Consider the following 43,422-nt stretch of genomic DNA (forward strand, 5'->3'; position numbering starts at 1 on the left):
CTCTGGGGTCGGGCGTGGCCACGTCCCAGTATTTCTAATCCGCCCCCCGCCCACGTCTAGCGTGGTGAGGCCCACCGTTCGCTGCCTCACTGACCCCGCAGGCGAGCACCACCCGTGAACGCTTACCAAGCGCAAACGCGTCATTGGTTGGCGTAACGAGGGCACCGACGACATCTTCACCTATCTCGATTCGTTCGATGCCATGACGCCAGCCGGGCTGGCGTCACACCTGGGACACGAAATCGTCGGACACCTGGCGGGTGGGTTTGGCCACCCAAAGAAGGCTGGGAACATTCGCGACAGGTCGGTGCCGTACGTCATTGATGGCTTCATCGAGGAGCTCGCGCCTCAGTTCGTGGATCCGGGACGAAGCGAGGCCGCATAGGTTGCCGGGCCCGCGGCGCCGAGGCAGACGGGCGCGGCCACTGTCAGCGCCTCGTTCATGCCCAGCACGAGCCTCGGGCCCGCGAAGGTCACCGAGCGCACGGGGGCCGGTGTCGGGTAGCGGCCCAGCTCCGAGAGGTCCTCCGCGCGCAGCGCCAGCACGCCCGACGGCACGGTGGAGATGGCCAGGTACGCCACCACGCCGTCGAAGGCGAGGATGCGTGAGACGTCCACCGGCGACGCCCGCTCCGCCAGGTTGACGTGGGCGCGGACGTTGATGCGCGTGCCCTCGCGCTCCAGCAGGTAGACCTCGCGGCCGTTCTCGATGACCAGGCCCCGGCCTCCCGCGAGCGCCATGGCCGTGAATTGATCCGTGCTCCCGGAGAGCTCACCGGTGGCCGTCCCGCCCTCGCCCGACCACGAGCGCCAGAGCAGCGGGATGCGCGCGGGCTTGTCCGGTGAGACGTAGCGCATCTCTCCCAGCAGCAGCTCGGAGCGCGTCCCGTCCACCGCGAGCGCGGAGCCCTTGCGTGTCTCCGGCGAGGAGGGATCCACCGTGACGGTCTCCTCGGAGGCCGGCGTGAGCTCCTGGCCCGTGCAGGCGGCGTCCAACGCGAAGCGCCGCAGCGTGAAGCCTCCTCCGGTGATGGGCGCCGCCTGGAAGAGCTGGCCCTTCGCGGAGGCCAGCACCGCCGGCCCGTTGGGGATGCGCACCTGCCCGTCCGGTTCCAGCAGCCCGTTCGCGCCCGTGCGCAGGCAGCTCAAGACGGCCTTGCCCGCCTCCTGGTGCACGTTGGCGCCCAACGCGGGCAGCGTCACCAGCTCACGCGTGGCCACCCCCGGACGCGCGGGGGCCAGGCGCAGCCGCTGCGTGTCCGCCGGCAGCGCCGTGCCACCTGACAGCACGGCGGGCGCCTGGGGATCCTCCACGCTCACGCGGTGCGAGCCGAAGGGCCCCACCGCCAGCAGCGAGCCGTCCGCCGCGGCCTGCACCCGTTCGAAGGAGCCGTGATGGACCCCGGTGCGGAAGCGCAGCGCGTCCGTGCCCTCCAGCGACACCACGCGGCGCCACGGCTGGAGCACGGCGTGCCGCCCCACGCCCGTGAGCTGGAAGGGGGAGAGCGTCAGCCCCACCTCTTCGCTCTCGCGCAGGGGCAGCGTGGCCACCACGGACGACACGCCGCTGGCGTTGAGCGCGTGCCGCTCCACCACGTAGGCCCGCATGGGGCCGGTCAGCCGGACCCACTCCACCAGCAGCGAGTCCTGGAGGAAGACGAAGCCCACCGGCCGCTCCCAGCGGGAGGTGTCCTCCACGGGGAGGAAGGCCTTCACCGGCGTGGGCGTCGCCGTCCCGGTCAGGTCGGACTGCCGGTACACCAGGATGCGGCCCATCTGCCCGTAACGGAGCAGCTCGTGCGCGACCACGTACGTGCCGTCCGAGCGCGCCTGGAACAGGGACAGGCTTGGCAGCAGCGTGGGCTGGACGACCGGCGCCTCCGGCCGCGACACGTCCACCTGCACCAGCCCGCGGGACGTGCCCGCCCAGAGCGTGAGGCCATCCGGCGACAGCGACAGCGAATTGCAGGTGCCAGGCAGTTGCAGGTTGTGTGTGTCGTCCGCCACCAGCACGTTGCCGGGGTCGATGCGGTAGGGCGTCACGAAGCTGCCGTTGCACAGCCAGAAGTGATCGCCCCGGCCCGTGCCCCCGAGGATGCTGTTGCTGCTGGGGTGCAGGGGCAGCCGGGCCAGCGATGTCAGGCGGTCGCCCTCCAGGCCCAGCAGCTCCAGCCGCTGCCGGCTGCCGGCCACGAGGACGCGGTCCGGGCCCAGCGGGATGAAGAAGGTGAGCATCCGGTCGGACCAGTCCGTGGCGCCGAAGAAGCGGTCCACCCGGATGTCCAGGGCCGCCTGCGCCACGCGTTGCAGTCCGTCCTCCGTCACGCGCACCAGCGACACGGACAGGCCGCTGCCGCCCAGCCGGTCTCCGAACACGAGGCGGTCGTCCGACACGAACTCCGCCAGGCCCTCCAGGGGCGCCGTGGAGCGCTCCGCGGGAGAGGCGCCATGGCTCCACGCCGTGCCGAACGTCTGGGGGGCGCTGGTCGTGGGCGAGCCCCCGCACACCCCGCTCACGCACTGGTCCTGCGTGGTGCACACGTCGCCGTCGTCACAGGCCGTGCCGTCCGGCGCCTTCGTCACGACACAGAGGCCGGCGTCGTCGCGGGACTCCACCGTGCACGGGTCGTCGTCCTCGCACGTCCCCGCGTCGCCGGGCGTCGAGCCCCCGTCCGGTGGCGGCAATCCGGCGTCACCGGAGCCCGCGTCCACGCTGCCCGCGTCCACGCTGCCCGCGTCCGGGCGTTCCTCCTGGGGGTCTCCCGAGCACGCCGCGAGGAGCACCGCCAGCACCACGCCCCGGACCGTCGACCACGCGGAAGACACCATGCACGCACCGTCCCGGGCGCAAGGCCCTGCTCCCTCCAGGTCATCCGCCGCCATCCGGTCGGGAGCACGAGCTCACGGAAACGGCATGTCTTGGGTTGCCTTGCTCGCGCGAACGGCCGGGCGCGCGTGCTGCTCGCGCCCGGCCGTGCACGGCGAGAAGGGGCTACTCGCGAACCGTCTGGGGGCAGCCGCGGCCGAAGTTGTTCAGCACGGTCTGGTAGTCACCGGTGTCCACGGTGCCGTTGCGGTTGAAGTCGGAGCCCGTGCCGGAGGGGACCTTGGTGCCGTACTCGGCCAGCACCTTCGTCCGGTCCGTCACGTTCACGCAGCCATCCAGGTTCGCGTCACCGGGGATCGGCGTGGCCTGGGCGGGCGGCGTGTTCTGCGTGATGGACGCGTAGCGGCCCTTGGTGGCCGTGGACAGGCCGCTGAAGAAGGACACCTCGCTCGCGGCGGTGGCGCCGGCCAGGTAGGGACCCATCACGGTCTTCGCCTCGTCGTCCGGCTCACGCACCTGGGCGTCGCCCTGGAGGGGGACGTAGTCCTGGAAGAGGAAGTCGATGTCCGCGATGAGCGTGAGGCCCGGCGGGTAGGGGGGCGGGAAGAAGCCGCAGGGGCCCGAGGACGCGGCGCTGCCCGTGCACGCCTTGTTGCGGACCTTCTCCTGCCAGCTGCCCGGGGTCAGGTTGGGCCACACGCCCACGCTGAAGCCGCCGTAGCACTGGTCCAGGCTGGGGGTGGAGTTCTCATCGCCGTCCGTCACCAGGTAGATGCGCTTGGTGTGGAGCTGGTTGGGCAGGTAGTTGATGAGCGAGTCCACCGCGGCGCAGATGGAGCCCGCCAGCGGCGTGTTGCCGCCCAGGGTCACCGCGTTGACCGCGGCGCTGATCTGCGCCGGGGTCTTGTTGTCCGCGAAGCTGAACACCTGGGTGGGCCCGGTGTTCTCGAAGGTCCAGAACGCGTACTTCGTCGTCACGCTGGGGACGATCTGCAGATAGCCGTCGATGCGCGCCTTGGCCACCTGCAGGCGCGTGAGGCCGGGGACGGACGTGCCGCCCATGCTGCCCGTGCGGTCCAGCAGGATGAGGACGTGCTCGTCCGCCAGGGCCGCGCTGGAGCACAGGCCTCCGGCGAGCGCGAACGCCACGGCGGCCTGGGACAGGGAACGACGCTTCAGTTCAAGACGCATGGAACGACCTCCTGGGAATCAGGGAAAGGGACGGCCTTGCAGCGGTGAGAGCAGGCAGCGGGCGGGGCGTTACGGGCAGCCCTTGCCGTAGTTCTGAAGCACCAGGTTGCGGTCGTAGACGTCGATGCGGCCGCTGCCATCCAGGTCGTACGCGGGGTTGCCGGGCGGCACCGTCTGGCCGAAGGAGGCGTTGATGAGGTTCAGGTCCTCGTCGTTGATGCAGCCGTTGCCGTTCACGTCCCCCACCAGGATGACGCCGCCGTTCACGACCAGGCCGTAGTCCGCGTCCACCGCGGGCGTCTCCAGGTGGTTGTCCTGCACCACCTCGTCACCCAGCACCTCCACCTTCCACAGGCCGGCGGCCGGGTTCTGGAGGAAGACGTTCTCCACCGTGTCCACCTTGTTGGACGCGCCGCCGGAGGTGGAGAAGTTGCCCGCGGTGAGGCCGTTGTTGCCCCAGTAGACGGTGCCGTTGGGCGCCGTCACGCGCAGGGACAGGTCGTTGATGCGCGCCTGGGCCGCGCCCACGGTGCCCATGGGGTCCGTGTAGGCCAGGGTGACGTTGAGCTCCGTCTGGCCGGTGGCGACCTTCACGCTGTACGTCTTCACGCCCAGGGGGCCCACCACGTCCGTCTCGTCGATGATGCTGGTGACGGGGGCGCGGTCCAGCAGGCGCTTCACGTCGGAGTTGCCCCAGCCCTGCTTGTAGCGGTCGATGTCCCCGTTGGCGCCGCCCGCGAGCCAGTTGTAGCGGTACGCGTGGTTGATCATCAGCGCCTTGGCGGTGGCCATCTGCGGGCGGCTGGTGAAGACGTCCGCCTTCTGTCCGTGGCCGGCCCACACGCCCTGGTGCCACATCTGGAACAGCAGGCCGAAGTGGCCCGCCGTCTGCGGCGTGGCGGAGCTGGTGCCGCCGAACTCCGTGTAGGCGGCATCGCCGGAGCCGTACGCGGAGCGGATGGAGTCGTAGAAGTACGACAGGTCCGGCTTGATGCGGCCGTCCGCCGCCGGCCCGATGCTGCCGGAGTTGCCCCAGCGGTCATCCGTGCGCGACAGGGTGTTGAGGTGCTGGAAGGCCCCCACGGAGACGATGTTCTTCGCCCACGCCTGCGGACGCGACTGCCGGCTGCCCGCGTTGCTCTGGGACTGGGTGCTGAGGATGGGGTGCTTGAAGAGGTAGTCGTCCACCTCGGCGGAGAGGGTGGTGTACGACGTCGTCAGGGTGCTGCCCACGCTGGAGGTCTGGAACACGGCGCGGTACGGGCCGGCCGGGTCGGTGAGCTCCTGGTTGATGGTGTAGCGGGACTTGGCCCCGCCGAACTGGGTGGACTCGCTGTAGAGGAAGAAGATGCCCTGGCCGCTGGGAATCATGCCGCGCGCGGCCGGGTCCACGCCCTGCGCGAAGTTGTTGCTGTAGCAGCTCGTGCCGTGGAGCGAGCCGGACGTGCCCGTGCTGTGGATGATGGGCGCGGTGGACCATTCCCGGTGCGTGGTGCGCAGCTCGGTGTCGAAGATTTCCCCGCGCACGCCCTGGCCCGTCCAGCCCTTGAGGGACTGCAAGGCATTGGCGCCGCCCAGCTCGCGGACGATGTCCATGTCCACCTCGCCGGGGCCACCCCAGCGGTCGATGAACTGCACCTCGTTGGCGCGGACCACCTGGGCCAGCTGCTGCTGGGTGAGCGTCGCTTCGATGCGCAGGCCGCCCGGCTCCACCAGGTCCACGGTGCCGCCCAGGGCGCGCACGCGCTGGACCAGGGCCTCCTGGCGCGCGGCGCCGCGCTCTCCGAGCATCAGCGAGTAGCGCTGCGCATCCGGCAGCCGGGCGGAGCGGCCCACCAGCGCGTCACGCAGCGCGGGTTCCAGGCGGTATTCGGGATGGTACGGGCCCACCCAGCGCACGTAGGGCAGGTCCGCCACGCGCTTGTGGGCGTCCTTGTCCATCTCCACGACGAAGGTGTGGTCGGTGAGGAAGCGCAGCACCTTGCCGCCTTCGCGTTCGATGGCGTCGCGGAAGGAGGGCAGGGGCGTGCCCAGGAACTGCACCAGGTGCAGCGTGTTGCCCGCGTCCGCGGCCAGCAGGTTGCCCGTCAGTCGGGGGCCACCCTGGAGCGGATCGAACGGGGCCTCCGCCAGACGCACCACGTATTCCGTGTCACGCACGCGGCCGAGCAGCTCCGAGCCGCGCGTATAGGCCATGAAGTCCCGGCGCGTGCCGTCCGGCTGCTGCTCCTTCCAGACGTGGAGCTGGAGGCCGGGCTCCGGAGCGGCGACGGTGCGCAGCGAGGACACGGGGCGCTCGGTGCGGTGGAAGACGAAGCCCGCGGCGGTGACGAGCGAGGAGACGCGGGCTCCGGCGTTGAGGCCCTTCTCCACGACGAGCTTCGCGGGGGCCGCGTCGGTGGCACGCGAGGAGGGTGGGGTTCCCCGGGAGGGAGGCGCCGCCAGGGCGCTCACGGGGAGCGCCAGGGCGCAGCCCAGGACAAAGGCAGACATCGGCCGCCAGGACGGGACGCGCCGGGAGAAAGACTTTCGCATGTGGGTGCTCCTTCAATGGCTCAGTGCTCGCACGCGTCCGCCCACGACGCGCTCCCCGCCCGCACCACGACTCCTGCTCTGCCCGGGAGCCCTCTCTCAGAGGGGACTCAGGGCACGGCCGCGACCATCTGAAGAAAGACGCTCGAGTCGATGAAGGTCTGAAATATTTCTAAATCTGACGCTTGATGGCTGTCAATGGGTTCTCCGGTTTTACATTGATGGCGTGAATTTGCGGGACAGGCGCCTGTCGTTGTTTGTCTTGCTACGGGGAAGCCACGAGCCCGTCACCGTTGTCATGGTTCAAGAAAGCCGCGTTACGCTCCCGTGATGTCCAGGAGCGCGTGGTGGATCGCGGTGGTGGTGACGTGGCTGGTGGTGCCGGTCCAGGCGTGGGCCTGCTCGTGCATCCAAAGCCCAAAGGGGCTCGTTGGCACGTTGAAGGAGGCTCGGGACCAGGCCGGTTCCATCTATCTGGCGCGGGTGCGTGACTCGAAGTCCCCGTCCGAACGCTTCGCCACCGTGGATGTCCTGCAGACCTTCAAGGGCTCCATCCAGGCGGGTGACGTGTTGAAGCTCCCCTACGGAAGGGGTGGTGACTGCGTCCTGAGCCTGCCTCCAGGTCAGACCTGGTTGATCTATGCCGACGTCGACGGCCCGACCGAGGTCACGTCCTGCTCACGAACCCGGCGGGTGGACCCAGATGACAGTGAGTTGAAGTGGCTCCGCACGGGCGTCCTGCCGCCAGTGCCTGTGTCACTCCAACGTGAGATCGCGACCTGTGAGCTCTGCGAAATCAATGTCATGGCAGGACGCCTGCTGGTGCCTCCGGGCGTGCCTCCCGCCGGGAGTCCTTCGGGCTGGAACGGGGTCGCCGAGAGCCGGTGGAAGGCGGGCCAGCCGTTCTTCACGTACGCGGGGATGAACTCGGGCTCCGTGCTCGGGATCTCCCAGGAGGGGCGTGCCTTCGAGCTGACGGATACGTCGGATGGGGATCCGGTGCAAAGAGCCTGTCAGCGGAGGATCCAGCTCCGCTGGTGCAAGCGATTGGCATTCGAGAAGGAGAGCCGGTTCACGTCGGGGTTTCGCTGTGTGGACCCGGGGGAGCCCCAGGAGCTTTGTGACGAACGGCGTACCCGGAAGGCCGAGTGGCTTCCGATGGAACGGCTGCCCCATGGAGGCTGTCGCTGGTACAGGCCCGATGCGCCCACCTGCTACCTGTCCGAAGCCCGCTTCCCATTTCCCGCGGGCAGCCCGGCCCTGCCGGTCCTGGCCTGCCATGCGCTGTCACCCGGGCGGGACGGTGCCGCCTACACGTGTGAGGTGAAGCTGGCGCCGGAGCCGTGAGCCTTCAGTGCTCCGCTTCGTCGTCCTCGTTCAGGAGGCCGTGCTTGCGGAGCTTGTCGTGCAGCGTGGCGCGGCCGATGCCCAGCGCCCTCGCGGCTTCCGTGCGCTGACCCTTGGAGGCCGCGAGCGCGGCGAGGATGAGCTCCCGCTCGTGCGCGTCCAGCTTCTCGCGCAGCGTGACGCCAGTGGGCGGGGACGCGGGTGTGCTGGTGCCTCCGGGCAGCAGCTCCAGGTCCAGCGTGCCGTCGGGAGACAGCACCACGGCGCTCTCCAGGGCGTTCTCCAGCTCGCGCACGTTGCCGGGCCAGCTGTGGGCCGTCAGGCGCTCCAGCAGGGCGGGCGTCAGCGGCACCGGCGGCATGCGGAAGCGCTCGGTGTGGCGCGCGAGGAAGTGCTTCGCGAGCGCGGCGATGTCCTCCGGGCGGCTTCGCAGCGGGGGCACCTGGAGCGTCACGACCTTGAGCCGGTAATACAGGTCCTCGCGGAAGCGGCCCTCCGCCACGCGCTGGGGCAGGTCGCGGTGTGTGGCGGCCAGGACGCGGACGTCCACCGGGAAGGAGCGGTCCTCGCCCACGGGCCGCACTTCGCCCTCCTGCAAGACGCGCAGGAGCTTCGCCTGGAGGGGCAGGGCCAGCTCTCCGACTTCGTCCAGGAGCAGCGTGCCTCCAGAGGCCTCACGGAAGAGGCCGGGCCGGGCGCGTACGGCGCCGGTGAATGCGCCCCTCGCATGGCCGAAGAGCTCCGCCTCCGCGAGCTCCGGAGTGAGCGCGGCGCAGTTGAAGCGCACGTAGGGCTTGTCCGCGCGCGGGGAGGCGCGCACCAGTGCCTCCGCGACACGCTCCTTGCCGGTGCCGCTCTCGCCGGTAATCAGCACCGTGACGTCGCGCGGGCCCACGCGCTGGATGAGCACGGCCAGCCGCGCCATCGCCGGTGACACGAAGACCAGCGAGCGCAGCAGGTTCACTTCGCCGGACAGCCGCTCGTTCTCCGCCTCCAGCCGCACCACGCCAAGCGCCCTGCGCACCACGGCCAGCACGTCGTCCACGTCGAAGGGTTTGCGGAAGTAGTCCAGCGCGCCCAGCTTCATGGCCTCCACGGCGTGGCGTTCGGAGCCGTGCGCGGTGATGAGGATGACGCGGGGCGCATGCGGACGCGCGGCCACGCGGCGCAGCAGCTCCATGCCATCCACGCGCGGCATGCGCAGGTCGCTGAGCACCAGGTCCACGGGAGGCTCCGCGTCCAGACGCGCGAGCGCGGCCTCTCCATCCACGGCTTCTTCGACCTCCAGCCCGTCGTCCTCCAGCAACCCACGCAGCGTGTAGCGCACGCCCGCGTCGTCATCCGCCACCAGCACGCGGGCCTTCATGACAGGGCCTCCTTGCGCGGCGCTTCCACCGCCTGCTGAGCGGGCGGGAGGCTCAGCTCCGCCACACAGCCTCCGCCCTCGCGTGCGCGCAGGTTCAGCTCTCCGCCGTGCTGGCGCATCAGGGCTCGCGACAGGGCCAGCCCCAGGCCGGAGCCGTGGGGCTTCGTGGTGATGCCCGGCTCGAAGACGCGCGCCCGCACCTCCTCCGCCAGCCCGGGGCCCCGGTCCTTCACCTCCACGCGACCTCCTCCGTCCGGCGCCGTCCAGGCGTGCAGCTCCACCGTGGTGCCCCGGGGCGCGGCATCCAGCGCGTTCTGCACCACGTCGATCAACACCTGCCTCACCTTGCGCGCGTCACACCACGCCTCCACCGGGGGCCCTTGCGTGACCTTCAGGCTCACGTTTCGCTCTCCCGCCATGCCCTCGTGCAGCTCAGCCACCTGCCGGCACAACGCCTCCAGCGGCACCTGGGCTTCGTTGAGCGGGAGCAGCGGCCGGGAGAAGTTGAGGAACCCTTCGAGAATCTCCTGCATCCGGTCCACCTCCCGGCGCAGCACGGCCAGCCGCTCCGCGGGCCGTCCCTCCACCTCGCGGGCAATCATCGCGGCCAGGCCCTTCACGCTGGCCAGCGGGTTCTTCAGCTCGTGGGCAATCTCCCCCGACAGCGTGGTCAGCGAGCGCACCCGTTCCTCATGCGCCTTCAAGGCTTCGTCCCGCGCATCCAGCGCCGTGCGCACCATCCCCCGGAACGTGCGCCGCATCGTCGTGCCGATGAAGTTGGCCCACACCATCAGGAACGCCGTCACCACGAGCATCGTCACGAGCAGCGCGTCGCTGTGCCCCGCGCGCTGGCCGCCCCCGAAGATGACGGGCACCAGGTCGTCCACTCCACCCGTGAAGGTCACCGCCGCCTGCACGCCCAACAACGCGAGCAGGTAGCCCACCCACCTGCGGGCCCGCGCGGGCGAGAAGAGGATGGCCGTGGCGAAGCTCGCGGGCAGGACGAGCGGGATGAGCGGGCTCTCCAGTCCTCCCAGCGACAGGTTCACCACCGTGAACAGGGGGAACGCCACCAGCGGCACCCACCTGCCGGGCTCCTGCGTCACCACCGGCTGCCGCCGCCACGCCGTGACGGCCCCGACTCCCACCGCCACGAGCGCCAACGCGACCGCCACGCACCACCGGCGCCACGCGGACGTGTCCCCGATGAGCCCCAGCGACACCAGCACCACCGGCAGCGGGCTCAGGAACGACAGCACCTTCGTCACCTGCCGGAACATCCGCGAGAACGCCTCGCGCTGGACCTGCTCGATTCCGGCGGCCGTGGGCTGGGGTTGGGAATGCAAGGCGCGTCCTCCTGGACCGTGAGCGCTACCCTATGCCCAAGCAAGGCGGATGCCCCAGCCCGTGTGCCCCGGGCGGTCCCTCCCGCGCCGCCCCTCCTGTTCGAGAACCCGGCGCCGGCGCCGGAAATCCGAACAGCGAGAGGCCCTGCCCCCGGGGGCGCCCCTGACGTTCAGTGCTGGCACGTCCGGTGCTCCAGGTGACGTCAGCACACGGGTCCAGGACGGACCCGTGCGCCAGACACGGCCTCCCCGGGCCCGGCAGGCGTAGCGTGAGCACGCCGCGTCCGGGGGGCTCCATTCGCGGCGAGGCCGCGCCAGGAGGAACGGGTGTCGGGACCGGGCAGGACGTCGAAACACTCCAAGCGGAGCATCGTCGCGGGGGCGGTGCTGATCGCCGTCATCGTCAGCGGCATCCTGTGGCTGCGCCGGCCCGCCCCGGAACCGCCGCCGCGCTTCACCGGCTACGTCGTCAGCGACAACGTCTACATGTCCTCTCCCGTGGCCGGCATGGTGGCGTCCGTGGCGGTGGTGCGCGGCCAGCGCGTGGAGCCCGGCACGCCGCTGTTCCGCATGGATCCCACGTCACTTGTCGCGCGCGCGGATCAGGCCCGGGCGCAGGTGGGGCAGATGGAGGCGCAGCTGCTCGCGCGCCAGTCGGACGTGGCCCGCGCCCGCGCCTCGCTCGTCGCCGCGCAGGCGGAGGCGGACCGCGCGGACGCGGAGCTGGCCCGGCTGGTCGCCGTCCAGAAGGCCATGGAGGGCGCCGTGACGCCCCAGCAGCTGGACCTGCTGCGCGCGACGGCGACACGCGCCCATGCCCAGCGCGACGCGGCCCGCACGGACGTGGCGGCGGCGGGTGCGCAGCTGGAGGTCGTCCGAGCCCAGCTCGTCAGCGGGCGCGCGGGCGTCACCGCGGCCGAGCAGCAGGTCGTGGAGATTTCGCCCGTGTCCCCCGTCGCGGGCCGCGTGGAGGACGTCCTCTTCCAGCAGGGCGAGTGGGCCATGCCCAACGCCCCCGTCGTCAGCATCATCCCGGACGCGAAGTTGAAGGTTCGCTTCTACGTGCCGCAGGGCAGGGTGGCGTCCTTCCCACCCGGCACCCCCGTGGCCATCGCGTGTGACGGCTGCGACACCGGCATGACGGCCCGCGTGGACTTCGTCGCGTCACGTCCGGAGTACACGCCGCCCATCATCTACAGCCTGGAGACGCGGCAGAAGCTGGTGTTCCTGGTGGAGGCGGTGCCCTCCGCGCCCACGCGCCTGCTGCCAGGCCAGCCCATCGACGTGACCCCCGTGAAGCAGGCACCGGTGGAGGCGGACCGATGAACGAGCGGGCCATCGACGTGCGTGGGCTCAACAAGTCCTTTGGCGACCGGCACGTGGTGCGGGACGTCTCCATCGCCGTGGACACCGGACGCATCACCGGCTTCCTGGGCCCCAACGGCTCCGGCAAGACAACGACGCTGCGGCTCTTGTGCGGGCTGCTCACGCCCGACAGCGGCGAGGGCACCGTGCTGGGCCTGGACTTCCGCGCCCGGGGCGACGCCATCAAGCGCCAGACGGGTTACATGACGCAGAAGTTCTCCCTCTACGAGGACATGACGCTGGAGGAGAACCTGGCCTTCGTCGCGCGCGTCCACGGCCTGGAGCAGCGCCGCGAGCGGGTGGAGGACACGCTCCACCGGCTGGGCCTCTTCGACCGGCGCCGTCAGCTGGCGGGCGCGCTCTCCGGCGGCTGGAAGCAGCGCCTGGCCCTGGCCGCCGCCACGCTGCACTCGCCCCGCCTGCTGCTGTTGGACGAGCCCACGGCGGGCGTGGACCCCAAGGCCCGCCGCGAGTTCTGGGACGAAATCCACACGCTCGCCGCGGACGGCCTCACGGTGCTGGTGTCCACGCACTACATGGACGAAGCCGAGCGCTGCCACGACATCGGCTACATCCTGTATGGCCGCCTCATCGCCCGGGGCACGGCGGACGCGCTCATCCGAGACTCCGGGCTGGTGACGTTCCTGGGGGAGGGGCCCGGCATCGACCGCGCGGCGCACCTGCTGGCCCAGGCGGACGGCGTGCTCAGCGCCTCCGCGTTCGGCGCCGCCGTGCACGTCAGCGGGCTGACGCGAGAGGCCCTGGAGGCCGCGCTCGTCCCCTGGCGCAAGGAGCCCTACCGGTGGAGCGAGGTGACGCCGTCGCTGGAGGACGTCTTCATCCAGCTCATGGGTCGCGAGCGCGACGAACGGTACACGTCATGACGGGCCCGCTTCCGCGCATCCTGGCCGTGCTGCTCAAGGAGTTCACCCAGCTGCGGCGCGACCGCATCACCTACGCGATGATCCTCCTCATGCCGGTGATGCAGCTGCTCATCTTCGGCTACGCCATCAACATGGACCCCCGGCACCTGCCCGCCGCGGTGCTGTCGCACGACACCAGCACCCTGGCGGACTCCGTCGTCGCCGCGCTGGAGCGCACCGGCTACGTGGACGTGCGCTACCTGCCGCGCTCCGACGAGGAATTGGACCAACTCATCCGCCGGGGACAGGTGATGCTGGGCATCACCATCCCTCCGGACTTCACCCGGCGGGTGCTCAAGGGGGAGCGCGCGCAAATCCTGGCGGAGGCGGACGCGTCCGACCCGCAGGCGGCGGCGGGGGCGCTCGCCGCGGTGAGCGTGCTGCCCACGGAGGCGCTGCGCAACGAACGGCTGGGGCTGGGGCCGCCCCGGTCCACCGCGCCCGCCTTCGAGGTGGTGGTGCACCGGCGCTACAACCCGGAGAGCCGCTCGCCCATCCACATCGTGCCGGGTCTGCTGGGCATCATCCTGTCCATGACGCTGGTGATGATGACCGCCATGGCCGTCACCCGCGAGCGCGAGCGCGGCACCATGGAGACGCTCCTGTCCACGCCCGCCACGCCCGCGGAGATCATGGTGGGAAAGCTCACGCCCTACGTCGTCGTGGGGCTGGTGCAGACGGTCGTCGTCCTGGGCATGGCGCGGTGGCTGTTCTCCGTGCCCATGGCGCGCACGCCCGCGGGCTGGCTGGCCCTGGCGTGCGGCATCGTGCTGTTCATCGTGGGCAACCTGTCCCTGGGCTACCTCATCTCCACCGTGGCGCGCAGCCAGCTGCAGGCGATGCAGATGTCCATGTTCTACATGCTGCCGTCCATCTTCCTCTCCGGCTTCGCGTTCCCCTTCCTGGGGCTGCCGCCGTGGGCGCGGGTGCTGGGGGAAATCATCCCCGTGACGCACTTCCTGCGCATCGTCCGGGGCGCGCTGCTCAAGGAGCAGGTGCTCGCGGACATGGGAGATGACCTGCTCGCGCTGGGACTTTTCGTGCTCGCCGTGGCCGGCGCGGCACTCGCGAGGTCTCGTACGACGTTGGATTGATTGACGCCACACGTCGGGCATGACGCATGCGCGAAAGTGGGAGGATTGCACAGCCGGACGATCCAAACGGACCGCCGATTGCAACTCTCCTCCGCACCGGAGCCACGCCCCACGTGGTTTCGCGGGTTTCACGCCCGCATCCGGTCTGGAGATGCCCATGTCCCGTGACAACTCCTTCGCGGCAGGTGCGGTGCGGACTTCGCGCCTGCTGGTGGTCCTCTTCGCGGCGTCCCTCGCCGCCGGCTGTGGCGACGATGACGACTGCGTGCCCCGGACGTGCGAGTCGCAGGGCTTCAACTGCGGCGCCGTGGAGGATGGCTGTGGCAAGCCGCTCGACTGCGGCACCTGCGCGGCGCCCTCCACCTGTGGCGGCGGCGGGCAGGACAACGTCTGTGGTTGCGCCGATATCAAGACCGCGTGCACCCCCGGAGCCGAGTGCGGCAGCGAGCCGGACAACTGCGGTGGCACCATTTCCTGCGGGATGTGCGCGGCGCCGGAGGTGTGTGGCGGACGCGGCGTGGAGAAGATGTGCGGCATCCCCGTCGCGGACCGCGAGTGCAGTGAGGGCTGGTGCTGGGAGTATCCGCTGCCCCATGGCTACAGCTTCCAGGGGGCGCACTTCAGCGCGCCCAATGACGGCTGGGCCGTGGGTGAAGACGGCTTCATCCAGCACTGGGATGGAGCGAAGTGGACGCGCGTGGCCAGCGGGACGCTGACGACGCTGAACGGCGTGCACGCCCTCTCCCCGACGGACGTGTGGATGGTGGGCGCGGGCGGCACCGTGCTCCACTCCACCGCGGGCGGAGCCTTCGCTCCCGTCAGCTCCGGGACGACGCGCGACCTCAAGGCCGTGTGGGACTCCGGCCCGAGCGACATCTGGGTCGTGGGCGCGGGCGGCACCGTGCGGCGCGCCCAGGGGAGCAGCGGCTTCCAGGGCGTGGACGTGTCCACGACGAAGGACCTCAACAGCGTGTGGGCCAGTGGGCCTTCGGATGTCTGGATGGTGGGGAACGCCGGGACGCTGCGCCGGTATGACGGCACCGCGGTCTCCAGCATCAACGTGGTGACGACGGACATCGACTTCCACCAGGTGACGGGCACCGGCCCCAACGACGTCTGGACCGTCGCGTCCGACGACCCCTGCCTCTTCTGCGACGACTTCGGGCAGGTGTTCCGCACCACGCCCGCGGGCATCGAGCAGTCGCTGCGCTCGTCGGATCAGCTGTTCTACGTGTACGCCGCGTCGCCCTTGCTGGTGCTGACCGGCGGCGAGGACTTCGGCTACGTCTACAACGGCACGAAGTGGACGGACACGGACGAGGACGCCGTGGGCCCCATCACCGGCAGCGGTCCGGACAACGTGTGGTCCTTCGGCCGGGGCGGGCGGGTGCAGAAGTGGAGCGGGCAGGCGTGGACCTCCCAGGCGCCGCTGCGCACGCTGGGGGCGGCGAAGGCCATCCATGGCACGGGGCCGTCGGACCTCTGGGTGGTGGCGGATACGGGCCGCGTGCTGCACTGGAATGGCGGCGGCTGGCACGAGCTGCCGCTGGACGGCTCCACCACCGATGACATGTCCGGCGTCTACGCGGCCTCCGCGACGGCGGTCTGGGCGACGTCCGCGTTCCACGACAGCATCTACCGCTTCGACGGGACCCGCTTCCTCCCGCAGTACAAGGCGGAGGGCTCGCAGGCCTTGTACGCCATCCACGGCGTGTCCGAGACGGAGCTCTGGGCGGTGGGCGCGATGGGCCAGGCCGTCCACTTCGACGGGACCACCTGGACGCGGCAGCCCACGGACGTCACCGTGAGCCTCAACGCCGTCTGGGTGCAGGGCCCCTCGCTGGCCATCGCGGTGGGCGACGAGGGCACCATCCTGCGCTGGGAGGGCGCCGCGTGGAGCAAGATGACCTCCGGCACCAGCGCGGCCCTCAAGGCCGTGTGGGGCAGCGGGCCCACGGACATCTGGGCCGCGGGGGCGAACGGCACGCTGCTGCGCTACAACGGCGCGCTCTGGCTGCCCGTGCTCAGCGGCACCTCGTCCCAGCTCAACGGCCTGATGGGGCGCTCCGCCACGGAGGTCTATGCGGTGGGCGACAACGGCACGCTGCTGCGCTTCGACGGCAAGTGGACCCAGGAGGCCACCGGCACCCGCCGCGTCCTGCGCGCCGTGTGGGCGCCGTCCGCGTCGGAGCTGTGGATGGTGGGCGACTCGGCGGTCCTGCACAAACCCTGACACCGGCCCTTCACGCGGTGCTCCGGCCCGCTCCCGCCCTGTAGATTGGGGCGGGACACGTCCGCCAGGGAGCGCGCATGGGCTGCTGTCACTACCCCGCCGTGAAGGAAGGCTGCGACAGCGCCTTCACGGTGGACACCTCCCGCATCACCTTCGGCCCGGGCTGCCTCGCCGAGGTGGGCGACCGGGCGAGGGCGCTCGGGATGAAGCGGGTGGCGCTGTTCTCCGACGCGCGCGTGGCGCGGCTGGAGCACTTCCAGAAGGTGCGTCAGTCGCTGCTCGCCGCGGGGCTGGACGTCGTCGTCTTCACGGACGTGCACGTCGAGCCCACGGACCAGTCCTTCCTGGAGGCGGCGCGCTTCGCCTCCGGGGCCCGGCCGGATGGCTACGTGTCGCTGGGTGGCGGCTCGGTCATCGACACCTGCAAGGCGGCGAACCTGTACGCCACGCACCCGGCGGACTTCCTCGCCTACGTGAACGCGCCGGTGGGGGAGGGGCGCGCGGTGCCCGGCCCGCTCAAGCCCCACATCGCGTGCCCCACCACGTCCGGGACGGGCAGCGAGGTGACGGGCATCACCATCTTCGACCTGCTGTCGCTGCACGCGAAGACAGGCATCGCGTCACCGGCGCTGCGGCCCACCGAGGCGCTCATCGACCCGGACTGCACCGCGACCCTGCCGGGCGAGGTCGTCGCGGCCAGCGGGCTGGACGTGCTGTCCCACGCGCTGGAGTCCTATACGGCGCGGCCGTTCGTCCACCGGCCCGCTCCCGCGCGCCCCAGCCTCCGGCCCATGAGCCAGGGCGCCAACCCGTGGAGCGACCTGGGCTGCCGTGAGGCCCTGCGGTTGATGGGCCTGTACCTGGAGCGCGGCGTGAAGGACGCGGGCGACACGGAGGCCCGTGAACAGCTCATGTGGGCCGCCACGCTCGCGGGCATCGCCTTCGGCAACGCGGGCGTGCACGCGCCGCACGGCATGGCCTACGCGGTGGCGGGGCGGGTGCGCGACTTCCGTCCCTCCGGCTATCCCCAGGAAGAGCCCCTGGTGCCGCATGGCCTGGCCGTCATCGTCAACGCGCCGGCGGTGTTCCGCTACACGGCCTCCGCGAACCCCGAGCGCCACCTGGAGGCCGCGGGCTTCCTGGGCGCGGACGTGCGCGGCGCGCAGGGCGGGGACGCGGGCGAGGTGCTGGCCGGCCGCGTCGTCCAGTTGATGCGCGCGGTGGGCGTGCCCAACGGCCTTTCGGGCGTGGGCTACACCGGCGCGGACGTGGACGCGCTCACCGAGGGTGCCTTCCCCCAGCAGCGCCTGCTCCAGAACGCGCCCCGGGAGATGACCCGGCCCGTCCTCACGGAGCTGTTCCGCCAGGCGCTGCGCTACTGGTAACCCCCCAAGCCCCCAGGCCCCCATCGTGCCCGACCGAGAGACCGCTGACCGCTACCGCTACTTCCTGCCCATCACCACGCGGTGGATGGACAACGACGTGTACGGCCACATCAACAACGTCACCTACTACAGCTACTTCGACACCGTCGCGAACCACTACCTCATCCACGAGGGCGGCCTGGACATCCACGCGGGGGAGGTCATCGGGCTGGTGGTGGAGTCGAAGTGCGCCTATCACGCGCCGCTCGCGTACCCGGACCGGCTGCGCGCGGGCCTGCGGGTGGACAGGCTGGGCAACCGCTCGGTGACCTACGGCATCGCCATCTTCAAGGAAGGGGAGGAGCAGGCGGCGGCGCACGGCCACTTCGTGCACGTCTTCGTGGACCGGCGGACCCGAAAGGCCGCGGCCATGCCTGACCGGCTGCGTGAAGCGCTGGAGAAGCTGGACGTGACACCCCGCGAACAGGCTTGAGCGCGCATCGCCGCAAGGGCTCCCGGGCGGCCGGGGAGGGGCTGCCGTCCCGCGTCCCGAGCACCGCCCGCCGCCATCACCATCGTCTTCCTGTATCCCTTTTCGGAAGGAGATGGGTGATGTGTTGCAACACACGAATCTGGCATTCCCACCACTGCATCCTGCCGCCGTACGTCAGCCGGCAGATTGCCCAGAACGGCTCACCGCAACAGCGCACGCGGGCCCTGCGGACGCTCGCCATCGACAACACCCTGCGCGCCATCCGCCTGTCGAGCAGCGGCGCGCCCCAGGCGGCCAGGCGCCTCATCCCGGGCCCCATGGTCGTGGAGAGCCAGAAGCTCCGCACCATCTATGACGTGAAGAACACCGAGGCCCTGCCGGGCAGCGTGGTTCGCACCGAGGGGCAGGATGACACGGGCGACGCGGCGGCCGACGAGGCCTATCTTGGCCTGGGCGGGACGTATGACCTCTACTGGGAGGTCTTCGGGCGCAACTCCATTGACGGCAACGGCATGCCGCTGAACGCGCACGTCCACTATGGCTCCGGCTACGACAACGCGTTCTGGGACGGCGAGCGCATGGTCTTCGGCGACGGAGACGGTGAGCTGTTCAACCGCTTCACCATCTCCGTGGACGTCATCGGGCATGAGCTGGCGCACGGCGTGACGGAGCATGAGGGGCCGCTGGCCTACTTCTCCCAGGCGGGCGCGCTCAACGAGCACATGTCGGACGTCTTCGGCTCGCTGGTGAAGCAGCGCCTGTTGAACCAGACGGTGGATCAGGCCGACTGGCTCATTGGCGCGGGGCTCCTCTCCGACAAGGTCCAGGGCAAGGCCCTGCGCTCCATGAAGGACCCGGGCACCGCGTTCGACGACCCGGTGCTGGGCAAGGACCCGCAGCCGGCCATCATGAAGGACTTCGTGAACACGTGGGAGGACAACGGCGGCGTGCACATCAACTCCGGCATCCCCAACAAGGCCTTCTGCATCGCGGCCACGAACCTCAAGGGCTACGCGTGGGAGAAGGCCGGCCTCATCTGGCTGGAGACGCTGCGCGACTCGCGGCTGAAGCCCAACGCCACGTTCCTCTCCTTCGCCCGGCTCACCGTGACGGCGGCCGTCCGCCTGTACGGCAGCGGTGACGAGGAGCAGATCGTGCGCGACGCCTGGAGCCAGGTGGGCATCAAGGTCTCCAAGGAGCGCGCGGGCCAGCCGGCCTGGACGCCGCAGGTGCAGAAGCAGGCCGCGCCGCGGGTACAGCCCAAGCACTAGGCCCTGGGGTCGATGGAATGCGAATCGAGCTCAAGCGGGAGGGAGGCGTCGCCTTCTTCCCGGGCCTCGCCAGGCCCCGCACCGTGGACCTGGCGGCCGTGCCTCCCGCCACGGCGGAGGCGCTCCAGCGGGAGGTGCGGGAGGCCCGCTTCTTCGAACAGCCGGCCACCGTGGGCGGCGGCCCCACGGCGGGCGCGGACCGGACCAGCTACACCCTCACCATCGAGGATGACGGCGGCCGGAGACATTCGGTCCGGCTGGTGGAGCCCGTGAACGAGCCGCACCTGCGCGCGCTGCTGGGGCTCATCCAGAAGGCCGAGCGGGAGCAGCGCGCCCCCTGAGGCTCGGGGCCTAGTAGCGCGGACGGGTGGGGAGGTTCAGGTCGTCGCGGAGGACGTTCTCTCCGGGGCGGCCGCCCTGCACCACGTCCGGCGTGGACGGGTCCTGGTCCAGGTCGATGGGCAGGCCCACCGCGGACGTCTCACGGTTGTTCACGCCGTTCTTCTCACCGCGCGCCAGCGTGCCGTTGGCGTAGTCCGACGCGTGCACCAGCTCGTGGAACAGGCCGACGACGGGCGGGCGGTTCTGCCAGTCCTCGGTGCCCAGCGAGATGCGCGTGGTGTTGTAGTTCACCGTGCCGTTGGTGCCCGCGCCCGGCGTGCCGTCCGTGTTGAACCAGGCGTCGTCCTTGTTCTGCGCGGCCGCGGAGTTGCCGCTGGACGTCTCCTTGATGGTCGTGGTGTGGCCGCTGTCATCCAGCGTGCGCAGCAGCTCCTGGCCCGAAGGCAGCGAGCGCATCGCGTCCAGGTCCGACTGCACGCGCGCCTGGAACTCCGCGCTGCCCGACGCCGTCACCGAGCGGCCGCGCTGGTCCGCGTTCGTCATGTCCACGATTTCGCGCTCGCCCGTGGCCGCGTCGGCGGTCTTCTCGTTCTCCTCGACGTAGAGCTTGTCCGTGCCCGTGCCGCCCGTGACCTTGTCCTGGCCCTCGCCGCCCGCCACCGCGTCGTTGCCCCGGCCGCCGCTCAGCGTGTCGTTGCCGCGCCCGCCAATGACCTGGTCGTCGCCTTCGCCGCCGTAGGCCCGGTCATTGCCCGCGCCACCGTCGATGTAGTCCCGGCCCTTGCCGCCGGACACGTAGTCGTTGCCGTCCAGGCCGTAGAGCACGTCGCGTCCGTCGCCGCCCAGGATGCGGTCATCGCCCGCGCCGCCCTCCAGGTAGTCGTCGCCGTCCTGGCCCTGGAGCGTGTCCTTGCCCTCGCCACCGATGACGGTGTCGTTGCCCGCGCCTCCGATGAGCGTGTCGTTGCCCTTGCCGCCGGTGAGCTTGTCGTCGCCCGCGCCGCCGTCCAGCGTGATGTCCTGGGTGACGCTGGCGTCCACGGTGATGGAGTCGTTGCCGTCACCGCCGTTGATGATGGCGCCCTTGGCCTGCGCCGCCGTCAGCGTCACGGTGTCGCTGCCGGACTTGATGGTCAGCCCACCGTCGGTGTTCTGCGACACCGTCGCGGTGTTGTTGCCCGCGCCCAGGTCCACCACCGTGCGGCCCTGCGCGTTCGTGCTCACCTGCGGCCCGGCGAGGGCGCTGCCCACGCGGCCCGCAATCTTGCCCAGCGCCTCACCGATGCCGGCCGCCGCCTTGCCCGCGGCCTGACCCGCGAGGGCCCCGATGCCCTCCGCGCCCTTGAGGGAGCGGATCTCCGCGGACAGCACCGGCCGGGACGCGGCGCCAGCGCGGGGGCCCGCGTCGAAGCCGTCCTTCATCCGCTGGGCGACGGCCGCCTTCACCGCGTTGGGCTTCGCCGCGACGGGCGCCTTCGCCGGCTGCGTGCTCACGGGGGACGAGGTGGGGCGCGAACCGGGCTTGCCAATGGAGGTCATGCCGGGATTGTCGCCAAAAGGTAACGCCGGTTGCCTCGGACCTGGGCTTCCGCGCCAACTCCGCGAAATTCCAGGCGTTCTCTGCGGAAACGGTGGCGCCTGGGGCTTTATGCCTGCACGAGGAGTCGCTCCATCTCCTCCGCAGTTGAGCGGGCCTGGGCATGGCCGATGTCGCGGCGGTAGTCCACCTGTCGCTGGAGGAGCTCTCGGGCGGCCTCGGGATTCCCTTGCCGGATCCGAAGCCGTCCTAGCTCCCAGGATGCGAGCGCGAAGCCCCGGTCGTCCCGGAAGGACTTCGCGACGTCCAGGGCCTCAATGAGACGCGCTTCGGCCTCGCCCAGGGCGTCCTGTTCCATCTCGAAGCCTGCGATGGCGAGCAGCACGTCAACCTCAAGGCGGACATCCGCTGCGTCCCTGGCAAGTGACCAGGCATTCCAGAGTTCGAATTCAATGCCGGCCACGTCGCTTGCTGTGTACGGGTCCTCCTTCCATTCGAGGATCGCGAAGACGTAGTGGGCTTGGGCTTGCTGGTAGCGGCTGAAATCCCTGTTTCGATCGTCAATGTGGGCGACGAGGTCCCGGGCTGCTCTCCATTGTTCTTGCTCAAGGCGCAGTCTGGCGAATTCAACGCGAACGTTGTTCTTCAACTCGTGGGCGTGAAATCCGGACCGGGTGTCGTTCAGCGCCAGCAAGAACTGCTCTTGGGCATCATCTTGGTGCCCGAGATCCATCAGTGCGAGGCCAAGGTCCAGCTGGTAGAGGCCAAGATCGAATTGGTTGAGACTGTGCCCGCGCTCTCGTCTTGAGTTCCGCCGAAGCTGCTCCTTCTGCCATCGCTCGCGCTCGCCCGGCGGCCTGCGCAACCGAATGAGAGGGCTCAAGCTCCACGCGTCGTGAACGACTCCGTCGGGATACCGGAGCATTCGTTGAATGGCAGCCGTCATGTCCGGCCAGGAGTTGTCGAATGCTTCGATGGCTCTTGCATGGGTGTTGCTGGAGTCTCGATACATCCTGTCGAGATTGGAGAGGACGGTCGTGAAGTGGTTTGCGTGCCGGAGTTCAGCGCCCGGCAGGTCGAAGCTGCCGGGTCTTGCCTTCGCTACTTGCTGGATGGGCGCCCAAAGCATGAACCGCCCTGCTTTTGACGTGGGCCGCACCAGGCCCATTCGCACCATCTCCTGCAATGCGAGCTCTAATGGCTCATCCACAAAGGTCTCAAGTGCCTGATATCCGTTGGGGCCTGCCGGTTGCCGCTCCGTCATGACCGCGCGCGCGGCTTCCAGGTCGAAATCTCCTGTGAGGACAGAGAGCAACCGGGCTTCTTCCAGGTACGTGGCGTAGTCATGAAGGCTGGACACATGGATGCTTGGCCGGCTGAGTGCCTCCGCGACGCTGCGAAGCGGTCCTGGCAAGTGACCGCAGGCCTCGGCGAGCCGAGAGAGTGCGTCCCCACGGGGATGCGGGACGAATTGGCGCAGGAGCCTCGTGGCGGTCGATGGGTCCAGCCCGTCGAGGTGGATCGCTTGCATGGGAATGGAGGGGGCAAGCCTTGTCCACCTGGCTTCGTGTGTGCACACGAGGACCAACCGTGCTTCAGGTCCCGGATGCAGTGCCTCCAGTTCCGCGGAAGGGAGGTCCTCTTCGACAGAAGGACTGGAGAGCCCGTCGAGCACCAGCACGAACCTGCGTTCCGAGGTCTGGTAATAATACTGCTCGAGAACGTCCCGGTGGTCGGCGCCTGGATCAACTCCAAGCGCGGCGAGGACCTCCCGTGCCACGGCCCTGGCGCTGAATGGCGGGTCTCCCTTGCGCCGCTCCAGATAGAAGATGCCGTCTGGGAACTCTCGGGCGACGACGTCCGCGGCGAGCCGGATGAGGGAGGTCTTCCCGGAGCCGGAAGGCCCGTAGAGATAGAAGAAGGAAATCGGCTGACGGAGGAGATCAATGGCTCGCGAGAGCTCGTGCTCGTAGCCCAGGAAGGTACGCGGTGGAGGGGGCATCCGGAGATGCGCGAAGGCCTCCTTGGGCTCGATGCGATGCTCGTCACCCAGCAGGGTTCGCAGGCGGACGTGTCCTTCGCGGAGCGCGATCCGCGTCGGTCTGGAAGCGGAAAGCTCTACCCGGCGCCATGTTTGCGTTGCCGGTTGCTTCAGCGCTTCGAGAATGTGCGGGATGGCCTCCCTCGGACTCGTGCGGTTGGCAAAGACTCCTTGAATGGAGAGAATCGCGGCAGCCGAAGGCCAGCGACGGGCCAACATTTCTGGATTGGCGGTTCCTAAATACACAGGAATCAGCGTGAAATGCTCACCCTGGTCTCGTTTCCTCTCAAGCAAGGCACGAGCCTCGAAGGAGTTCCACTCATTCGCAAGCGCTTCACCAGAGACAAGCAGAATAGCGACATCGCTCTGGTGAATCTTTTCCTGGACGGCGGACATCAGGGATTCACCAGTGCTGAACTTGTCTTCGCCTAGAACCTTGTGGCCTGCTGTCCGGAGTGCCTGGGTAATGTCTCTGACCCATTTGAAGTCATCTCTTCGCGAGTAACTGATGAAAACCCGGAGAGGACGCGGGGGCACCTCCGCTTCAGCTACATCCACCAGCAGGGGCTCTGTCCTCGGAATCTCCAGGGTGTGGGCGCTTGGACTGCCTTCGGGGCCTAGCTCCACATGGCTGGAAAACAACTTCACGGGCAGCCGGACGCGCTCCATCCCCTTTCGTGCGATGGAAGCCAGCCATCCTGCCCCCTCGCCTAAAGCGGGCGTGGATGACAGGAGCTCTCCGCCCAGGCTCCACTTCGCCGCGGATGCCAGGAGCCTCCCTTCCGTCAGGTGCATCAGCTCCTGGGGCAGCCGGTCACTGGCCCCCGCAGCCCAATGGCCCAGTCCTCCTTCCGGCTCCCGCACGAGCGTGGCAAGCGCGGAGCGCAGCAGGGTGAGCGTCTGGGCATGGGCATCCGGCGCGCGGCAGAACTGGAGGTAGTTGAGCTTCTCCTCAAGCTGAAGCGCCGGTGCGATCCAGCGATGGGTCTCTTCGGTGATGCGCCACACCTGCTCGTATCGGTCGGTACTCGTGGCCGCAAGGCGCTGCCTCAGGACGGCGCCCACGTTCTTCGCGAAGACGATGCCCTGGGGACCCCGGAAGCCGACAAGCTCACTGAGCCACAGGTCTGCCTCGAGCGCGGGTGAACTGCCCGGAAGCAGTTCCAGCCGCAGCCGGCGCAGAAGTGCTGGCTCGGCGCGCACGGCGAATGAAGCCAGGCACGCGAGCTCCAGCGCGTCTGGCTGTTCCTGCGAGAGCTCCTCCACGAGCTGTCGGGCGATGGCGAGCGTGTCCAAGGCTTCATCCCCTCCGGAATACGCCGCGAGCGGCCCGGGCCACCGTCAGGCTCCGGTCCCAGTGGTAGAGGTCCATCACCTTCGAGAGGGAGGACGGCCATCGGTTGGGCGGGTAGGGGACCAATGCTCCCACCGGGTATCCCGCCCGGCGCAGCGTTCCCGCGAACTCCACCCACTCCTCGACGGAGGCGGCGGAGTCTCCAGGTGGAGGCAGTCCGAGTCCCAGGTCCGTGACGCACAGGATGCGCGCTCCCAGGCGCGGCATTCGCTCCAGGCCGTAGGGCTTCCACCGGCGCCGCATGCCTCGCCCGCATCCACGAGATGGACATGCCACGAAATGCAGCACCTCCACCCCAGAGCCCGCGAGCGCGGTCAGCTCCCGCTCCAGGCCCTCCGCATCCAGGTGGAAGGGCAACATCGCATCGCCACGGTCGACCAGGAGCTGCACGCCCCTCGCAAGCGTGGGAATGGGGTGGTGGGGGAGTTGGGCCAAAGCCTGTCCCCGTGCGACGGATTGGAGCAGGGCTTCGACATCCAGGGGGCCCTCACCCGGTGCCGCCGCCAGGCTCCCCAGGATGGCGCGGGACTGGAGCGGCTTCATCAGGGACAGGGGCGCCTCCGCGACGGCTCCGGGAGGCGGCTCGGCAGGCAGGGTCGCCGCCGAGGAGAACCAGGCGGGCGCCCCAGGAGTCGTGCGGGCCAGCGACTTGATGATGAAGGGGATGGGCCACCGTTCCGCTTCCTCCTGAAGCTGGAGCGGTTCTTCCTGGGCGGGAGGTCGGTCGGGAAACCGCGTGAGGGGCTGCAAGGCTGGAGACGGTAGGGACCGGACCGGCTCCACGGGCCGTGCATCCGCGCTGATGCCCAACAGCAGCTCCGCGATGGCCAGGCGTGTCGCCTCGTCCTCGGGACGCAGCTGCGCCAGCGCGCGGGCCAGGTCTCCCAGGCCGGATGGGGGATCGCGGCTCACTTGTTCGGGCTCTTCCGGCCGTGCTTCCAGAGGGTGGACTCCAGAAGCTTGTCGAAGGCGGGCGTGCCGGCCTGGATGGCCAGGGCATGGCATCCCCGCAGGGCATCCACGTACTCAGCGGCGCTGACCGTGGGCTTGCTGCCACCAGCGCCCAACATGGCGTCCGCCACCGCGACGCGCAGGTCCTCGCTGAGCCCCGGCAGCTGCACCCGGCCGATGGCGAGCAGCCACTCGCGCTCCGGATGGTCGAGCCGCAGCTCCACGCACCTACGCAGGAAGGCCTGGGGAAGCTCTCGCTCGTCGTTGGTGGTGATGATGATGAGGGGAGCGCGCTCCGGCACGGTCTCGACGAGTTGCCCGGTCTCCTCGACCTGGAACTGGAGCGAACCCAGCGGCACAAGCAGGTTGTTGGGCGTGTCCGGGTCGGCCTTGTCGATTTCGTCGATGAGGACGACGGCCCGTTCATGCGGACGTCCCCGGTTGGGATCCATGCCGCGCGGCAGCCCCTGTCCGGCCAGGCTGCGCGAGCGCTGGGCCTTGGCACTGGCCTCGTCGAAGGCCCACCACAGGACGCCCGGGACCACGTAGGGCAGGTAGCCCTCCACAAGCCTGCGCTTCGCGGACTGTGCGTCATGGAGGCGCCGGAGCAGATCCACCTGCCACAGCAGGTCGCGGGCCTGGGTCCGAGAGGTGACGACGGACTCGTAGAAGCGCCACTTCATGAAGTCCGCCACGCTGCGCGCCAGGGAACTCTTGCCCGTTCCAGACGGACCGCGAACGAGGAGGGGGCGCTGCGTCGCCAGGGCCACGTTCACGGCGAGGACGATGCGCTCGTCACCGTAGACGTAAGCCACGTTCCGGCGCTGGTCCCCCGCCTCCGTCGAGCCGCTCGTGACGGCTTCGACCTGGCGGGGCGGGTCAAACACCTTGCGATACTGGAGGGAGTCGTTGCTCATGGATGGGAATGTTTTTTCAGGTACTGGAGCTTCCTCTGGAAGAGGTTCCAGAAGGACTGCTCGGTTCCGGGCTCGATGTCGGCATGGAGCAGCTCGATGTCCGCCTGCTTCGCCAGCTGCTGCTTGTCATCGTCGCTTCGGGTCAGGAAGAAGAAGGTGACCTCCGGGAACTCCTTTTGTAGCTCCTGGAGCATGGAAAGGTTCAGGCCCGTGGACCGCATGGCCACGAATACAGGCTCCCCCTCGCCTGTGATTAAATCCAGGACTTCGTGGATCTCTTCAGCGCTGGCGGTTTCTGTGCTGAGCACCTGCTTGAGCGCATCTCGGACGAGTTGTTTGAGTTCCTCGGCGGCCCTGTTTCCTACGACGCCATCCACGATGGCTACATGCCATGCATCATTGGGGCGGATGTCACAGGCGCTGACGACATAGAGGCGGGCGGTCTCGCACTTTTCTCCACGTAGGGCGAGCAGTCTTCCTCGGCTCTTCACGACAGCGCGTATTTCCTCGATAGAACGACAGTCCACCCAAGCAGTGGCCAGCAGCATCACTGCTTCATCAATGCCATGCGGTTTGGCAAGGTAGGTGCGGATGCGGCGGATTCCCGTTGGGGCGCGCTCCAGACCCCACTCCATGAAATTCAAAGCGACATGCAGTGGTAGGTCCAACCCCGGAGCCCATGGGTGCGGTACGTCTCCCGCGACTGCCTGACGTGCCACTTTCAGTTCTCCTTCAGGAACATCCATGAGGAGGTTGGCTAACCGCTTTGCGTGAAGCTCAGCGGGAGAACTCAAGCTGCGATTGTGCTGCTCCAACGCCTCCATGACGCGCTGGAGGGCCTGTTCCATTGAGGCATCCCTACGCAGTGCCTGTATTTCCGCGATGCCGGTCGGGCCAAGCGCGCTCTGTCCGACCTGCTCCCCAGTCACTGGCGGGACGAAGATGGTGAGGAGTTGGAATCGACCTTGCTCGCTTCGGTGTCGGTATGCCAGGAGGCTGGTTTCGTAGGCTACGTGGGAGGAGATGAGCGCTGCCTCGGAAAGCAGCAGTACCGCAGCGTCACAGCCGCCAATCCATGCATTGAGCGTAGAACGCCATTCCTTGCTCAGGTCAATGTCCTCATCGAGCAGGTACGGGAAGTCAGCGGCCTTCAGTCGCTCGACCAGGGCATCCCGGTAGGTTTTACCCACCGGATCCCTGGTGGAATGACTGATGAAGATCCTGGGACGAGGGGACATGGTGCTGGCGATGGGGGCGGGAGCGGGTCCTCCCAGCATACGTGGGATGTGGCTCAGGACGAGGTCAGCTCACGGCTCAGCCGCCGCAAGTGGGTCAGCGCTTCCACCCGGCGCTGCATGGCCATGGGCAGCGGCTGTCCGGAGGGGGACTCCAGGTCCTGGCCGACCGCATGGCGGAGGTCCATTCCCCATTGCGCGCTGCTCACGTGGATGTGGGCCGGAGGCGCGCTGGCAGGACGGGCCTCCACGCCTTCGACATCCCAGTACGACGCGAAGAAGTACGGTTGGTAGAATAGAAAGACGCGGTGGGGAACGCCCTCCTGGGAGAGGTAGTCACGAAGGGCTCCCAGGCTCGCGTCCCGCTCCGCGATGAGGACCTCTCCGGACCGGCCTCCCAGTATCAGCTCCCGCAGGGGCGCGTCCGCAAGCGCGAAGAGCTCGATGTGCGCATGAGGTCGCCCACGGCGCTCCCTCGCCTCCTTCAACTTCGGTAGCAGCTGGCCGTGGGTGGCGCCCACGAAGCTGATCCGCTCGTGCCGGATCATCAGGTCGACCGGAGGCACCTTGAGCGTCTCGGTACCCGGCTGCACCCGTGTATTGACGAGGTTCTTCATTGCCCCCGCGAGCGTCTTCAGGTGGGCTTCTGTCAGGACCCACAGGGGACGGACCATCTGGTCCGATGCGAAGGCAGCCTGGCAGGTTTCGCGTAGTGCATCGGGTGACGCTCCATGAGTGTGCTGGCGGTAGAGACGGCCAGGTAGGAGCCGGGCCTCGACGGCGGTGTCGGCTTGCGCGCAATCCCTGACGACACGACTCCTCCATGTGCCGAACCGCTCCACGAGCGCCCGGGCCACGATGTCCGCAGGCGTCGTTCCCGTGGGGACCTTCCCATCACGCACTCCGGTCCAGGCCGCTTCAAGGACCCGAATCCGGTCCTCGTCAGAGGGGTGGCTCGACGACATGGGCTTCACCGTGAATGCAGCCTTCAGGGTCTCCACGGCGCCTGGACCTCCCAGGAGGCCCGCGTAGAGGTCGGCGATCACTTCGCTCACCCACTTCTCACCCGACCAGGCGCCGAGTGTGTCGGGCTGTCCCCGGAGCTCAGGCATGGCGAGCACTTCCACCGTATCCCGCCGCGCGGCGTCCAGGTGGTGTCCGAGCTCGTGGAACAGCGTCGCCCATGCCCAGGGTTCCTCGAGCAGATTTCCCGGACACAGGACCACCGGGAGCGGGAGATTCGCGGGGGTGGCTTGAGCGAGCCACGTCCCGGGAATCCGTGCCCGGGGAACGTAGAGGGGCGAATCGATGGGCTCCACCGTCAGGAATGGCGGGGGCAAGGGCATATCGGCGCCCGCGTGCCCGACCGCATCCAACAGACAGTGCCTTGCCTGGCCGAACCACACGCCCTGTCCGTCGAGCCAGTGCGAGGTGCGCGTGATGCGCTCCAGGAGGCAGAGAATCGAGTCGAGCCGTGACACGGTCAGCGTGGCGTTCAGCGCCTCTTTGCGCGCGTCGCCCGCTTCGCCTGCCTTTAAGGCCTCCTCCCAGGCGCGCCGCAAGAGCTGACGGTGCTCGGGGGGCATGTGCGACAGGCCCTGGAAGAATGCCTCGCCGCGCTGGTGCAGCCGTCGCAGCCGGTCTTCGTTCACGGCGGGCGTCATCGGATGGCCTGATAGGCGGCGACGTACTCCGGTGCGAGGCGGGCGATGAGGGCTGGCTCCTTCGCGACCTGCTTCGTGACGTCGTCACGGAAGTCCTCCATCAGCTGGGGTAGGTGGGCGCAGCACTTCTCGATGTGTTCCGGCCGGGCGTTCGCACCAAGGACTGGCAGCAGGAGGTACCACCGGATGCTGTCGTAGAGCGCTTCGACCTTCACCCGGTCGATGTCCGCAGGGAACTTCGTGATCAGCGCCGGTTCGTCAGGGTGGGGCCACGGGAGCCTCCGGGTGGCAGCGAACACTCCCTGGGGAATCTTCTGTTCCTGGTAGGCGCTCAGAAGCTCCTCCACCGAGTCCGCTACGGCCTCCACCGCGGTCTCCACGGATGCATCCGCGGGTCCGGTGAGGAAAAGCTGTCCATCACAACGCGTGTGCCACTCCTGCTTCAGGGCGTTGACGACATGAAGTCCCCCGGTGCGCGCGCTGTGGTCGGCCTTGCTGTGCAACTCGTGGATGTGCCCGTCCTGGTCATGGATGACCTTGATGAGGACACCCGCGAGCTTCTTGTTCATCCCGGCCTGTTCCGCCCACCGGCGGATTTGCGCGGCAGGGGCCCTCACGTGGCCGGCGGAGAACCCATCCGTGAGGAAGTGGTCCGCGAAACCGTTGGTGTAGACCGCCTGCCTCCAGAGCAGTTCCTGTTTGGCGCGACTGGGTTCCTGGGCGGCCTGTACCGCGAGCTTGAGCGCGGCTTCGTGGTGGCGTGCATAGACAAGCGCGTTGTGCCATCCGAAGTGGGGTGTGTTCTGGAGCGCGAGTTCCGAGTATTGCTTTGCGTTCCACCACAGCACCAGGTTCTGGTCGGGATACTGTGTCCCGCGCTGGGCTGGGGGCAGATTGATCCAGGCCGCCTCATTGCGGAGTGCCTTGAGGAGGTCGTCCAGGTCATTGGCCTCCCTCAGCCAGGGCAGGGGAGACGGCGTCTCGTCGAAGAGCTCCTCTGGCGATCCGTAGAAATCCCCGGAGAACGCCACGATCTCTCCATACGTGAGGTGTTCTGGAGACTTGCTGCGTTGGAAGGGGCCAAAGGGGCCCGCCTTGCGCTTCGTGGCGGCCTTCAATGCTCCCGCGTTGCCCACCCAGAGGTGTTCGCCTCCATCGAACGGTTGGGCACCCCCGAGCTGCTCTTCCCGGACGTCGAAGAATGCCCGCAGTGGATCCTGGTTCGTCTCCGCCATCTTGGCTCCCCTTCGCCTGTCGTCTTTTCGCCCGACACGTTAGCGCGGGCGCCGGCAGCGCCGCGAGAGGTGGACGTCAAGCTACTGGACGGAAGCCTTGGAACGCATGGGCATGGCCGACGGCGGCTTGCTAAGAGCGCCCCATGTCCCACTACCTCCCCCCGCTCCATCTCCACATCGTCTCCTCGAAGGACTTCACCGAGGGTGCTGGGTATTCGCTGCTCCTGCAGCAGTGGTTCAGTGGGAACGAACGGGTGTTCGCCGTACCCGAGCCGAACCTCCCGCTCTATGTGTGGACGGACAAGGAGGGTGTGCTTCCGAACGACATCCCGTGGGCGGAAGCCCGGCGAACAGTGCTCATTGTGCTGGTGGATGACTCGTTGCTCGCGGAGCCGAAGTGGCGGGCCTGGGTGCAGCGGCAGGCCAACGCACGCCGTGCGCAAGACCTCTTCCTTCCCGTGGCCTTCACGGAGAACTTCAAGAATGGGGGGCCTGTGCTCTCCCAGAAGAACGCGGTCCGGCTGGACCTCCGACCCGTGGAATATCGTGGAGAGGATCTCAGGCTCCTCGTGACCCACTCGCTCGTGCGCTGGTTCCAGACCCCACCTGGGGATCCGGCGGTGCCGGCTCGGCTCTTCATCAGCCACGCGAAGGCGAAGATGGGGACCGTGTCGGGACGCGATATCGCCAGCAGACTGAAGGACTTCATCGACAAGAATCCAGCGGGCACTCCCTTCTTCGATGAGGTCGACATCGGAGGAGGGGAGGACTTCGCGGAGACATTGGCGGAGAACGTCAAGCGCTCGGTGGTCATCGTCCTGCTGACAGACGCCTTCTCCAGCCGCTTCTGGTGTGGCTGGGAGGTGGCGATGTCGAAGGAGTTGCTGCGCCCGGTGGTCGTGGTGAATGCCCTGGAGCAGGGAGAGGTCAGCAGCCTCTCCTACATGGGCAAGACCCCGACGATTCCCTGGCACACCTCGGTCCCCGGAGCGCTGGAGGACACCCGGATGCATCGACGCATCGTCGCCACCGCGCTCGTTGAACAACTGCGCCTCGCATACGATGCCCAGCAGCTTGAGGCCATTCGCGAACTCGCGTTCCCGGGCCAGACCGACGTCATCGTCGCCATGCGCCCTCCGGAGTTGGCCACCCTGCCGGAGACCAGGCCTGGCCACGCGCCGTTCATCCTGCTCCACTCGGACCCTCCGTTGCCGCGCTACGAGCTGCGACTCATGGCGCGCCAGCGGCCCGAGGTGATGTTCGCGAGTGCGGCTCAGGCCCTGTCCGGCTGCTACGCCGGGACGCAACCTCTCATGGGGCGCCGCATCGCGGTGTCCATCTCCGACAGCCCGGACCGCGATACGAGTGGTTTTTCCCAGAACGCCCAGGATCGCCTGTGGACGCGCCTTGCCACGCACCTGCTCGCCGCAGGCGCGGAGCTGGCCTATGGCGGAGATCCCCGGGTGGGGGGGTACATGGATCAGCTGTTCGAGTTCGTGCGGAGCATCACGGACGCGGGGCAGTCGCTTCCTGTCGGCATCGTTCACTGGTACGCCGGGTGGCCTATCTCCGCGAACGCGTCGACGCCAATGAAGGCCGGGCTTCCTTCGCCCATTGAGCCGCACTGGATGCCCGTCCCCGCTGAAGTCGCCAACACGGCCGACCCCAGCAAGCCCGCAAGCGACCTCACCCCGGAACATCGCTACGCCTGGACGCTCGGCATGAGTGCCATGCGCCGCGAGATGGCGAAGGACTGCCATGCCCGCATCCTCATCGGCGGACAACTCCGGGCCGTCAGTCCGTGGCCTGGCCTGCTCGAGGAGTTCGAGACGTTCATCGGCAAGCCGCTCTATCTGATGGGGGCGTTCGGCGGCACGACGCAGCGGCTCATCGACGTGCTCCAGGGCAAGCCCACGCCCGTGGAGTTCACCGCGGCCTTCCAGGACGAGGGCTCCAAGCGGGCTCCTCTGCGTGAGTACTACGAACAGCGCAAGGGCCCCGTTGACTGGGACGCACGTGTCGAGCGCATCCGGAAGCTGGGTGTGGCCGGCTTGGACAACGGGCTCACCCAGGAAGAGAACGAACGTCTCTTCGTCACGCGGAGCCTGACCGAGATGATCTCCCTCGTGCTGAAGGGATTGAGGAACCGGTTCGGTCCGAAGCCGTAGGCGGTCCATGTCACGAACGTGTGACACGGTTCGCTCGTTCGTGTGACAGGACGGGGCCGCCGGTAACGGTGTGGCAACAACAGGGGGCGGTGTGTGGCGGAGGTCGGCGCTCTTCGGTAACGGGAGCGCCACATCGAGCCCGGGCGGGTCCCTCCCCGTTCCCCGCCCGGCTTCGCCGACCCATGACCTTCGCCTCGTCCCACCGCTCCGTCCTTCAGGCCCTGCTGGCTGGTACCGCGCTGTTCTGCTCCTCCTCCGCCCTGGCGCTGGCGCAGGAGACTCCTCCCGAGTCCGCTCCCGCGAGCGAGGCTCCGCCTCCCACGCCCGTGCCCGCTGCGGCGCTGCCTCCGCCCGAGGAGGAGAAGGAGAAGAAGAAGGACAAGCCCTGGTACGAAACCCTCCGCCTCCGGGGCTACACGCAGGTCCGCTACAACCGGCTGCCCAGCTTCCGGGTGAACGACGCGCTCATCAACGAGCAGGGCGACCGCTTCCTGGGCAAGGACACCGGCTTTGGCATCCGCCGCGCGCGCCTGGTCATCTCCGGGGACGTGCACCCGCACGTGTCCATCTACCTGCAGCCGGACTTCGCGTCCGTGATTGGTGATCAGTACAACGTCGCCATCATGCGGGACTGGTACGCGGACATCTTTGTCGACACGGCGAAGGAGTTCCGCTTCCGCGTGGGCCAGTCGAAGGTGCCCTTCGGCTTCGAGAACCTCCAGTCCAGCCAGAACCGCCTGGCGTTGGACCGCAACGACGCCATCAACAGCGCGCTGAAGGACGAGCGCGACGTGGGCGTGTTCTTCTACTGGGCGCCCTCGTACATCCGAGAGCGCTTCAAGTTCCTCGTGGACAGCGGTCTCAAGGGCTCCGGCGACTACGGCGTCGTGGGCCTGGGCGTCTACAACGGCCAGACGGCCAACCGCGCCGAGCGCAACAACAGCCCCCACGCCGTCGCGCGCGTCACCTGGCCCTTCCTCTTCGGCTCCCAGTACGTGGAGGTCGGCGCGGGCGGCTACTACGGCCGCTTCAACCTGAGCGCGACCCCGCGAGATGGCGCGGCGTATGCGCTCGCGCGTGGCCCCAACCTGGTGGATGCGCGCGCCATCGTCAGCCTGATGGTCTACCCGCAGCCCCTGGGCTTCCAGGCCGAGTACAACATCGGGCGGGGCCCGTCGCTGGGCTCGTTCCCGGACGAGGCGCTGCTCATCGACAGCCGCGACCTCCAGGGTGGCTACGCGCAGCTCATGTACAAGCTGGACGGCGTGGTCGGCGTGTCGCTCATCCCGTACGTGCGCGGAACGCTCTACAAGGGCGGCAAGAAGTTCGAGACCAACGCCCCCCGCTACGACGTGCGCGAGCTGGAGCTGGGCGCGGAGTGGCAGATCTGGAAGGCCCTGGAGCTGACGGCCGCGTACGTCATCGCGGACCGCACCTCGTCGCGCTACCCGTATGAACAGGAGCAGGGGCACGTGACGCGCCTCCAGCTCCAGTTCAATTACTGAATCACAGCCGTGGGTCGACGGGCTCGCTCTCCAGGGCGAGCACGCCGAAGACGCACTCGTGCACGCGGCGCAGGGACTCCTTCTTCGTGAAGCGCTCCAGTCCCTCCACGCCCAGCGCGAACTCACGCATCGCCAGCGAGCGCTTGGTGCCCAGGCCTCGCTGGCGCAGCCGGTCCAGGTTCGCGGGCGTGGTGTACTCCGGGCCGTAGATGATGCGCAGGTACTCCGGGCCCCGGGACTTGATGGCGGGCTGCACCACGCCCTTCTTCCCGCGCACCGCGAAGCCAAAGGGCTTCACCACCATGCCCTCGCCGCCGCGCGCGGTGAGCTCCTCCCACCACCGCACGCCGCCGGCCACCGCGTCCGCGTCCTCCAGCGCCACGACGCGGTAGGGCGTGGCCACGAGGAACGACGGGGCCGCGCGGCACACGCGCGCCAGCGTCTCCATGTGCCAGACATGGTCCTTGTCCACGTGGGCCGCGCCCTCCGTGGCCAGCAGGTGGAACGGCGCCAGCCGCACGTCGTCCAGCGACGTCACCGGCCAGCAGTAGCGCCGGTACGCCTCCACGTAGCGCTGGACCTGGGACGCCTTGTCCGTGAAGCGCGCGGACAGCTCGCCCAGTTGCAGCCCCCGCGCGGTGGCCTGGCCCAGCACCGCTACGACGTCCGTCAGCGCCGCGCGTGAGGCCGCGCCCACCGCGGCGTACGGGTCGCGCAGGAGTTCCTGGGCCTTGAGCGACCACGGCATCAGCTCGCAGTCCAGGCAGGCCCAGTCCGTCTTCAGCTCCTCCCAGAAGCCGGACGCGTCCAGCGCCGCCCGGACGCGCGCGAGGAACGCGGCCTCCAGGGCCTCGTCCGTGAAGAAGCGCCGGCCCGTGCGCGTGTAGCAGACGCCCGTCTCTCCGGTGGTGACACCGAAGCGGCGGCGCGTGGCGTCCGCGTCGCGCGCGATGACGACGACGGCGCGCGAGCCCATGTGCTTCTCCTCGCACACGACCTGGGCCACGCCCTCCTTGCGGTAGTAGTCGAACGCCTGCTGCGGATGCTCCAGGAAGCCGGGCAGGGTGCTCGTCTCCGACGGCGACATGGTGGGCGGCAGGTAGATGAGCCAGCGTGGGTCAATGGCGAAGCGGCTCATCGCCTCCAGCGCGGCGGTGGTGTTCTCCTCGCGCAGGGTGACGTGCGCGGCCAGGCGCGTGGAGATGACGCGCTTGCCCCGCACGTCCTCCAGGTCCAGCACGTCATCCGCCTGCTGCTGCGCGCTCAGGCCGGACGGCGCCGGGGCGCCCAGGGGCTTCACCGGCTCGCAGTACACGCGCCGAGCGGGCACGGAGACCAGCTCCTTCTCCGGGTAGCGCAGGGCGGTGAGCTGGCCGCCGTAGACACAGCCGGTGTCCACGCACAGCGTGTTGTTGACCCACTCGGCCTCCAGCACGGCCTGGTGGCCGTAGACCACCGCCGCGCGGCCCCGGTACTCCGCCGCCCAGTTGAAGCGCACCGGGAAGCCGTACTCGTCCGTCTCGCCCGTCGTCTCGCCGTAGAGCGCGAAGGTGCGCACGCGGCCGGAGCCCCGGCCCTGCATGCTCTCCTTCAGGCCGGCGTGCGCCACCACCAGCCGCCCGTCGTCCAGCACATAGTGGGACACGAGGTCGTCGATGAACTTCGCCACGCGCTGGTGGAACTCCGGCGGTTCCTTCTCCAGCTGCTCCAGCGTCTGGGCCATGCCGTGGGACACGTTGACCTTGCCGCCGCGCAGCTTGCGCAAGAGCTTCATCTCGTGGTTGCCCGGCACGCACAGCGCGGTGCCGGCCTCCACCATGTCCATCACCAGCCGCAGCACGCCCGGGATGTCCGGGCCGCGGTCCACCAGGTCGCCCAGGAAGACGGCCTTGCGGCCCTCCGGTGGACGCACGTCGAAGCCCGGAGCCCCGTCCGCGCGCGGCCGCACCTGGTAGCCCAGCTTCGTGAGCAGCGCCTCCAGCTCCTCGCGGCAGCCGTGGATGTCCCCGATGATGTCGAACGGTCCTCGCTCGTGCTTGAGGTTGCACCAGAGCGGCTGGCGCTCCAGCACCACGCGGTCGATGACGTCCGGCTTGAGGACGTGCAGGTGGCGGAAGCCCTCGCGCTCCAGGCCGCGCATGGAACGGTGCAGCTGGGACACCTGGTTCTTCACGAAGCGGAAGCTGGCGGCGCGGTCCGGCCGCTGCTGGTTGCGCTCAATGCAGGTGCGCTCCGGCACGTCCAGCACCAGCGCCACGGGCAGCACGTGGTACTCGCGCGCCAGCTCCACGAAGGCCTTGCGCGACTCCGGCTGCACGTTCGTGGCGTCCACCACGGTCAGCAGGCCCCGCGCCAGGCGCTTCGCCGCGACGAAGCGCAGCGTCTCGAAGGCGTCCTTGGTCGCCTCCTGGTTGTTCTCGTCGTCGGACACGAAGCCCCGGTAGGTGTCCGAGGAGAGCACCTCCGTGGGCTTGAAGTGCCGGTGCGCGAAGGTCGTCTTCCCCGAGCCGGAGGGACCGATGAGCACCACGAGGGACAGCTCTGGAATGTGGACGTTCATCGCGTGAACACCGCCATCTGCGTCGGCGCGCCGACCTCTGGGTCGTTCTCTCCCACGGGCAGGAAGCGCGCGCTGTAGCCGAAGCGCTCGCACATGCGCGCCGCCCACGCCTCGAACTCGGCGCGGGTCCACTCGAAGCGGTGGTCGCGGTGGCGGAAGGTGCCGGCGGGGAGGGAGGTGAAGCGCACGTTGTACTCGGAGTTGGGAGTGGTGAGGACGATGAGGCCCGGCCGCGTGTGCTCGAAGAGCACGCGCTCGAAGGCCTCCAGGCGCGGCATGTCCAGGTGCTCGAGGACCTCGATGACGGTCGCGGCGTCGAAGCCCGTGAGCCGCTGGTCGCGGTACAGCAGCGAGCCGTGCAGCAGCTTCACGCGCTGGCGCTGGAGGTCGGACATGCGCTCGATGCCGAGCCGGTCCTGGGCAATCTCCAGCGTGCGGTGGGACACGTCCATGCCGACGATTTCGGTGAAGCGCCGGTCCTTCAGGAGCGCCCGGACGAGCTTGCCCTCGCCGCAGCCCAGGTCCACGACGCGCGCGGCGCCGTGCTCCTGGAGGACGGACATCACCGTCTGGAGGCGCTGCTCGTTGAGGCTCAGGCGCGATTCGAGCACGGCCTCCTCGGCGTTGCGCGCCTCCTGGCGCTCCTCGGGCTCCGGGGCCTCGTCGCCCGCGAGTCTTTCCAGGGCCTCGCGCGCCAGGCTGTGGCGGTGGCGCAGGTAGCGGCGGGCAATCTGTTCGCGCTCCGGATGCGCGGCGAGCCAGCCCTCGCCGTGGCGCACGAGCTTCTCCACCTCCTCGTCGCCGACCCAGTAGTGCTTGTCGTCGTCGAGCACCGGGATGAGGACGTACAGGTGTGAGAGCAGATCGCCCAGGCGCACGCGGCCCTCCAGCGTCACGGTGAAGTAGCGGCTGTCGCCCCACGCGGGCACGGTCTCATCCAGCGCGTGGCGGGTCGCGGTGACGGTGTAGCCGAGGGGTTCGAAGAGGCGGCGCAGGAACGCCTCTCCGCCGCGGCAGGGCAGCACCGACAGGCGGGCGGAGAGGGGAATGGGCTGTCCGGCCAGCTCCGGCCGGTCCTTGCTGCGTCCGGACAGCGCGGTGCCGAAGACGCGGGACAGCGCCACGCTCATGAAGGACGACGCCACGTAGGGCCGGTCGTTGACGTACTGCTCCAGCGGCCCACCCGGGCCACCGGAGGACGGACGGCCGCGCACCAGGGCGACGGGGTCCACCTCCAGAAGGAGCGCCGCCGTCGTGCGGCTGGCGGTGGCCTCCGGGTAGAAGACGTGCGCCAGTCCGAAGGAGAGCTCGAAGGACTGGGGCCGTTCCGGGTTCTTGTGCAGCAGGTAGCCCAGGTCCGTCGCGGGCGTGTGGGTCGTCGAAAGGGTCAGGAGCATGGGGGGCGCGCGTGAATCCTGCTGCGCCCCCGACGGGTGGAACAAGGGCCCCTGACACGAAGCGGGCCCTTCTTCCTCCGCCTACCCGCCGACGGCCTGGTCGATGGCGCCGAAGATGCTGGCGCCCGCGTCGTCCCGCATCTCGATGCGGACCCGGTTGCCGCGCTTGAGGAACGGCGTCTTCGGTGCACCGTCCCGGAGCGTCTCCACCACGCGCACCTCCGCGATGCACGAGTAGCCCGCGCCGCCGTCCCGCACGGGCTTGCCGGGGCCGCCGTCCGGCCCCCGGTTGGACACCGTGCCCGAGCCGATGATGGAGCCCGCGCACAGCGAGCGCGTCTTCGCCGCGTGCGCCACCAGCGTGCCGAAGTCGAACGTCATGTCCACGCCCGCGTCCGCGCGGCCGAAGGGCTCGCCGTCGAGGAAGACCTCCAGGCGGCGGTGCAGCTTGCCCTCCCGCCACGCGGGGCCCAGCTCGTCCGGCGTGACGAACACCGGCGAGAACGCCGACGCGGGCTTGGACTGGAAGAAGCCGAAGCCCTTCGCCAGCTCGTTCGGGATGAGGTTTCGCAGCGAGACATCGTTGACCAGCCCCACCAGCACCACCGCGCCCAGGGCCTGCTCGCGCGTGGCGCCCAGGGGCACGTCGCGCGTCACCACCACGACCTCGCCCTCCATGTCGCAGCCCCACGCCTCGTCGTTGAGCGGGATGGGCTGGCACGGCCCCAGGAAGCCGTCGGAGCCGCCCTGGTACATCAAGGGGGCGGTCCAGAACGAGGGCGGCAGCTCCGCGCCGCGCGCCTTGCGCACCAGCTCCACGTGGTTCACGTACGCGGAGCCGTCCGCCCACTGATAGGCGCGGGGCAGGGGCGCCGCGCAACGGGCCGGGGCGAACGGGGCTCCAGGAACTTCGCCGCGCTCCAGCCGCTCCGACAGCGCGCGCAGGGCCGGGGCGTGGCGGTCCCAGTCATCCAGTGCGGCCTGGAGCGTGGGGGCGATGGCGGACGCATCCGCCTGCCGGGACAGGTCCTTCGTGACGACGACGAGCTGCCCGTCGCGTCCTGCTTCGAGGGAGGCGAGCTTCACGACTGGCCTCCTCCCTGGGACGGCAGCTTCGCCTTGGGCAGGTCCGCCCAGCACGCGTCGTAGTCCTTCTGGAGGACGGCGCTCTCCATCGCCTGGCGCGTGGGCGCGATGACCCAGCGGGTCTCGAACATGAAGGCGAGCGTGTTGTCGATCTTCTTCGGGGTCAGCTCCGCGGCGACGGCGGCCTCGTACGTCTTGCGGTCCGGGCCGTGGGCGCTCATGCAGTTGTGCAGGGACGCGCCGCCGGGGAGGAACGCGTCCGCCTTGGCGTCGTAGACGCCGTGCACCAGGCCCATCAGCTCGCTCATCACGTTGCGGTGGAACCAGGGCGGCCGGAAGGTGTGCTCCGCCACCATCCACCGGGGCGGGAAGATGACGAAGTCGCAGTTCGCCGTTCCCGGCGTGTCGCTGGGCGACGTGAGCACCGTGAAGATGGACGGATCCGGGTGGTCGAAGCTCACCGTGTTGATGGTGTTGAAGCGCGCCAGGTCGTACGTGTACGGCGCGTAGTTGCCGTGCCAGGCCACCACGTCGAACGGCGAGTGGTCCAGCGTCGTCTCCCAGAGGTTCCCCTGGAACTTCTGCACCACGCGCGTGGGGCGCTCCACGTCTTCATACGCCGCGTCCGGCGCCACGAAGTCGCGAGGGTTCGCCAGGCCGTTAGAGCCGATGGGCCCCAGCTCCGGGAGCCGGAACTGCGCGCCGTAGTTCTCACAGATGTAGCCGCGCGCGGGGCCGTCCGGCAGCTCCACCCGCATGCGCATGCCGCGAGGGATGAGCGCCACGTGGCCGGGCGGGACGCTCAGCACGCCCAGCTCCGTCACGATGCGCAGCGCCCCGGACTGCGGGACGATGAGCAGCTCGCCGTCCGCGTTGAAGAACGCCGTGTCCGTCATGGACGCCGTCGCGGCGTAGAGGTGCACCGCCGCGCCCATGCCTTCCGCCGGGGAGCCGTTGCCGCCCAGCGTGAAGAGGCTTTCGAGGAAGGTGGTGGGCGCCGTGGGCATGGGCGCCGGGCTCCAGCGCAGCCGGTTGGGCGAGGGGGGCACCTCCCGGAACGGTCCGCTCCTCAGCGTGCGGGCGTCCACCTGCCGGTACGCCGGGTGGCCCGCGCTGGGCCGCAGCCGGTAGAGCCACGTGCGCCGGTTCACGCCGCGCGGCGCGGTGAACGCGGTGCCGGAAAGCTGCTCCGCGTAGAGGCCGAACGCGACGCGCTGAGGCGTGTTCTGGCCCACTGGAAGCGCACCGGGGACCGCTTCCGATGCGTGCTCGTTCCCAAAGCCTGTCAGGTGGCGGACGTTTTCCATGGCGCCCGAAATAGTAACAGATGTAACCAATGCGGCAAGGCTCAGGGGGCGGGCTTGAGGGCGCGGATGGCGGCGCGCTCCACGCGCTCCAGCAATGTGCGCAGCACGGCGCGTTCAACGGACGACAGCTCCGCCAGCACCTCCGCCTCCGCTTCGAGCGCCGCGGGGGCGATGCGCTGGTAGAGCCGGCGGCCCGAAGCGGTCAGCGTCAGGCGCCGTGAGCGGGCGTCGCTCTGGCTCGTGGCGCGCCGCACCAGACCGCGCTCCTCCAGGGAGCGCGCGGCGCGGCTGACCGGGACCTTGTCCATCCGCGTGCGCCGCACCAGCTCCAGCTGCGAGCGCTCGCCGTCCTCGCCCAGCACCGCGATGAGGCGCCACTCCTGGGTGGAGAGGCCGTCCTCGGCCGCGTACACGCGGGCGATGCGCTGGCTCACGAGGTTGTCCGCGACCGACAGGCGATAGGGGAGGAAGTCATCGAGGGTGAGGCTCGCGGCGCGTGCTTTCTTCATCGGGCGGGGGACTATAGCCAGCCATCCAAGCGGGCGGACGCGGCGGGTGCATTGCATGGGGGGCCAGGGGCGCGGACCTTCATGGGCAGGGAGGCCCACCATGGCCACGAGCAAACAGCGCGCCGCCGGGCGCAAGAACATCAAGAAGGCCGCGACCGCCGCCAAGCGCAAGCGCACGCTCACGAGGCTTCCCAAGAGCACCCGCACGGCCCTGGGCAAGCAGGCCAACAAGGTGAAGCGCGCCAAGGCGAAGGCACGCTGAGGGATGCCGCTCTGGCTTCAGGCCGGGTTGTGGGGACTGCTCGCGGGGAGCGCGCTGCTCGTCGGCGCGGCGGTGGGCTATGCCGCCCGCCTGCCCACGCGGCTCATCGCGGGCATCATGGCGTTTGGCGCGGGTGTGCTCATCTCCGCGCTCTCCTTCGACCTGATGGATGAGGCCTTCCACCAGGGCGGCTTCATCCCCACCGCGCTGGGCTTCGTCGCCGGAGCTGCCGCCTACAGCGCGGCCAACGCGGCGCTCGCGAGCCGGGGCGCGAAGCACCGCAAGCGCTCCGGTGGGAAGCAACCCTCGGAGGCGCAGCACGGCGGCAGCGGGATGGCCATCGCCGTGGGCGCGCTGCTGGATGGGATTCCGGAGTCCATCGTCATCGGCGTGAGCCTCATTGCCGGAGGCGCGGTGAGCCTCGTGGCCGTCGCCGCCGTCTTCCTCTCCAACGTCCCGGAGGGGCTCTCCTCCGCGGCGGGAATGCGGCAGGCGGGGCGTTCCAGGGGCTACGTCTTCGGCGTGTGGAGCGGCATCGCGGTCATCTCCGGCCTGGCGTCGCTGCTGGGCTACGTCGTCTTCCGGGGGCTTTCTCCCAGCGCCGTGGCGGGCACCACGGCCGTGGCGGCGGGCGCCATCCTCGCCATGCTCGCGGACACGATGATGCCGGAGGCCACGGAGGGGGCGCACGACCTCACCGGTCTCATCACCGTCGCCGGCTTCCTCGCCGCGTTCGTGCTCAGCAAGCTCGGCGGTTGAGGGGGGTCCCTGGGGACGGTCTTTTGGGGGAATGCGCGGGTGCTGGTGGCGCAGGCCCCGGAGTCCGGCGCCCGGGAGGTCCCCTTTCCCGCGACGCCCTTTCCGGATGGCGGCCTGGACGCGCGCATCCACCTGGGCCGCCCGCGCAGCTCGAAGATCATGACGACCTTCGGCTTCATCCTCGCGGCGGCGCTGGTGTTCGGCCTGCCGGTGATGATCGACGGCTTTCTGGACTCGGGCTCGGACAGGACCCTGAAGCTGTTCCTGGGCGTGCCCTTCACGGCCGTGGGCATCGTGGGCGTGGTGATGGTCGTCACGGGCTTCAGGCAGGGAGGGCGCATCGCGCGGGAGAACAAGGCCCGGCGCGACACTCTCATCGAACAGAAGACCCAGCTGGAGGCGGAGCTGCGGGACCTGCGGGCCCGCCGCGACGGGATGCGCTCGCGGCAGTGGCAGCCCCGCCCGTCCATTCCTCTTGTCGCGGTGAACTTCTAGTAGGCGCACGCGCGGTTGTTGCACCACCCCTGCGTCGTGCCGCAGACGCAGTCCGAGTCATCGATGCAGCGGGTGGACGGGCACGTCGGGCCGCCACCACCACCGCCACCGCCCGGGAGGACATAGGAGCAGGCGTTGCGCGTGCACGTCACGGAGTTCGCGTTGGGACACGCGTTCCAGCAGTCAGCCTCCGAGGAGCACCGGACCGAGAAACAGATCAGCCCCGCGGCCTCCTCGGGCGTGGGCTCGGAGGTCAGGGCCTCGGAGGAGTCGGAGGCGGCGCACACCGCCTGCGTGGCCAGCTCCAGCACTGGCGCGGACGGCTCCGCGAAGGCCGTGGTGGCGGCGAAGGACAGCAGGACGGCGACGCTCCAGGACAGGCTTCGGCGGGACGACGACATGGCGGCGGGCTCTTTCCCTCCCAGTGAAGCCATGCGGCGCTGCATGGGGAGTCCTGGGAATGCAAAATTATCATGACTGTCCGGGTTGAGGCCGCGCGGGCCCTGGTGACAGCGGCCATCAGCTCCTGACAGCGGACATCAGGGCCGGGCCTCCCGGCACACGCCAACCCACTGGAATCACGTGAGGGACATGCACTCCGGAGGCGGCACGACGGTTGCTCTAGGAGCCTGTCGCGGTAATCGCGATGGGGGCTTGCCCTGCCGGGGAGGAGGATGCTCAATGCCCGGCATGAGCAAGAAGTTCCGCCCCTGGAATGTGCAGCAGGACTTCCTGCTGCCGCCCTC

32 protein-coding genes are annotated in these 43,422 nt (G+C 69.3%); 14 read left to right on the forward strand and 18 right to left on the reverse strand.

Features of this window, described 5'->3' with window-relative positions:
• Positions 1-348 precede the first annotated feature (348 nt).
• The 3 genes from D7X96_RS24050 to D7X96_RS24060 form a co-directional block, all read right to left on the reverse strand.
• Positions 349-2,829 carry a hypothetical protein gene (locus tag D7X96_RS24050; RefSeq protein ID WP_121770806.1) on the reverse strand — a complete coding sequence of 827 codons (2,481 nt, stop codon included), beginning with the start codon at positions 2,827-2,829 and terminating at the stop codon, positions 349-351.
• A 163-nt stretch (positions 2,830-2,992) separates the two neighbouring features.
• A complete protein-coding gene (locus tag D7X96_RS24055; protein WP_120546311.1) occupies positions 2,993-4,018 on the reverse strand; it encodes a VWA domain-containing protein in 1,026 nt (341 codons plus the stop codon).
• 69 nt (positions 4,019-4,087) lie between these two features.
• The gene (locus tag D7X96_RS24060; protein ID WP_244219706.1) at positions 4,088-6,511 is read right to left on the reverse strand and encodes a DUF8729 domain-containing protein; all 2,424 of its coding nucleotides are present in this window, start codon (positions 6,509-6,511) and stop codon (positions 4,088-4,090) included.
• Between the two features lie 369 nt (positions 6,512-6,880).
• On the opposite strand from D7X96_RS24060, the gene D7X96_RS24065 reads away from it, so the two are divergent.
• The gene (locus D7X96_RS24065) at positions 6,881-7,897 is read left to right on the forward strand and encodes a hypothetical protein (protein ID WP_120546313.1); all 1,017 of its coding nucleotides are present in this window, start codon (positions 6,881-6,883) and stop codon (positions 7,895-7,897) included.
• Between the two features lie 4 nt (positions 7,898-7,901).
• On the opposite strand, the gene D7X96_RS24070 is transcribed toward D7X96_RS24065, so the two are convergent.
• Positions 7,902-9,263 (reverse strand): sigma-54-dependent transcriptional regulator, encoded by a 1,362-nt coding sequence (locus D7X96_RS24070; RefSeq protein WP_121770808.1) that lies wholly within the window; start codon positions 9,261-9,263, stop codon positions 7,902-7,904.
• Positions 9,260-10,609, reverse strand: a complete 1,350-nt coding sequence (locus tag D7X96_RS24075; protein WP_121770809.1) for a sensor histidine kinase — start codon at positions 10,607-10,609, stop codon at positions 9,260-9,262. Before D7X96_RS24075 ends, D7X96_RS24070 begins: the two co-directional genes overlap by 4 nt.
• A 327-nt stretch (positions 10,610-10,936) precedes the next feature.
• On the opposite strand from D7X96_RS24075, the gene D7X96_RS24080 reads away from it, so the two are divergent.
• The 8 genes from D7X96_RS24080 (at position 10,937) to D7X96_RS24115 (ending at position 19,693) form a co-directional block, all read left to right on the forward strand.
• Entirely contained in the window at positions 10,937-11,935 is a 999-nt protein-coding gene (locus D7X96_RS24080) for an HlyD family secretion protein (protein WP_120546316.1), read from the forward strand.
• Entirely contained in the window at positions 11,932-12,858 is a 927-nt protein-coding gene (locus tag D7X96_RS24085) for an ABC transporter ATP-binding protein (RefSeq protein ID WP_120546317.1), read from the forward strand. The genes D7X96_RS24080 and D7X96_RS24085 overlap by 4 nt, the downstream gene beginning before the upstream one ends.
• Positions 12,855-13,991 (forward strand): ABC transporter permease, encoded by a 1,137-nt coding sequence (locus tag D7X96_RS24090; RefSeq protein ID WP_120546318.1) that lies wholly within the window; start codon positions 12,855-12,857, stop codon positions 13,989-13,991. Before D7X96_RS24085 ends, D7X96_RS24090 begins: the two co-directional genes overlap by 4 nt.
• 157 nt (positions 13,992-14,148) lie before the next feature.
• Positions 14,149-16,224: a hypothetical protein gene (locus D7X96_RS24095; protein ID WP_121722389.1), complete on the forward strand. Its 2,076-nt coding sequence runs from the start codon at positions 14,149-14,151 to the stop codon at positions 16,222-16,224.
• Between the two features lie 77 nt (positions 16,225-16,301).
• Positions 16,302-17,609 carry a hydroxyacid-oxoacid transhydrogenase gene (locus D7X96_RS24100; RefSeq protein ID WP_121722390.1) on the forward strand — a complete coding sequence of 436 codons (1,308 nt, stop codon included), beginning with the start codon at positions 16,302-16,304 and terminating at the stop codon, positions 17,607-17,609.
• Positions 17,610-17,634: 25 nt separating this feature from the next.
• A complete protein-coding gene (locus D7X96_RS24105) occupies positions 17,635-18,081 on the forward strand; it encodes an acyl-CoA thioesterase (RefSeq protein WP_208647367.1) in 447 nt (148 codons plus the stop codon).
• 119 nt (positions 18,082-18,200) lie between these two features.
• Positions 18,201-19,352: a M4 family metallopeptidase gene (locus D7X96_RS24110; RefSeq protein ID WP_121770811.1), complete on the forward strand. Its 1,152-nt coding sequence runs from the start codon at positions 18,201-18,203 to the stop codon at positions 19,350-19,352.
• A 17-nt stretch (positions 19,353-19,369) separates the two neighbouring features.
• Complete coding sequence (locus tag D7X96_RS24115; protein WP_121770812.1) at positions 19,370-19,693, forward strand: protealysin inhibitor emfourin; 324 nt, start codon at positions 19,370-19,372, stop codon at positions 19,691-19,693.
• A 10-nt stretch (positions 19,694-19,703) separates the two neighbouring features.
• On the opposite strand, the gene D7X96_RS24120 is transcribed toward D7X96_RS24115, so the two are convergent.
• The 7 genes from D7X96_RS24120 to D7X96_RS24150 form a co-directional block, all read right to left on the reverse strand.
• Positions 19,704-21,233, reverse strand: a complete 1,530-nt coding sequence (locus tag D7X96_RS24120) for a M91 family zinc metallopeptidase (RefSeq protein WP_121770813.1) — start codon at positions 21,231-21,233, stop codon at positions 19,704-19,706.
• Positions 21,234-21,340: 107 nt separating this feature from the next.
• Entirely contained in the window at positions 21,341-24,568 is a 3,228-nt protein-coding gene (locus tag D7X96_RS24125) for a TIR domain-containing protein (RefSeq protein ID WP_121770814.1), read from the reverse strand.
• 4 nt (positions 24,569-24,572) lie between these two features.
• On the reverse strand, positions 24,573-25,538 hold the full coding sequence (locus tag D7X96_RS24130; protein ID WP_121770815.1) for a hypothetical protein: 966 nt from the start codon (positions 25,536-25,538) through the stop codon (positions 24,573-24,575).
• Complete coding sequence (locus tag D7X96_RS24135; RefSeq protein ID WP_121770816.1) at positions 25,535-26,494, reverse strand: AAA family ATPase; 960 nt, start codon at positions 26,492-26,494, stop codon at positions 25,535-25,537. Before D7X96_RS24135 ends, D7X96_RS24130 begins: the two co-directional genes overlap by 4 nt.
• Positions 26,491-27,732, reverse strand: a complete 1,242-nt coding sequence (locus D7X96_RS24140) for a toll/interleukin-1 receptor domain-containing protein (RefSeq protein WP_158626622.1) — start codon at positions 27,730-27,732, stop codon at positions 26,491-26,493. Before D7X96_RS24140 ends, D7X96_RS24135 begins: the two co-directional genes overlap by 4 nt.
• Positions 27,733-27,785: 53 nt before the next feature.
• Positions 27,786-29,381, reverse strand: coding sequence for a hypothetical protein (locus D7X96_RS24145; RefSeq protein WP_147468384.1), 1,596 nt, complete (start codon positions 29,379-29,381; stop codon positions 27,786-27,788).
• An 8-nt stretch (positions 29,382-29,389) separates the two neighbouring features.
• Complete coding sequence (locus D7X96_RS24150) at positions 29,390-30,628, reverse strand: hypothetical protein (protein ID WP_121770819.1); 1,239 nt, start codon at positions 30,626-30,628, stop codon at positions 29,390-29,392.
• Between the two features lie 143 nt (positions 30,629-30,771).
• Here D7X96_RS24150 and D7X96_RS24155 point away from each other — a divergent pair, with 143 nt between their 5' ends.
• Complete coding sequence (locus D7X96_RS24155; protein ID WP_121770820.1) at positions 30,772-32,796, forward strand: toll/interleukin-1 receptor domain-containing protein; 2,025 nt, start codon at positions 30,772-30,774, stop codon at positions 32,794-32,796.
• A gap of 182 nt (positions 32,797-32,978) precedes the next feature.
• Positions 32,979-34,301, forward strand: a complete 1,323-nt coding sequence (locus D7X96_RS24160; protein WP_121770821.1) for a porin — start codon at positions 32,979-32,981, stop codon at positions 34,299-34,301.
• Position 34,302: 1 nt separating this feature from the next.
• Here D7X96_RS24160 and D7X96_RS24165 read toward each other — a convergent pair whose 3' ends face one another.
• From D7X96_RS24165 to D7X96_RS24185, 5 genes are all read right to left on the reverse strand, one after another.
• Complete coding sequence (locus D7X96_RS24165) at positions 34,303-36,861, reverse strand: polynucleotide kinase-phosphatase (RefSeq protein ID WP_121770822.1); 2,559 nt, start codon at positions 36,859-36,861, stop codon at positions 34,303-34,305.
• Entirely contained in the window at positions 36,858-38,258 is a 1,401-nt protein-coding gene (locus tag D7X96_RS24170; RefSeq protein ID WP_121770825.1) for a 3' terminal RNA ribose 2'-O-methyltransferase Hen1, read from the reverse strand. The genes D7X96_RS24165 and D7X96_RS24170 overlap by 4 nt, the downstream gene beginning before the upstream one ends.
• A gap of 81 nt (positions 38,259-38,339) precedes the next feature.
• The gene (locus D7X96_RS24175) at positions 38,340-39,344 is read right to left on the reverse strand and encodes a fumarylacetoacetate hydrolase family protein (RefSeq protein WP_121770823.1); all 1,005 of its coding nucleotides are present in this window, start codon (positions 39,342-39,344) and stop codon (positions 38,340-38,342) included.
• On the reverse strand, positions 39,341-40,651 hold the full coding sequence (gene hmgA / locus D7X96_RS24180; protein WP_121723335.1) for a homogentisate 1,2-dioxygenase: 1,311 nt from the start codon (positions 40,649-40,651) through the stop codon (positions 39,341-39,343). Before hmgA ends, D7X96_RS24175 begins: the two co-directional genes overlap by 4 nt.
• Before the next feature lie 41 nt (positions 40,652-40,692).
• Positions 40,693-41,160, reverse strand: coding sequence for a MarR family winged helix-turn-helix transcriptional regulator (locus tag D7X96_RS24185; RefSeq protein ID WP_120546328.1), 468 nt, complete (start codon positions 41,158-41,160; stop codon positions 40,693-40,695).
• Positions 41,161-41,260: 100 nt separating this feature from the next.
• Between D7X96_RS24185 and D7X96_RS40045 the strand changes: the two genes are divergently transcribed.
• Genes D7X96_RS40045 through D7X96_RS24195 form a run of 3 tightly spaced genes read left to right on the forward strand, consistent with a single transcriptional unit; the run spans position 41,261 to position 42,676 of the window.
• A complete protein-coding gene (locus tag D7X96_RS40045; RefSeq protein ID WP_158616120.1) occupies positions 41,261-41,422 on the forward strand; it encodes a hypothetical protein in 162 nt (53 codons plus the stop codon).
• A gap of 3 nt (positions 41,423-41,425) precedes the next feature.
• The gene (locus tag D7X96_RS24190) at positions 41,426-42,181 is read left to right on the forward strand and encodes a ZIP family metal transporter (protein ID WP_120546329.1); all 756 of its coding nucleotides are present in this window, start codon (positions 41,426-41,428) and stop codon (positions 42,179-42,181) included.
• A 39-nt stretch (positions 42,182-42,220) separates the two neighbouring features.
• Complete coding sequence (locus D7X96_RS24195; protein ID WP_120546330.1) at positions 42,221-42,676, forward strand: hypothetical protein; 456 nt, start codon at positions 42,221-42,223, stop codon at positions 42,674-42,676.
• Here the strand turns inward: D7X96_RS24195 and D7X96_RS24200 are convergent.
• Positions 42,673-43,077: a hypothetical protein gene (locus D7X96_RS24200; RefSeq protein WP_120546331.1), complete on the reverse strand. Its 405-nt coding sequence runs from the start codon at positions 43,075-43,077 to the stop codon at positions 42,673-42,675. The two genes, D7X96_RS24195 and D7X96_RS24200, sit on opposite strands and share 4 nt — an antisense overlap.
• Between the last annotated feature and the right edge of the window lie 345 nt (positions 43,078-43,422).

Origin of the sequence: Corallococcus interemptor (assembly GCF_003668875.1) — a bacterium.
Lineage (GTDB): Bacteria > Myxococcota > Myxococcia > Myxococcales > Myxococcaceae > Corallococcus > Corallococcus interemptor.

What these genes read in the sequence shown, in the direction of transcription:
- D7X96_RS24050 (WP_121770806.1), bottom strand. Translation starts at nt 2,829, where the DNA reads ATGGTGTCTTCCGCGTGGTCGACGGTCCGGGGCGTGGTGCTGGCGGTG.
- D7X96_RS24055 (WP_120546311.1), bottom strand. Translation starts at nt 4,018, where the DNA reads ATGCGTCTTGAACTGAAGCGTCGTTCCCTGTCCCAGGCCGCCGTGGCG.
- D7X96_RS24060 (WP_244219706.1), bottom strand. Translation starts at nt 6,511, where the DNA reads ATGTCTGCCTTTGTCCTGGGCTGCGCCCTGGCGCTCCCCGTGAGCGCC.
- D7X96_RS24065 (WP_120546313.1), top strand. Translation starts at nt 6,881, where the DNA reads ATGTCCAGGAGCGCGTGGTGGATCGCGGTGGTGGTGACGTGGCTGGTG.
- D7X96_RS24070 (WP_121770808.1), bottom strand. Translation starts at nt 9,263, where the DNA reads ATGAAGGCCCGCGTGCTGGTGGCGGATGACGACGCGGGCGTGCGCTAC.
- D7X96_RS24085 (WP_120546317.1), top strand. Translation starts at nt 11,932, where the DNA reads ATGAACGAGCGGGCCATCGACGTGCGTGGGCTCAACAAGTCCTTTGGC.
- D7X96_RS24090 (WP_120546318.1), top strand. Translation starts at nt 12,855, where the DNA reads ATGACGGGCCCGCTTCCGCGCATCCTGGCCGTGCTGCTCAAGGAGTTC.
- D7X96_RS24095 (WP_121722389.1), top strand. Translation starts at nt 14,149, where the DNA reads ATGTCCCGTGACAACTCCTTCGCGGCAGGTGCGGTGCGGACTTCGCGC.
- D7X96_RS24100 (WP_121722390.1), top strand. Translation starts at nt 16,302, where the DNA reads ATGGGCTGCTGTCACTACCCCGCCGTGAAGGAAGGCTGCGACAGCGCC.
- D7X96_RS24110 (WP_121770811.1), top strand. Translation starts at nt 18,201, where the DNA reads ATGTGTTGCAACACACGAATCTGGCATTCCCACCACTGCATCCTGCCG.
- D7X96_RS24115 (WP_121770812.1), top strand. Translation starts at nt 19,370, where the DNA reads ATGCGAATCGAGCTCAAGCGGGAGGGAGGCGTCGCCTTCTTCCCGGGC.
- D7X96_RS24120 (WP_121770813.1), bottom strand. Translation starts at nt 21,233, where the DNA reads ATGACCTCCATTGGCAAGCCCGGTTCGCGCCCCACCTCGTCCCCCGTG.
- D7X96_RS24135 (WP_121770816.1), bottom strand. Translation starts at nt 26,494, where the DNA reads ATGAGCAACGACTCCCTCCAGTATCGCAAGGTGTTTGACCCGCCCCGC.
- D7X96_RS24140 (WP_158626622.1), bottom strand. Translation starts at nt 27,732, where the DNA reads ATGTCCCCTCGTCCCAGGATCTTCATCAGTCATTCCACCAGGGATCCG.
- D7X96_RS24150 (WP_121770819.1), bottom strand. Translation starts at nt 30,628, where the DNA reads ATGGCGGAGACGAACCAGGATCCACTGCGGGCATTCTTCGACGTCCGG.
- D7X96_RS24155 (WP_121770820.1), top strand. Translation starts at nt 30,772, where the DNA reads ATGTCCCACTACCTCCCCCCGCTCCATCTCCACATCGTCTCCTCGAAG.
- D7X96_RS24160 (WP_121770821.1), top strand. Translation starts at nt 32,979, where the DNA reads ATGACCTTCGCCTCGTCCCACCGCTCCGTCCTTCAGGCCCTGCTGGCT.
- D7X96_RS24165 (WP_121770822.1), bottom strand. Translation starts at nt 36,861, where the DNA reads ATGAACGTCCACATTCCAGAGCTGTCCCTCGTGGTGCTCATCGGTCCC.
- D7X96_RS24170 (WP_121770825.1), bottom strand. Translation starts at nt 38,258, where the DNA reads ATGCTCCTGACCCTTTCGACGACCCACACGCCCGCGACGGACCTGGGC.
- hmgA (WP_121723335.1), bottom strand. Translation starts at nt 40,651, where the DNA reads ATGGAAAACGTCCGCCACCTGACAGGCTTTGGGAACGAGCACGCATCG.
- D7X96_RS24185 (WP_120546328.1), bottom strand. Translation starts at nt 41,160, where the DNA reads ATGAAGAAAGCACGCGCCGCGAGCCTCACCCTCGATGACTTCCTCCCC.
- D7X96_RS40045 (WP_158616120.1), top strand. Translation starts at nt 41,261, where the DNA reads ATGGCCACGAGCAAACAGCGCGCCGCCGGGCGCAAGAACATCAAGAAG.
- D7X96_RS24190 (WP_120546329.1), top strand. Translation starts at nt 41,426, where the DNA reads ATGCCGCTCTGGCTTCAGGCCGGGTTGTGGGGACTGCTCGCGGGGAGC.
- D7X96_RS24200 (WP_120546331.1), bottom strand. Translation starts at nt 43,077, where the DNA reads ATGTCGTCGTCCCGCCGAAGCCTGTCCTGGAGCGTCGCCGTCCTGCTG.